Below are 57,671 nucleotides of genomic sequence, written 5' to 3' on the forward strand. Positions count from 1 at the left end.
TCTTGCTGAATTCGGTGAGCTGCATCCTGAAATTGAAGTTCGGATTAAAGCCTCTGATGTGGAAGTCGATTTTGTACGTGAAGATATCGATATTGCCATCTATTATGGCAAGGGCGAGTACGATGGCCTTTGCTGCGATGTGCTGTTTGAAGAACATTTGACGCCGGTTTGTTCGCCGGACTTCCCGCAGAAGAAGAATTTAAAGACCCCAGAAGATTTAAAAAACGTCACATTACTGCATGATGCGAGTACAGAAGAATGGCGCACCTGGCTGAAAAGTGCTGATGTTACTGGCGTCAATCTTGATCATGGCCCAGTATTCAGTCATTCAGGGATGGTGTTGCAGGCCGCCCGTCATGGTCAGGGTATAGCAATGGGACACAGCGTACTGTCACAGATGGATATTGAAACGGGTCGCCTGATTGCCCCATTTGATATCGTGGTCGACAGTGGCTACTCATACGACTTGGTTTGCCCAGAGAACTCATATGATCGCCCTAAAGTCGTCGCTTTCCGTGAGTGGTTACTTTCGAAGGTCAATGAAGATATGGATGACGATGTGATTTTCTAATTAATATTGTTAGTCAAAGGCCCCAGTTCATACTGGGGCTTTTTTTTAGTATTGAAGGAGTATCAATCCCTCATTGAAAAGTAGTCCTGTGTACCATGAGCCTCAATCGCTTCACCGATTTTGCGCATGGCATGGGTATAGGCAGCATTTCTCATGCTACGGCCTTCTGAGTGAGCCAGATCCCAGATTCGGTTAAAGCTTTCGGACATGATTTTTTCAAGTCGCTCATGCACGGTAGCCAGATCCCAGGCGTATCCAGAGCGGTTCTGCACCCATTCAAAATAGGACACCGTAACACCGCCTGCGTTGGCCAGTACATCCGGAATGACATGAATGCCTTTGTTATGCAATGTATCGTCAACATCACTTAAAACAGGACCATTGGCAACTTCAACGATGTATTTGGCTTTAATGTCATCAACATTGTGCCCACCAATAACCCCATCCAGTGCTGCCGGTATAAGGATATCAACATCAAGCTCCAACAGCTCTTCATTGCTGATGGCTGTATGTTCAACCTGTTCACAGACAGAGTGTGTGCAGTAAACCGCTTTAACCTGCTTAGTAGCCTGTTTCTCTTTGTAGATGCTAGGCACATCAAAGCCATTACTGGAGAATATGCCGCCACGCGAATCACTGATCGCAACAATCTTATAACCGCGATCATGCAACAGACGAGCGGCATGGTATCCACCATTACCAAAACCTTGCACCGCTACAGTAATCTCTTCCGGCTTCCAATTATGTTTTTTCTCAAGCTCAAGAATACACAGGTAGGCACCGCGACCAGTAGCATCATCACGACCAACGCTTCCACCAAGGCTCAAAGGCTTACCAGTAATCACGCCAGGTGCTTTTTTACGGGTAATGTATTCGTACTCATCCATCATCCAGCCCATGATTCGCTCATTAGTGTAAACGTCTGGTGCTGGGATATCGCGGTCAGGACTGATCACATCGGCCATTTGACGAACGTAAGAGCGTGATAGACGCTCAAGCTCCATTCGGGAAAGCTTTTTCGGATCAACAGTAATTCCGCCTTTGCCGCCGCCATAAGGCAGGCCGACGACAGCGCACTTAATGGTCATCCATAAAGCCAATGCCTGAACTTCTTGTAGATTTACATCGGGATGGTAGCGAATGCCGCCCTTAGTCGGGCCTAGCGCATTGTTATAACGGCAACGGTAGGCAGTAAAGTATTGGGTTGAGCCATCATCCATGCGCACTGGGAGTGAGGCAACCATGGTGCGCATCGGGTGCATGAGTGCTTCGATAACTTCATTATTGACACCGGCGCTTTCGCCGATTCGACGGACACGGGTAATCGCATCCTGATAGACCTGATCAGACATTGAAAATCCTATATTGGTTAATTTCTTGCGTTGAATTCCGTAAGTCTGGAGGTTATAGCACGTCAGAAAAGTGATGTGAAATCAGCTGCCCAAAAATCAGGAGTGGTCGGAGCTATAAATATTCGTTATAAATAGCGTTATGATTCACGCTGATTAATACAATAGGCAGAGAAATGAGTGGTAGCGAACATGCAGCATTTCAGCACAAAACCGTCTGGGTGACGGGAGCATCTTCTGGAATTGGTGAAGGATTGGCTTATGCACTGGCAAAAAAAGGTGCTCGTCTGATTTTGTCAGCGCGTCGCATGGATGAGTTGGAACGGGTCAAGGCTAATTGTGAGCATTCTGATCGCCATCACTGCGTTGAACTGGATTTGGCGCACAGCGAGCAGTTTGATTCGTTAGTAGCTCAGGTAATTAATGAGTATGGCCCCATCGACATATTGATTAATAATGCTGGTCTAAGCCAACGTTCGAAAGTGTTAGAAACCGACCTTGATGTGCATCGTCGCCTTATGGAAATTAACTATTTTGGAACCGTGAAGCTTACTCAAAGTTTACTGCCTCATTTACTGGAGCGTAAGCAGGGTGGTGTGATCACCGTCAGTTCACTGGTTGGTAAATTTACAACGCCATTGCGCTCAGCTTATGCTGCTTCCAAGCACGCGATAACTGCCTACATGGACAGTTTGCGAGCCGAGTTGCATGGCCAGGGCCTACAGTTTACAACTATCTATCCGGGTTTCATTAAAACCAACCTGACATATAAGGCACTTTTAGCTGATGGCTCTGAGCAGAACAAAATGGATGATGCGCAGGAACATGGAATGAGCCCAGAAGTGTGCGCCGAGAAGATATTAAAAGCCTGGCGCAAAGGAAAAGCAGAAGCCTTCATTGGTGGGCGTGAAACCAATGCCGTTTATCTTAAACGGTTTTTTCCAAGGCTTTTTGCGCGAATTGTTCGCACCGCAAAAGTCACTTAGTCAGGTAAGACAGCTTTAGAAAAAATAACCAGAAAGGCCAAAGTTAGATGTGGATATGGCCTTTCTGTTTCACTTTTCCACTGACCAGAATATCATCTGCCTGCTCAATCATTTGCAGCGCAGTAACCAGATCAGAGGCTTCAGCAACTACAGCTCCAATCGTAATGCTGACATCAATCGCTTTATCATTTTTGTCGATCACTGCATGAGAGGTGATGTTCTTATGGATTCTCTTGAGTAGCTGTGTTGCATCTTTTTTGTCGGATACTTCAGCGGCAACAATAAATTCATCTCCGCCATAACGCCCCAGCAAATCAAAGTCACGTAATGAGGCACGCGTCCGATTCACCACAGCCTGCAACACCTGATCACCCACCAGATGATTATGCGCATCATTTATCTGCTTAAAGTTATCAATATCTATCAATGCCACAACGATTGACTGGCCTGTTCGATGAATACGATGAATTTCTTCAGCTAACCGTTGCTCAAATGAAGAGCGACGCAGGCAGTTAGTCAGATAATCATAAGTTGCATGTCGGTAATATAGCCAGTGCTTATGAATCAGAATAAAGGTGATGGCAATAAAAACGGTAATCAGGAATATTGGTGACAGCAGTCCTGCTATACCTGTTACAAAAAGTGGCAACCATTGCTGGTCAATGGCAAAGTCGATCAGAACCGTGAAAATATACAAAGCCAGAACTTTGGTCATCAAGCTTGCGTAGGGCAGCTCCTGACGCTTTGCTCGATAAAAAATATAAAAATAATAGGGCACCAGAATAAACACACTGATCAATTGAATGATGTGTAAAACGTAGTAAATCCAATCAATCGGCAGGATCGTTACGCTGACAGTTCCCAGTAATAGAATAATGGTAAGAATACCTTTAATGATCCAGGGAATCCCTTGCTTGAAGAAACTGGAGACAAACAAAAAGAAATTTACCGTGAGAATAGCAAACAGCATCATATTAATGCGGAAGATGCTGGTTAGGTTAATTCCTGAGTCCAGAGCAGCCTGCGAATAGGTCAACAGATAAATCGATTCAAACACACAAAGAATCGCGAACAAGAGATTTTCACGATGCTCGGGTTGAGCAAGATAATAAAATATTTGGACCGCAGAAATCAGCAGTATCATGCCGATAAATATCATCAGCATTGATTCTTGTGTCGCTGTTTGCTGATAGATGTTTTTGACGCTATCAATTACCGGTGCGCCCATAACCAGCCCTCCGGGACGGGCATGATTATACACCTTGATGATGAGCTCATTGTTCTGGTCAAACTTAAGGATGCTGGATGGGACTGGATAACGGCGTTGATAAAGCGTCGCCTTTTCAAAGTTAGGAGCAAATTGCCCAGTCTCACCAATAAGGTGGCCATTAATGTAGAGCTTATCCGCATCACGGATCTGTGGTATGTAAATTGCTAATGCCTGGTGCTCAAGCTGGCGTGAAATTGAAAACTGAGTTCGATAAAACACGAAACCATCAAGTCCGGGAAAAGCTGTTTCAATCGAATCTGGAACGGAGATAGTGCGACAATCGTAATGACTGGTTTTAGGAGGTGAGTAAAGACAGATCTGCCATTCACCCTTTAATACATAAGGAATCTGCTCGATATCAAATCGAGTATTAGAGGTGTCTTTGATCGAACTCGATTCTACAACAGTAACTGCCTGCGATTGCAGGGCACCGAATAGCAAGAGAAAAAATACAAACAATAAACGAATCAACAGCCCCTCCTTCATGAGCCACTAAGATCAAAAGACCTAATATTCCTTCAAGCTAAATTCAGTAAAGTTGTTTTATTTTATACTTATGTAGTCACTATACCAGTTTATTGGAGTAGTGCTAGCGGTATGTCGGAACTCAAAGAAAAAGCCCAGAGCATATCTGGGCTTAATGTTATTACAACGAAATAGTATTACTTTTGCATGCTTTGGTCACGAATGGCCTTAAACTCGGTACCTTCGTTCCAGTTCGGATAATCTCCGCTGTTGCTTAACAGGTAGCCAGCTTCAAAGAAAACTTTTACGTCATCTAATGCTGCTTCCCAAGCCCAGTCTTCCTGATATTCATCACAGGCCTGGTGGTAACATTCGCCACGCTTGGCGTTGTGCTTTTCGATCAGAGCCATGTCCTGGTCTTCACGATATTCAGTACCGCCACCGGCATAAATAGCAGGTACACCAAGCTTGGCCAGACTGAAGTGATCGGAACGGTAGTAACCACCACGCTCAGGACTAGCTTCAGGAACCAGCTCACGGCCTTGGCGCTGGGCTGCTTTTTCAACATAGTTTTCCATTTGTGATTTGCCGAAGCCAACAACGGTTAAATCTGTAACACGGCCACTGACGTTCATGCTGTCGATATTGAAAGCGCCAACAATCTTGTTCATGGGCACGGTTGGATTGGCAGCGTAGTATTTAGAACCAAGCAGGCCTTGCTCTTCGGCAGTGACCGCAATGAAAGTTACACTACGCTCAGGTTTCTCAGGCAGCGCCATGAAAGCTTGCGCAATGCTGATGATGCCAGCGGTGCCTGTTGCATTATCAATCGCACCATTGAACACCTGATCACCTTCAAGGTGCGGGTTCATACCCAGATGATCCCAGTGAGCCATGTAGACAACATGCTCATCCGGCTTAGTTTTCCCTGGAATGGTTGCAATCACGTTTGGTGATTCAGATTTAGAAATGCTATTGCGCACGGTAACAGATGCTGTGGCGTCAATAGGCATCGGTTTGAAATCCGGCTTTAAGGCAGCTTCCTGAAGCTCACTCAAATTTAAACCAGCCTGACTGAACAGGTTCTGTGCCTGGTCAAAGGTAATCCACATTTCAACATCAAGTTTTGGGTCATCCCCAGGTTCGGCTAGATGATATTGTGGGCCAGACCAGCTATTAGAAACTACGTTCCAGCCATAGGATGCAGGAGCAGTGTCATGGATAATAATGGCGCCAGCGGCTCCCTGACGGGCCGCTTCTTCGTATTTATAGGTCCAGCGGCCATAGTAAGTCATGGCTTTGCCTTCAAATACCGCTGGGTCCTGGGTGTGGAAACCTGGGTCATTAACTAGAATAACCGCTGTTTTGCCTTCCATATCAAGACCTTCGTAGTCATTCCAGTTATATTCCGGAGCTACGATACCAAAGCCCACGAATACCAGCTCAGACTTATCAAGAGTCACAGTGTCTTCAAGTTTGCTACTGTTAGCGACGAAATCTTCTGGAAATTTAAGAGTGTTATCGCCCAGTTGCAGTTCCATATTGGCATCGGCTTCGATACTGGTTAGCGGAACCTGTTGCAGGTAGCTGTCACCATTACCCGGCTCTAAACCCAGTTTCTTAAATTCACTGGCAAGAAACTCAACGGTTTTGCGGCCACCTTCTGTTGCAGGGCTGCGACCCTGAAAGTCATCGGTGGACATGAATTTGACGCGCGCTTTATATTGCTCAAGGTCAATATTGTCATAGGCAGTTAAAAAACTGTTCTGCGGTTTACCGCTGTTCTGTGACTGAGCAGGTGTGGTTTTGGTAGAAGCTGCCTGAACCTGTGCTTGTTCAGTACTCTCAGGCTGTGCATTGTCCTGTTGCTTGTCATCGCAAGCAGACAGAAAGAGCGCTGTTATCGAAAGTGCTAATAAGGATTGTTTCATTATCTGATCCTGTTTTCGAACTGTTATAGGTTTAAAAGTGCGTTTCATATTACCCATGCATGCTGATTAACTCAACTTGAAGTCACAAAACGGCTATGGATAACTTTCGGTTACATAGCAAAACTTGACTGGGGGCCTGTGCTGGGTAAGCTAGTTGCACTTGTTTTGTAGAGTAGAGAGTCCCATCCATGAAAAAACAGCTAATCCCTCAGAGACTTGTACAGTCGTTACTGGGTTGTGCACTACTGGTATCGACAACGGTATCAACAGCGGCATCGGCAGCCATACAGGCTCAGCCGTTAACCCTGAACAAAGTTATGTCAGATCCGGACTGGATAGGCAATGCGCCACAGAATGCATATTGGCACTCAGATGGTCAGAGCATTTACTACCAGCAGAAACTGGTCGGCAATAAAGAGAAAGCCTGGTATCAACTCGATCTGGCAAGTAAACAGGCCAAGAAATTGAGTGATAAGGAATTGCTTGAGCGAGATGGTAGCAATGGCGTTTTAAGTCAGAACAAGCTTCTAAAGGCCTACAATCTAAACGGCGATCTTTATGTGCGCTATCTTGAAACAGGAGAAGTTCGCCAGCTGACCAAGACACTTGAAAATGAAGGGACTCCAATTTTTATTGGAAATCAAAGTGTTGCATATCGTCAGGGGAACAGTTTCTACAGTATCAATCTCAATGATGGGCTGATCAGCCATTTGGTGGATGTTCGTCTGGAGGAAAATCCTGATAAGGAACAGGACAAGAGTTTCCTTGACCAGCAGCAAACGCGATATTTTGACTACATTCGTCAGAAGCAGGAACAACGTGAACATGATAAAAAGCGTAAACAGCAAATTGCTGAAAGCTCTGATCGTGATGCGCCACAACCCTGGTATTTGGGCAAAGATAAGGAAATTCGCACGCTGAGTTTGTCGCCTAATGGGCGTTATGTGGTTGTTGGTACTTATGACAAGTCCGATAAAAGCGGTAAGTCTGACAACATGCCGCGCTTTGTCACAGAAGATGGCTATGTTGAAAATCAAGAGGTGCGAGCGTTAGTAGGTACTTATGAACCTCGTCATGAGACCCTTCATTTGCTGGATCTGAAAAACCGCGAGCAATACGAGTTGAGTTACGAGGATCTACCTTACATTGAAGATGATCCACTAGCGGATATTAAGCGTGATACTGCGCGTAGGCAGGACAAGAAATATCAGGCTCATGAAGGTATCCGTAATGTTTCCATCTTTAACTGGGGTTCAGACCGTGGAGTTCAGTGGTCCCCAGACGGCAATAATGCCCTATTCATGCTCTTCTCAGCTGATAACAAGGACCGCTGGATTGCGACTATCGACTTTGATGATAAAGAGTTGGAAAACCAGCACCATATGCGTGATAAGGCCTGGATTAACGACTGGAACTTCAATGATTTTGGCTGGATTAACAACAAATCGATTTATTACACCTCAGAAGAATCTGGCTTTAGTCACCTTTACACTAAAACTTTAAATCGTAGTGCTGATGCTTTGACCAAAGGTCGTTATGTCGTTGACTCGGTCAATCTATCGCCAGATAACAAGTTCTTTTACTATCGAGCTAATAAAAAGCATCCGGGTATTTTTGAAGTCTATCGTGTAGCTGTGGGTGGTGGTGAGTCGCAGGCCGTGACCAATCTGGGCGGCTTGAATGACTATACGGTATCACCTGACGGCTCTCAGCTCATCATTGAGCACTCCGAAGCCACAAAGCCGAAAGACCTTTACCTGGTTTCCTCAAAAGGTGGGGATGCCACTCAGTTAACCGACACGGTTAGCGATGAGTTCAAGTCTGTCAACTGGACACAGCCAGAGTATGTAGAAATCCCTTCGCGTGATGTTGATATGCCAATTCATGCACGTTTGTATAAACCTGCTGATTTTGATGCAGAGAGAGCGGAGCAATATCCTGCCGTGATTTTCATTCATGGCGCTGGTTATTTGCAGAATGCACATCAGGGCTGGTCACTATATTTCCGTGAGTTTATGTTCCACAGCTTCCTGACTCAACAGGGTTATGTGGTGCTGGATATTGATTATCGCGGATCGGCCAATTATGGTCGAGACTGGCGTACCGCCATTTATCGCCGAATGGGTACTCCTGAAGTAGTGGATCTGCAGGATGGCGCTAACTGGATGGCCAGTAATGTAAACGTTGATCGCAGCAAAGTAGGGATTTATGGTGGTTCCTACGGTGGTTTCCTAACCTTTATGGGATTATTCACAGCTCCTGACGAGTTTGCAGCAGGCGCATCATTGCGTCCTGTAACTGACTGGGCTCATTATAACCATGGTTACACCTCTAATATTTTGAATACCCCAGAGGTTGATCCGGTTGCTTATGAACGCAGCTCACCAATTGAGTTTGCTGAAGGCCTGAATAAGCCGTTGTTGATTGCCCACGGCATGGTTGATGATAATGTATTCTTCAAAGACACCGTTCGTCTGGTTCAGCGTTTAATCGAGTTGGAAAAGACCGAATATTTTGAAACTGCAATTTATCCAATTGAACCGCATGGTTTTACTGAACCATCAAGCTGGCTGGATGAATACAAGCGTATTTACTATCTGTTTGAGCGTCATCTGAAATAGAGCGAGCATAAAAAAAGGCTTCCAAATGGAAGCCTTTTTTATAGCTGTATTTGCTACAGGGTATTTTGGGATTTCTTCACATCACCCAGGTAAATTTCCCGGTATGACATATACCCAACGCCGACCATGACAGGCATAAGTACAGCTGTTAGCAATGTACTTAATAACAAGTCTGCAGCAAGGGGAGGCAAAATTGCTGATACCAGAGCGCCAACAATCATGGATATCAGGCCAACTGCAATCCCCAGTCCAATCAATACTAGAACTAGTACTATCATTGGTAGGATATTCTTAATGCCGCCAATAAAGCTGTTCAAGAGTGCTGATAGAGGATTCTGTTCGGCGAAAAGAATCAGGTTCGGTGCAAACCAGTTAGCCAGTGAAACAGCGACAAAAGCGAGAAAGATCCAAAGCATATAGGGGCCAAATATATCAGCTACAGCTTTCAACTCGGCTTCTACTGCTATAGTGTCAGTGCCTGTCTGTAATATTGTCCAGTTAATCGACTGAAGAGTTTCGGTGCCAATGGAATTGACGAACAAATACACTATGACTGCACCGATAAAGGCAAACAGGCCACAGTAAATTAACAAAGCAAACTTACGGGTATGGCTAAAGCCCTCAAAGAATTGCTGTGGCGTTACGTCACCAGCTTTTTGCTGTACTTTGTTTGCGCCCAGATATCCACCAGCAAGAAACATCGGATTCAAAATCAAAATCAGCATGGCGATTGCTGCTCCCAACATAGGTAACACAGTGGTTACGATGCTGTAGATAAGCCCAGCTAGAAACCATTTACCAAAATGGGGCACAAAAATTTCCGAAAGTGAGCGCTCAACCCAATGATAGCCGCGACCAGGTGAAACCACCTGCGCCTGACCATTGTTCGGTTGTGGAGCCTGCTCCTCATCTACATGAATAAATTCGTCATTCTTATCCATTGGTATTCCTTGTTATTTAAGATGATCGTTATAGGATTTTATTGGCTTCATCAAAGTCCAGGCGTGGGCTGCGTGGGAAGAGGTTTTCTTCCGTTCCATAGCCTAAGTTGCACAGGAAGTTGGCTTTGATATTGGTACCTTCAAAGAAGGTTTCATTAACCATCTTCTGATTGAAGCCAGACATTGGACCGCAATCCAGACCGAGCGCACGCGCTGCCAGAATGAAGTACCCACCTTGCAGTGAGCTATTTCGAAACGCTGTAGACTCAATGAATTTCTCTTTGCCAACAAACCAGCTTTTGGCATCAGTGTGTGGGAACAGTTTTGGTAGCTTTTCGTAAAACTCCATGTCCATACCAATAATTGCGCAGACAGGCGCTGACATGGTTTTTTCCAGGTTACCTTCACTTAAGCAGGGTTTTAGCTTTTCTTTTGCTTCATCACTTTTCACAAATATAACGCGCATCGGGCAGCAGTTTGCGGATGTTGGACCCATCTTTACCAGATCGTGAAGTTTATGCAGAAGTTCATCGGAAACCTCTTTGTCCTGCCAAGCATTGTAGGTACGGGCTTCGAAAAACAATGTATCTAAAGCTTCCTGAGAAAGTGGTTCGGTAATATTTCGTGACATAAAATCCTCTTGTTTTACTGTGTTTAGGGTGCATTTTACGCATAGTTTAACGATAATACAGTCCCTATTGCTTTATAGGTGCTGTTTTAGCCCTTATTAGCGTTATGCGTTTTGTTAATACTGCTCCATTGAGCAACTGCTGTGCATTGTAAATAACCTTAATGAAAAAACTGTCAAACCCTTATCAACTTGGCTTACTTGGACTGTTCGCTTTATTGCTGGCAGCATGCGGCGCATCGCCTGAAGATGTGAAGCGCTGTGAGCAGCACTATCATGCGAAAAGTTACAAGATTGCTGAAAAATATTGCCAGAAAGGTGCCAAGTCTGGTGACGAATCGGCCCAGTATCATTACGCCATGATGCTGTATCGTGGACTCGGGGTTGAGGTTGATAGCCAGGAAGCCTCCAAATGGATGAAACGTTCGGCGCGTCAGGGATATCAAAAAGCAGAGTTTCATAATGCCATTTATTTTCTGACCACCAAGGATGACTCAGTTAGCCTCCAGCAAAAGCAGGATGCGCTTAAAACTATGCAAAACTTTGCTGAGCAAGGTGACAAAGTCGCTCAGTACTGGATGGGCAATACGTTTTATTTTGGCTATATTGAAGGCCGTAAAAGTTACAATGAGGCGGTTTACTGGTATCAGCTTGCGGTAGAGCAGGGCAGTTATCAGGCAATGAACAACCTGGCCTGGCTTAAGGTAGTCAGTCAGGGAACTGAGCTATTTGATCCAGAGCGTGGACTTGAGCTTTCATTGCAGGTTGTTGAGCAGTATCCAGAAAGTCATGGTTATCTCGATACGTTAGCTGCGGCCTATGCTGCAAATGGACAGTTTGATAAAGCTACTGCCACGCAGTTAAAGGTCATTGAATTGGCATCTCATGACGACTGTGAAAAATGCGACAAGCTGGTTGATTATTATCAGGGACGTTTGCAGTTGTATTTGAACAAGAAACCTGTCATCAAGTCATTAGAAAACTAAGCATCTAGTCGTCGACTAGATGCTTCCTAATCTACTTAGCTCTAATATCCTAACCAAATCAGTAGCTAAATCTTTCTCTGGTTTTTCAACGATTCGTCCCAGCTCTTTATCGTTCTGATAAACCACAATGGTTGGTGTGTAGAGAATATCATTCGCTTTCGCTCTGCCCTTAGGTTCCTGCTTTTTCATATCTAAAGAAATCAATTGATAACTGATATTGGGGTTATTGACCTCGTTCAATATTTGCATCAAATCAGGAATCTCTCGAATGCTGTCATGACACCAGACCCCAAAGTAAACCGTCAGGTGGGTCGGCTGAGTAATGGACTTCAATTGCTCAATAGCAGCAGGAGATGCTTGATTATTAGAATGAGCAGCCAGGAAGTAGGGGTAAGTTTTTACAACATCCGGATAGCTGATATCGCCCACCAGAATAGTTGGCTTTTGATTAGATTCAGAGGAGCTGGTCTGGCAACCGCTGATTACCATTAACGGTAAGACAGCCAAGATGGATAGTTGAATAATTCGTTTCATGTTTTTCTCTTCAATGAAGTCTATTATTATTTGGCAGGCTCAAAGTCCAGACTGACCGAGTTTACGCAATAGCGCTGACCGGTTTCAGTTGGCCCGTCTTCAAAAACATGACCAAGATGTGAGCCGCACTGCGCGCAGAGTATTTCAATTCGTTGCATATTATGGCTGTTATCCGCTCGATAGGCGATGGCTTTGTTATTCTGAGCTCGATCGAAACTTGGCCAACCACAGCCTGACTCAAACTTACCCTTATCATCAAAAAGCACAGAGCCACAGCAGACGCATTTATAGCTCCCTTGCTCATGGTGCATATTGTACTGGCCAGTATAGGGGCGCTCAGTGCCATGCTCCTGAGTGACGTGGTAGGTAAGCTGATCAAAGCTTTTAGAATTTTCCTCTGCCAGGCGCTTTAAGGGTGGATACTGAACATGAAACTGACTCCACAAAGCCCAGTGATGAGGAGCGTGGAATTGCTTGCTTTCCATTTGGTCCAGTAAATAACCGTTGATAGCATCAATTTCAGTGGTTCTTTCTGCTACCACATCCTGATACATCGAAGAGTAATTGTCTGCGGTCTGCTTTATGACATCGAGTATGATGGCTTTTAAATCTTCAGCAAAGCCAAACTTCATTTCCTTTGCAAAACGGCGGGTCTCATCAATGAGCGCCAGTAACTGAGACTGATATTGTTCTTTTATGAGTTCACCGTTCTTACAGCGGTGTATCGCCGTTAACGGATTGATCACCGCATTGATAAGCAGTTTACGCCACAGTATGGGCTGGATATCACTGGCCCACTCAATCGCAAGTCCGGTGTTGGCTTGTGCCAGCTGATTGAACCACTGAGGCGACGACTGTTGAGTTAAGGCTCCAACCGTAATCTGTCCTTTCCCTGCATAGACCAGGCTTTGGCTGGATTTTCGATAAGCGCCATGCGTATTGCTGGCAAAGAATATATTCTGATCAGCAACAAAATGCTTTGCGATGACTTCATGGCCCATGCCATTTTGGAACAAAACCAGTTGGCTATTGTCACCTAAACGATGACTGATGGAGTCGAGTGCAGATTGCAGTTGAGGTGCTTTGACACAGACAAAAACCAACTCTAATGGCGAAGTGTCAGAATAAACCGAGCTTTGAAGTTGATTTGAACTGATATTTTTGTCGAGATCGCAGAACTGCCAATCCTCTGAGGAGTATTTATCAGTATCGCTGACAATAAGCTGGCATTCGAACGAGGCATCAGTTAGTTTATGGGCTAGCAGCTGGCCTATAGCGCCGGCACCGAGAATTGAAATCATGCTTGAGTCGTGAATTAACTAAATTAAAACCATCTTATAGTGAAAAATAGCACAATAAAACTTCAATCTTATGTGAAAGGCTTCGTTTACTTCCATCCGGAAGTTATACGCATGTTACTGCTCGGTTTCTCGGCTGGATTACCTTTCTTATTGGTTATGGGAACCTTCTCATTACTTTTAAAAGATGCCGGTATCACGCGTAGTGATATTGGCTATGCATCATGGATTGGACTGGCGTATTCCATCAAAGTGCTATGGGCTCCATTAGTTGATAATTTAAAAATTCCCTTTTTGGATAAATTGTTTGGCAAACGACGTAGCTGGCTGTTTGTGGCACAGGTCGGTATTACAGTCTGCTTGTCGGCAATAGCGATAACTGATGCAGCAGTCAATACCGCCATGATTCTGTGTTTTGCCATTGTAACTGCATTTCTGTCAGCGACTCAGGATATCGTGATTGATGCGTTCCGGGTTGAGAGTGTGGATGATAAGAAGCAGGGTGCAGCGTCAGCGATGTATATTATGGGTTACCGTTTGGCCATGATAGCTGCCGGGGCTGGCGCATTGATTCTTGCTGACGCAGAAATTGGTGGCAACTGGGAAGTAAGCTATAAAATTATGGCGCTGTGCATGAGTGTGGGGCTAATTGGCTGGTTATTGTCGCCGGAACCACCACATGTCGAAAAGGCCGTCGGCCACTCAGAGCTCGACCATCGAGTAACCAATCGTTTGTTGAATGCCGTTCCCGCAACCAGTACACGATTGAAAGACTTTATTCAGAATAGCAGCGTTTCTCAGCATATCATCCGAGCCATTATTTCCCCTTTTGTCGATTTTATTATCCGTTTCAGATGGTGGGGATTAGTGATAATTGCATTTATTATGGCATTCCGAGTAAGCGACCTAGTCATGGGTGTTATGACTAACGTGTTCTATGACGATATGGGCTTTAGTAAAACTGAAATCGCTGAGATTTCGAAAGTTTATGGTTTAATTATGACCATTGTAGGAGCTTTTATTGGCGGGATCGCCGTTAATCGGGTCAGTATATTGAGGTGTCTTTACGCCGGCGCATTACTGGTCATGATGACAAACTTGCTGTTTGCCCACATGGCTACTCTGCCAAAAAGTAACGAGTTGCTGATTGCTGTAATCAGTGCCGACAACTTGGCCGGAGGGTTCGCCCAAGGTGTTCTGATGGCCTATTTTGCAACATTAGTGAATAAAGAGTTTACCGCTACTCAATATGCTCTTTATACGTCACTAATGACTTTAGTTGGTAAGATTCTTGGTGGATTTAGTGGCGCTGATATCGATCGCTGGGGTTATGAGCTTTTCTTTATTTACACTGCTTTCTTAGGGATTCCAGCTGTAATTTTGGTGATGGCGTTGATGTATCGAGAGAAGTTAATGCGGGGGACCGTAGATATAAAAAATAAGGGCGATTCATGAATCGCCCCTACTATCTCAATTGTTAATGTATGAGATGACTGATACTAGAAATGGAAATTCAAGCTGGCGTAATAACCATCGAAAGTGAAATCTGTAGATAATTCATCAAAGTCATCAAACTCAACGGTAAAGTTTCGGTAACCTACTTCAAAACCAAAGCCTGTTTCACCTTCATATCCAAAATACAAAGTATAGTCATTGATTTTGTCATCTGTAGTTTGACCAATGTTCATGGTGCTGCCTACATTAAAGCCAGTTAAAGGTAAGTCAAACTGTGCTTTACCGTAAAGCATTGGAACAGTGCCTTTGAAGTCAACTCTTGAAACTATTGGACCGCCAGTGGTCACTTCTACGCCAACATCTACAAAACCATCAAATTGCTTGCCAGTAATACCTAAATCAAGGTTTACCCAGTTATCAAGGATTTCGTAATAAAGTGTGTAGTCAGTGTTGCTGAAGTCATAGTTAGAAACAGTTGGTGTGCCAGCTAAAAATGGAACGGAACCAAAAGTATAATTCTGACTGGCAGTACCTCGACCTTGCCCTTCAAGATTAGTTTGCTGGATTTTGATATTTGGTAGAACTGGAATCGGATGCTCTAAAGCCACAAAGTAGCTATTGTCGTCACTATCGTCGTAACCTAAGTCATCGTTAAAGTCGATATTTTCAGAACCAGTTCTGACGTAACCGTCAATATCATAGTTCCACTTTTGTGCACCAGCATAAACGCCCACAACATCAGCAGAAGCTATGCCTGTGGTCGTTAAAAGTGCGGTTGCCATTAATATTTTATTTAATTTCATAGTTTACCCTCAAACCTATGGTTGTTAGTTGCGACTATTCTAAGCATTTTATTGCAGAAAGCCCACTGTTAAGGCTTTCAGTGTGTTAACTAATCGACGTAACACTTGCTATAATCGTGACATCTTTCTTAAAGCAAACCTTCTTGTGAATATTCGATTTGGCGGAATTGCCCGACTCTACGGGCAGAAAGCATTGGACAATTTTCAGAAATCTCATGTCTGTGTCATTGGCGTTGGTGGGGTCGGCTCCTGGATTGTTGAGTCATTAGTGCGTTCCGGGATTGGCAAAATCACCATGATTGATCCTGACGAAGTTAGCGAGTCCAACATAAACCGCCAGTTGGTTGCGCTGGAAAACACCATTGGTCAAGGTAAGGCGGAGGTATTAAAGGAGCGAATCCAGCAGATTAATCCGGATTGTCAGGTTACTATCATTGAAGACTTACTGAAGCCCGAAAATGTCAGAGACTATATTTCCACAGATCATGATTATGTAGTCGATGCCATTGATAGCGCACGTAGCAAGGCCGCGTTGATTCGATTCTGTAAACGTAACAAAATCCGTATCGTTTGTGTCGGCGGTGCTGGCGGACAAATTGACCCGACTCAGATTACCATCGCCGATTTGACCAGAACCCACAATGACCCTTTGCTGGCTAAAACACGCTCCATTTTGCGCTATGACTATGGCTTTTCCAGCAATCCGAAACGCAAATATCAAGTCCCCTGTGTTTACTCGACTGAACAGCTTTCTTATCCATTACCAGATGGTGGCATTACTCAAGCCAAACCTGACTCAGAAAGAGCTTTGAGAATGGCCTGTGATGTCGGGATGGGATCTGCTACTCACATCACAGCGACCTTCGGTAATTTTGCAGTAGGCTTGGTATTAAAAAAACTGGCAGAGAAGAAAGAATAAAATCACTCCCCAAGGAAATATCTCAGATTGCTAGTGCGTGTGGTTTTCCGACTGCTATTACAACAATAAACGATAAAACCTGCTTAATTTGATACAAAAGCAAGCTATACAAATACATTGATTCACTTTATTGTAGACAGGTTTTTATAATTCGAACAATGACTAGAGGAACGTCATGAAACAGCTTTTTAATCTATTAATTACTTTGGCTATAGCGCTTTTTGTAACAGGCGCTGCCCAGTCTAAAATTATTCCAATCGAAGATTTCGCTAAAAAATCTCAGTTCAAAAGTGCAAAAGTATCACCGGATGGTGAGCATATTGCCTTTACCTATGAAGATGGCTCAGAAGTAAAGTTAGCGGTTATGAATATCGCTGATAATAAAATACTATCGTCTTTTGATGTTGGTGATGAGAGAGCTGTTGAGTGGTTTTCTTGGGCTAACAATGAGCGCGTTGTAATGCTTGCAGCAAATATTACCGGTTGGTTGGATGGTGCTTCAAAGGAGCCGCTGCTACTTGCTGGAAATATAGACGGCACCAAACGAAATCAATTGTGGGATTTCCAACGTTCAAATATTCGATTTATTACAAGACTTAAAGGCGATGAACGGCATGTTTTAGTCGGTAAAAGTCACTGGTCGGATGAGGGTGGTGTGAAATTACATCGTATGAATATCTACACCGGTGAGTTATTTTATATCACTGACTCGCCAAAACCGGTGGGTGGACCAGACTCAAGAATCGTTTCTGTGGATGTTGATTTAAAAGAAGAACCGCGAGTAGCTGTCGAATATGACCCCGTAGATGTAAATAATATTTCAGATGACGTCACTACGCTACATGTCAAAGATCTGAAAGGTAATTGGACAACGCTTAACTTATCTGTAAAACATGATGGTATTCCTAGTGTTGGTGGAATTGGTTTTAATCTTACAAATGATAAATTTTATTTTATTTCCAATCATGATCTTGAACATGAAGGTGTTACAGGGCTGTTTGAACTGGATTTAAAGACTCGAAAAATTAAATTCCTGCACCGTCATTCTGATGTTGACATCAAGGGGGGATTATACGGAGCTCAAGGAGAGGTAATCGGAGTCACTTACGAGCCAGGCTACCCTGAGTATTATTATCTAAACGATGATTCTGTAGCGAAGGAAGTTGCTTTCCATAAGTCCTTAAGAGCGAGCTTTAAAGGGCAAGATATTATTATGACTGCATACAGTGATGATAATAAGTTAGCCATGGTTAGAACTTACAGTGATAAAAACCCTGGAGATTTTTTCCTATTTAATCGTGAAAACAATAAGGCTAAATATATTGCCAGCTCAATGCCGCACATTAAGCCCGAGCTAATGGCATCCGTTGAGCCATTTATAATGACTGCTCGAGATGGCCTGAAAATGTATGGTCAACTAACCATCCCAAATGGTGTCTCTCCAAAAAAATTACCTTTGGTAGTATTCCCTCATGGTGGTCCTTATGGAGCTACAGATCAATGGGGTTTTGATTGGAGAGCACAACTCTTAGCCAATCGCGGCTATCTGGTTTTGCAATTGAATTATCGTGGTTCAGGTGGATACGGTAAAGACTTTGAAGAGGCTGGCTCAGGTGAGTGGGGCGCAAAAATGCAGGACGATCTTACCGATGCCACTTTATGGGCGATAGAAAAAGGTCTGGCAGATAAGGACCGTGTATGTATTCATGGTATCAGTTATGGCGGCTATGCTTCTATGCAGGCTGTGGTTAAAGAGCCTGATTTGTATAAATGTTCAATTCCTGAGGCTGGCCCTTACGAGATTGATTTGCAGTGGGCAAAAGCTGATAGTTTTAGAAATAATAAAGAGGCAGGTGAGAACTACAAGCGTTACTCATTTGGTTCTGAACAAGGTGTAATAAAGGAACGTTCGCCCGTTTATCATGTGGATAAATTAAAGGCTGCTTTATTGATTGTTCATGGAGAGAAAGATGTTCGAGTTCCAATAGATAATGCTTACCTGCTTGAAGAGAAACTGAAAGAAGCTGGTAAAGAGTATGATACTTTCTATCGCGAAGACGGTCATGGTTTCCAGAAAGTTGAATACCGAATTGAATCTTTCGAGAAGATTTTAGATTTCCTGGAAGAGCATATTGGTGAGTAACTTTAACCATCAACAAATTGATAGCCACCTTAGGGTGGCTATTTTTTTGTCTAATATTTTTAGCTGGAATCTTGAAATCATAAAAAGCTATCCCCAAATAGGATCGTGAGCGCTAAGTCTCTGAGAGATTAGAGCTCATAAACATTAACAATATATTGCTTCTATTGGAGGATATGATTATGAATAGAATTGACTTAAGTCCATTGTACCGTAGTAGTGTTGGTTTCGATCGTTTGGCGTCTTTATTGGACAGCTCATTACGAGGCGAACAATCTTCTAACGGTTACCCACCCTATGATATTGAAGTTCTAGAAGAGAACAAATATGCCGTGACCATTGCAGTTGCTGGTTTCGGTCGTCATGAACTGGACATCCAGGTTGAGAAAGGTGTTCTAACGGTTCGTGGCCGTAAAGAGAAAACTGAAGAAGAACGCAAATTCTTGCATCAAGGTATCGCCTACCGTGCCTTTGAACGTAAATTTAACTTAGCTGATCATATTGAAGTCGTATCAGCTGATTTGAATAATGGCTTACTAACCATAAGCCTGAAACAGGAAATTCCTGAAGCCATGAAGCCTCGAACTATCGAGATTGGTACTTCGGAAGCAGGTTTAGACAAACAGTCAGACACTGTCCTTGAGCATAAGAAGGAATCTGAACAGGCAGCTTAACAAATAGGTTCTCTTGCTGTATTGGTAAGCAGCAAACAGAATCAATAAACCGTTAGTCATTTAAAAAGCAGTAGTCGTTGGCTACTGCTTTTTTATTGAATTTAGATACGTTCTATGACCCAGTAGCCACCCATTATTGCAATGAGAACTGCAAGAGTGGGAACCAGTCTATACTGCAAGGTTTGAGTTTTTCTCAGACGAGACAACATAGGGAAAAGTAAAAAGATAATTGCAATCTGACCAATCTCTACCCCAAGATTAAAAGCTAGAATGCTTGAGATTTTATAGGTCTGACTAAGCCCTAGCTCAGAGAGCGCACCCGCAAAACCCATTCCGTGAAGTAATCCAAATAGGAAAGTGATAACCCCCAATTTTTTAATCCACTGAGTAAGGATATTAATAGCAGTAAAAGCTACCGAGATTGCGATACCTATTTCAGCCCACTGTGAAGGAATGGAAAGTAGATTCAGCGCGGTAAGGGTGAGCGTTATTGAGTGAGCGAGCGTGAAGCTGGTAATTAGAATAATCAGATCTTTTAGCACTAAGCTCTGTGTCGATGAGAATCGACCGCGTCTGAATCGCAACCAGGCAAATGGTAGAATCAGTGCAAGCACAAACAATACGTGGTCAAGCCCCAACCAGATGTGGATAACACCCTGGTAAAGATAAAATGAAATCGTATCTAGTACGCTACTACTTACAAATTTTAAATCTACTTTTTGTTGATTACTATCAATAATGAAAAACCTTTCATTATCATTATAGAGCCAGGTCAGTAGTAATTTGTGATCGTTAAGACTGTCAAAAAATGCACCATACTTTAATGATAAATAGGAAATGGTTTCTGTAGTTGTGGGGCAGCTTATTAAAAAGGAAATTTGTAATAGGCGTTCGCCATACAGTTCAGATAGTTTCGGCGAGTTTGACCATTCAACAAGACAGGCTATTGCAGGAGATTTGTCTACTAAGGATATATTTTTTTCAGTAACTGTGTTTTCAGGTTGTTGCCAAAATGTAATATGATTGGTTAGATAAGTGTCAATAACTGGCATGCTATCAATAACTTCCTGCCACTTAAGTCTTCCATCATTATCAGGATCAATAGATAGCGCCTGCTGAAGATCTAGTAGGGATACTGCAATGTAGCCCTGATATTGATTATCACCATTGGGCTCAAGCTTTGCGTGAGCGGTGCTAAATTGATGAGCATGACCCGTTGTTGAATGAAAAAGGGCGATAGATGTCAGCACTAAAATTAGCAATAAAGACAAAGGCTCAAGAAAAAACCTTTTTTTTGTTTTAACTTTATTCATTAGCACCTCCTGCGACTTCTATAGACTGGGCCTTAATCAACAACTCTTTGTCGGATGGTTCTTTTACTTTTTTCCAGTTCTGCTCTGCCCAGTAAAGTGCTTGCTCAGAATCTGGTGAAACGTATAAATAATAATAAGCAATGTCAGCTGCATGAAGTTTATCGCTTCGTTTGATTCTTAGTTCGATCTTTTCTTTTGCTAATTCCTGATAATGAGTATCTTGTCCAATCAGTTGTTCTGCTCGGGCGAGACGAACAAACAAACCATCCTCCAGTTTGCTGTTACCGTAATCAAATTGCTTTAAGCGGTTATAGGCTTGATTGAAGTTGCCATTTATCATTGCCATATCAGCCCATTGATACCATTGACTGACCGGTGCGATATCTAATTTAAATGCAAAGTGCTGTTCGGCTTTTTCGGTATCTTTCAAGATTCTGGCAATGTTTCCCGCTACCTGGTGATACCAAATTAGAACGCCACCAGAACTACGTTCATACTGATTTCTAAAGTTGATTAATAACTGATAGGACTTTTCTGGCTGACCGGCTAAAGCTTCGGTTTCAATTAGGCATAGTTGAGCAAAGAGTGGCAATCCTTGTGATAATAACTCACTGCATGATTGGCGTGCTGGATCAATATTTCCTTGTATATGATGTATGCGTGATTCAATTAATATTGCTTGGGCATAAAGCTGACTGCTATCTGGAATGGCTTGTAATTCTTGCAATGCTTCTTTGAAGCGATGCTTTTTTTGTAGCAATAGAGCATTTATCAGTTTTAGTTCAGCTTGATCATTTTCAGAAAATTTCTGACCATTTAATTTGAACTGTTTATTCCAGCTATCTGCTAACAACTGAGCCTTTTGCTCAAGATGACTTTGACCGGGAAGACTTGATTGTGAAAGTAGTTTTCTTAGCTGGGGATATGCAATGTCCCAGGTTTGATTTACACGCTCATTTGTCTTGATTGTGTTTTTTGAATTAGTGGTAGATGCCGCTTCATATTCCAGAACCACTTCATCTTTATTAATGGGAACCCAGGTTTCGTTCTGTGCATAAACTGAGTTCGAAGTTAAAAGTACTGGCAGGGCATAACACCCTGACAGTACTATATTTCTAAACAATTTTAGAACAGTGTGGTTCATTGTTTACTGTTCTCCTTCAATGACTAAGTCCTGATAGTAATCAGTAGTATCAACATCGAAAATGAACTCACGGCCATTAACTCCAGTTGGCTCATCCGTTGCAGCTTTGGAGTATGATGCGCGACTATAGGAACTGAACAGCTCCTGCTTAACGTTGATCGTAATATCAACCACAGCTGGGTCAGATGTTGCACTGCCATCGCTAACAACAAAGCTAAACTGATCTGAACCTGTATAGCCGTTATCTGGAGTGTAACTAAAACTACCATCAGAATTGACAGTTAAGACGCCGTACATAACATCCTCTGAAACACTAAATGTCAAAGTATCTCCATCGGCATCAGTACCTTCCAGTTGACCAGTTACCGTTGTATCAGTCTCTGTTATGACACTTTGGCTGACAGCTTCGGGTTTTGTATTCATTGGTGGCTCAAAGGCTGAATATGGCCCATCATCACCACAGGCGCTCAACAATAGAACACTAAGGATAAATATACCTATTAAGGGTATAGACGATGTATATTTTGCAGTATTCATGAGTTCCTCCTTAGTTTGGTGAGCCAGCTAATGGCGTACGCAAGTAAGGGAACTGCTCATCAATATCTGCCGCTGATAAAGGCGCGCCATCAGTGAATGGTGCTGTACCGACATTGGCATCTTCAGGTTGGCATAAGCCAAGATTAGTTGGAGCGCCACCTACAGGAATTTCATGACACAGGCGTCCCATAACAACGCGTAAAGCAATATCCACTACATCATCGCCAGGACGGCGACCATTTGGGAAGCCAGCCAAGTCATCGCCAATTACACCTAGAGGTGACTGGTTGGCAGCTGGTGTTGCTGGAATTGCTGTGTTCAAACGAAGCATCTCTGAAGGAGTAACAGTTGCCTGTTGATTAACGCCTGCAAATCCAGTCAGGAATGCAGCGACCAGATCATTTCGCGGGAAGTTAGTTGGCGCAATCGTTTCAAAGTTTGTGCCTAACGTCGCATTAACTGCATCACGGAAGAGTAAATCAAGTAGTGCAGGGAAGCTTGGGTGCGTCACATAATCTGCGAACTGAATGTCCGTAGTTGGCGCTGCTGTTGAAAAGGTATCTTTATCAGGCAGACCAATCACAACTTCATTCACCAGCGGTGCACTTAGACGTGACACTTGAACCATGGCGCCACCATTGACTTCAGGTTTTTCAAATGTTGCATTTGGGTTCTGGATACGTGCTTGCGGTAAACTTGCCGTAGTCCATGCCCCAATCACGCCATTCCCATCGCCTACCAGGCAGCTGGCTGGTAATTCTAAAGCCAATGTTGTGACATTCTTATCTCTTAAGTCATCGTTAGCAACATCCTGAGTGATACCACCGGGGAAACCACCGCCATCACCGGCACCAGGTGCACTATCGCCTTCGACTGGAACATAGTTCACTAAGTCAAAGCTTTCACCAAGGTTAACTGCGAAGGGGTCTTTGCGTTGTCCGACAAACACGCGGCCTGGTTGGGCGCAGTTTGGCAAAGAAACGCTGTATACGTACTGATCGGCATAGGCTTGATAATCAGCAGCAGAAGAGAAGGTTTTATTACCAATATAATCCCACGGTTTAGTGAACGTTGAGCTACCCATGTCATTGCTAAGTGCTGTGCGAGTTCCTGAGCGAACAGGGCCTTCAATCTGAGTCAGGCTATAACTTTCGATAAAGTTTAAAGCTGAGTTATCACCAGCAATAATACCACCTGCATTTTTTAGGGGGATGGCAACCTGTCTCTGATTACCGTCAGGCCCGATAGTGAGCTTTATGCCCTCACCATTGGCTGCAAGACTATTGGTGAATTTGAATTGATAGGTGAGATCTTCAACCGCATCACCGTCACTGTCGATATGGATGTTGTAAGCAGCTGCAGGGTCCATCGCAAAGTAGTTTGGCCCACCGTAGGCATCCTGCAACGGAATATAGTTGGCTAGAATGGTGACATATCCAGTTCGATCCGTTTCATAGCTGTTGAACAGATAAAAGTCTGTGGAATCAACAGTGGGATAACGGGTGATATTCGGGGCTTCACGGTGGCTGGATGCCTCCGTAGATTGATACATGAGTGTGCTGGCTAGAGTGAAGCAAACAGCACTGGTTATTAATTGTCTTTTCATAACGAGTTACCTACCTTTTTTGTGTATGTAACTCGTATACGAGTGAGAGATTCAATTGGATGCAAAAAAAATATAAATATTTACATCCAATTGATTATATTAACTTTTTAGATCTAACCGCTTGTTTCTATCCGGTAATCTGAATCCACTGTGCAGTCAGAATAATCGGACCGGTTGGTGCGCCGGTAGGTGAACCATTTTCAGGCTCGATACTGACCGCAAGCCCTGACTGGACTAAATCCTTAAGCTGAGCGGGAACGGATAAGGTCTTATTTCCTGATTCTGGTAATAAGCCGAGGGAAATAGGTGCCTGACCGTTAGCTGGAAGCATCCACAACTCAAAGTCCTGATCCGGTTGAATATCCGGAAGGGAGCTAACACTTACTGTTAAGGTATTGCCAGTCTTTTGGACAACCCATGCCGGTTGGTTCTGTTCGACTTGTAGAACAGCCAGAGCTTGAGGTTGTTGAGTAGGAGGGGTAACAGGTTGTGCCATCCAGATATAGGCAACTAACAACAAGCATGCAGTTGTTGCCAGCCAGCCTGATATTGTCCACCACGAGCCGGAAGAAACTTTACCTTTGCTGTTCCAGCCCAGTCTTGCAGTGATGCTTTGCCAAACCTGTGAATCTGGAGTGATTGGCTTCAGCTCTTCAGCCATGGGATTTAAAATCTGCTCCCAATGCCATACGGCCTGCTGAAGGTGGCTATGTTTAACCATCAGCTTCTTAAAGCGACGACGTGCCAGTGGACTCATAGTCCCTATAACATAATGTTTGGCTAATTCGTTTGAGAGCTCTTCGTTATGATATCTCATGACTTAAGGCACCTTTTCAGAGCCTCAAGACCGCGTCTAATCCAGCTTTTGATCGAACCCAGCGGGGCGCTAAGGTGACGAGTAATTTCCTGATGGGTATACCCATAAAGAAAAGCTAATTGGATAGTATGTCTTTGTTCGCCTTTTAACAGTCGCATGCATTCGTCAAGCTTTTGATTGGAAGCATTCATGTCCAAATCAATCTGAGGATTGATGTCGGTAGGCTCCGGCATTTTGTGTTGATGCTTTCTCTTGACCTGAGAATGACGTAGCTGATCAATGCATTGATTTCGCATGATACTTATGAGCCACGTCATCACACTGCCGCGATCTGAGTGATACACTTCTGGGTTGTGCCAAACTTTGATGTAAACTTCTTGCAAAACTTCTTCCGCCAAATCCTTACGCCCTAGCAACTTGGTTGCTATGGCCAGTAATTTTCCCGACGAATTCTCGTACAAACTTTGAAAGGCTTGTCGACTACCCATCGATATATCATTCAACCAGGCAAGTTGCAGCTGGTCATCGGAGTGTTGCTCAGACATGTCTACCCCACTTGTTTGAGTAACATTACTGTTACGTCTATGTCAGTATTTTGGATGCAGTTTTGCTTTTATTAGATCGAACCTACGCTTGGGGATGTGAATATTATGTGCAGATTTTGGACTGACCAGATAAGGGTGTCACATTTAGGGTTATAAAAAGGAAAGGAACTGTCTCAGGTAGCGATCAGTAGCAAACGCCAGTCGGCTACCTGAGAATCATGCAGGAAGTTTATTGATTAAGTGAAACCTTGTCTTGGGCAATATCTAATAAAGTTGCCAGCAACAGGTTGGAACCTTGTTCGACATCCTGCCAGTGCGACCACTCATCAGGTGCGTGACTGACGCCGCCGACACTGGGTATGAATATGAGTCCGGTCGGAGTGATATCAGTGAAGAACTGAATATCGTGACCTGCGCCGCTTGGCATTTTTATGTAACTATAATTGAGCTTCTTAGCTTGCTGCTCTATCAGGTCTACTAGCTTTGGACTGAAATATTTTGGCTCTAACCAGCTCATTTGCTCGTACTCAAAGCGTAACTTATGTTTGCGAGCAATTGAGGAGAGCACCTTGCCGCAGCTGTTAGCAACCTGCTGCATAACTTCTTCGCTCATATCACGACCGACCAGAGTAAAGTGTGCTTCACCGGGAATCGTGTGTGCGTAACCCGGTTTTAAATCGACGCGACCAATAGTTAGTCGAGTTTTATCAGTGCCTTCCTCATCAATGATTCTGTTGATCTCGTGAGCAAAGTCGGCAACACCCATAAAAGCATCACTGCGCATATCCATCGGTGCAGTACCGGCATGGTCGGCTTTCCCTTTTAGTTTAACCAACCATTTGAAAACACCAGAAATGCCATCGACCACGCCAATAGTTTTCTGCTGTTTTTCCAGAACTGGACCCTGTTCGATATGCAGTTCGAGAAAGGCCTTAATGCTGCCGGGATCCCGTCTGCAATGCAGGGCATCATGAATATCCAGTCCACATCGTTGCATCGCATCCTTGAGAAATTCACCTTTGGGATCGCGTGCAGATTCCAGCCATTGGAAATTGAGATTACCACTTAGAGCCTGGGCACCGAGCATGCCGCCAAAGCGTCCTTCCTCTTCACTGGTGCCGATAATTTCAATCGGATGCTTGGGCTCAATGTTATGTTCTCTGAGTACGCGAATACACTCCAAACCAGCCATAACACCCAAAGTCCCATCAAACATACCACCTGCTGGAACTGAGTCGAGGTGCGAGGCAATAATAATGGCAGGCTTATCAGGATCGCCTAACCGGCCACAGACATTACCGACGCCATCCATGTGAGTTTTCAGGCCATTGGCTTCGAACTGCTCCATGACCCAACGGCGAGCCTGCATATCCACATCGGTCAAACCCTGGCGATAGATGCCTTTGTCTTTTGGGTTAAAACCAAAGTTGGCTAGTTCGTATAAATCTTTTTCAATTCGTTCAATATTGACGGAATAGATAAGCTATCCTCCTTTTGAGTTATTGCTTATACCCTACCAAATCTTAGTAACCTATTGTAATTGTTTAAACTTCATACAGCCAATTTGATTTGAATACAAAGCTTTGCTAAAGTGGCTTGTCTTTGCAAAGACAGCATAACTTTTATGGCCTTACACCTGATTGCGGTCATTTTTTCCATCGTCACATTCAGTAATTCAGCAATTTCTTCGAGTTGCGAAGGAAGTGCTTGTGAGTTTGAGCTTACGCCACAAGAGCAAAGTTCGGACGCTGGTTACTTCAGTGTCGAATGGAATAGTTTGACTACAAATCAAAGTGAAGACGAGCAAGTCTTAACAGACTCTGCTTATAAAGCTCCCAAGTATCTTCAATTGGCAACCAATGAAGGCTTCACGCCTGAGTTGCAGCTGCTGGATATTACCTATCAGGATAAGATTCACCTGACGGGGTACGATGATGGGACCTACTTCCTCCGTCTGCTTGATGAACAGCAGAACGTCTTAAGCAATGTAGCCAAAGTGACCATTAAACATCATCCGTTCGAGCGAGTGTGGTTGGTATTTGGTATTGGCGCGCTAATGTTCGCTATTCTTATTGGTTACATGATTTCTAGAGCTTTTCGATCAAAAGAGACTTCAACAGAAGACTAACTCATGGACTTTAATCCTATTTCAATAACGATGGCGGCAAGCCTGTTGGTGGCTTTTGGTGTGATCTGGATCTTTTTCGGCTGGTGGTTAGGCCGAAAAAACAAAGACCTGGATGACTTCATGCTGGCCGGACGTAATGTGGGCTTTGCCTTTGCTTCGGCAACGGCGATGGCAACCTGGATCACCAGTAATACGACTCTGGTAGCACCGCAGATGACTTATCAGTTTGGTATCTGGGGCATGGTCGGTTACACAATGGCTTCACTTGGCTTAATTCTGTTCGCTCCGATGGCGAGACGCATTAAAGAGCTAATGCCCCAAGGCTACACCTGTGGTGACTTTATCCGAGTGCGTTACGGTAAAGCCGCCTGGATCATTTTCTTAATCGTATCCTTCTGTTATGCACTGGGCTGGCTGGTCAGTCTGGGTATGGCCGGTGGTGTTCTGCTATCCACTTTAAGCGGACTCAGCTATCACCTGGGCATGACAGCCATCTTAATTATTTGTGTGGGTTATACCCTGCTGGGGGGACTCAGGGCGGTTATTGCCACTGACTATGTGCAAACCTTGATCATCCTATTTGGTGTGCTAATCATTGGTTTTGTCTGCTACCAGAGTGTAGGAATCGATACGATTTATGAATCAGTTAAAAAAGAACACCCGAACCTTCTGAATTTATTATTCCCAGCATCGATAATGTTTCTATTCAACAATATCTTTTTTGGTATTGGTGAGATTTTCCACTCTAATGTCTGGTGGTCGCGTGCATTGGCTTTCCGTGAAGGTATTGGTAAACGAGCATATCTTTTAGCTGGGCTGTTATGGCTACCAATTCCGATCGTCACTGGATTCATTGCTTTAGCAGCTCCATCACTTGGCATTTATCCAGCTGAAGCAGATATGGTTGGTCCGATGGTTGCGGCAAAACTATTAGGCTCAGTTGGTGCTGTATTCGTATTTATCGTAGTTTTCGCAGCGTTGGCATCCAGTCTCGATTCTTTATTGGCAGCAACCAGTGATTTGCTCACTAAAGATATCTATAAAGGTTTAATCAACAAACAGGCCGACAATAAAAGGCTGGAGAAAGTCGGTCGTCACGTAATTTTGATACTGGGTTTTGCAACATGGCTCATCTGTTTAGATAGAACAGCTACTCTAGGCGAGGTATTGAATCTGGCTGCAGCTTTTGTTGCCAGTGCGATCTGGCCCATTGTATTAGGACTTTATCAGCAAAGGTTGTCAGGAATTTATGCTGGCGCAGCCATGGCATTAGGCACAATTTGTGGACTGATTGGGTATTTCGAAATCGGTTTCTATGTTGGTGCATTAATCAGTTGCTGTGTGTCATTTATTGTTTGTATGCTGGGACTGATGCTCAAAGACGATCAGTTTGACTGGAACCGTTTAGCAAATATGGAGAAGTAACATGCTAATGTCTTTTGATGCGCTCCAATTTTTAATTCTCGCGGCGATGGCAGTGACCTGTCTGTCGCCAATCATCCTCATAGTGTTACTCGTAAGAGACTGGTTAAAGGACCAATTATGGTAGACCAATTGAAAGATGAAGATCTGGTATTTTCCAGAGCAAAACCTGATGTCTTTGGTGATGCACACCCCAAAGCATTATTGAAAACGATTCAAGAAGATGGTGATGCGCTTGTTAAGTTAGCAAATCAGCACATCATCACCTGCGATCAATTTGATCGCCAAACTATTTTGCAGCTATTCCGCTTGGCCAGCAAATATGAAAGTAATCCCAAGCGTTACAACACACCGCTGCAAGGAAAGATTCTGATCAGTGCTTTTTATGAGCCCAGCACACGCACGCGCTTATCTTTTGAAAGTGCCTGGCATCGTCTCGGTGGTGACATCATGTCAATCACCGATCGTTCAACTACCGGTATCGCGAAAGGTGAATCATTAGCTGACATTGGCGAAATGTTTAATAACTATGGCGACTGTGTGGTACTGCGTGAATCAAATGAAGATTCAGTAAAAGAAATGACATCGACGCTACGTATTCCGATTATTAATGCGGGTAACGGAACCGATGAGCATCCGACTCAGGCCATGGCCGATCTCTACACCATTTTTAAATGGCGCCCAGAGTTGTTGAAAGATAACCCACAGAAAATTCGTGTCGGTATTGTTGGCTTGCCTAATTACATGAGAACAGTTCGAAGCCTGCTCAAAATCTTTGCACTGTTCCCTGAGATTTTTGAAGAGGTTGTCATCATTCATGACAAAACCGATGATGATATTTTCACAGAGGGGCAGAGAGAACAGCTTGAAAAAGCGGGTTTAAATCTACGTTTAACCAATCGTTTAAACAAAGAGTTGCCTGAACTGGATGTGGTTTATATTAACGCGATTGCATGGGTCGGTGATGACTTTGAATCGCACGGTGATAAGTTTGTACTCAATGCGCAATCACCATTAAAAGAAGACGCTATCATTTTGCATCCATTGGCGCGAGGTGATGAGCTGTCGACAGATTTAGATGAAACCCCTCACAACTGGTACTTTTCGCAGGCACGTGGTGCGGTATTTTTACGGATGGCACTGTTGACCTGTATGGTGGAAAGAACCGAAATGGTGATGGACGTAATATAGGTATTAATAGGTATTAAATAGTCTCTGGCCACAACCTCATTAATTTAAGAATGAGGTTGTCCCACCAGAGAAAGCGTTTAACCCTGATTTCAAAAAATATTTTATAGATAAGATTCCAAGGAGAATTTTTATATGTGCGGTATTGCCGGTGTAATTCATCGTGACAAAGATCGAACTATTGATGCACAAACGCTCGTCAACATGGCGGCCATTCAATATCACCGAGGGCCTGATAACTTCGGTTATTACAATCCTGAAGGTGTTGGCGTTGGCATGAGCCATGCACGGCTGACCATTATCGATCTCGATGAAGAACGCGGGCGTCAGCCTCTTGTCAGTGATGACCAGCGTTACATGATGGTGCATAACGGTGAGTTTTATGACTTCCAGCGCATTCGTGCCGATATGACGGCGCAGGGCGCTCGTTATCAAACCAAAAGTGACTCTGAAATCGTGCTGCAAATGTATCCGCACTACGGCATCGAAAAAACTGTCGAAAACTTGCGCGGTGAGTTCGCCTTTTCAATTTACGATCGCGAAGAAGAAACCATGTATCTAGTTCGTGACCGCTTCGGCATCAAGCCGTTATACTGGACTGAAACGGTACATGGCGTGGTATTTGGTTCTGAGCTAAAGGTGTTGTTCGCGCATCCTGAAGTTAAGCGTGAAATAGATTCAGAAGGTTTATACCACCAATTGATTCAGGTGATGATTCCGGGTTCAACTGCGTTTAAAGGTGTTAATCAGGTTCCTCCGGGTCACTGGATCAAAATCCAACGTCGTAATGGAAAGCTTGAAATATCTGAACATAAGTACTGGGATATTGACTTCCCGCAAGCCGAGGCGCATCTGAATGTTAAAGATGAACAGGAATACATTGATGGCGTTCGTGAAAATCTTTTAGAAGCGGTACAACATCGTCTTAATGCTGATGTTCCTGTTGGTGCTTATTTGTCAGGCGGTATCGATTCCTGTTCGATTCTTGGCTTGTCTGCCTCGGTGCGTCAGGATCCGGTGAAAGCTTTCACCATTGGCTTTGATGATGCTGATTATGATGAAACACCGATTGCCCGCGAAATGGCGGAGATGACAGGCGCAGAACAAATCATTCTGCCACTCTCTGCGGAACACTTGTATGACCATTTTGAACGAACCATCTGGCATACCGAAAGAACTATCTACAACACGCTAGGCGTTGCCAAATTGTTAATGAGTCAGAAGGTTCGTGAGCAGGGCTATAAAGTGGTCTTGACGGGCGAGGGTAGTGATGAATTATTTGCGGGTTACCCTGCCTTCCGTAATGACATGTTCCTGTATGGGCTGGATGATCTGCCAGAAAACCTGCGCAAAGAAATGCAATCAACACTGGCCGAATCCAACAAACTATTCAAGGGTGCCATGTTGCCACGCGAAGCTTTCCGCTCCGAAGCGATAGATGCCAAAGTCGGCTTTACGCCAACCTGTATTCAAAACTGGATGGGCTGTGATGGATTCGCGCGTCAGTTAATGAGCAAAGACCATCAGGCTAATATCAGCGATTATGATCCAGGTACTGCAATGGCTGAACAGTTTGATGAAAATCAGCTGGAAGGTCGTCATCCACTGGATAAGGCGCAATACGTCTGGATTAAAACCATGCTCGAAGGTCAGATCCTGACCTGGGGTGGTGATCGTGTTGATATGGCTAACTCGATGGAAGCGCGTCCACCGTTCCTCGACCATCATCTGGCAGCCTACGCGGTAAATATTCCGCCACAAATGCGAATCAAAGGCCCGGTAGAGAAATACGTCTTGAAAGAAGCGATGAAAGGCTTGCTACCAGAAACCCTATACAAACGTCAGAAGTTCGCCTTTATGGCACCGCCAGCGCATACCGACAAGAAAAAATGGAATGCCCTGATGGAACTGATGGAAGAGTTCGCCAGCGAAGAAAAAGTCGCTGCAGCAGGCTTGATTGATTACGGTGCACTACAGGATATGATCAAGAAGAATGATGATCCAACAGTGCCGCGTGAAGATAAAGTACAGATGGATGCCATCCTCAACCACGTACTTGGCGTTCAACTATTACATCACCACTTCATTGAAAACGACGTGCCGAAAATGGCCGCCGCCAAAGCCCATGAACTAGGGTGGGTTGCTTAAAAACGATAAGCAATTGATAAATCTGAAACGGCAGCTACTTAGGCTGTCGTTTTTATTTTCGAACGTAAAAATTAAAGTACAGAAGAAATTGTTTGTTCAGAATAAATAGCTATTGGTGATGACCATTGTCTGGTAATCTTTGCTAAAAGTTTGTAGGTGTTCAAAACTTGTTGATGATACAAAATTGAACCAAAGGAAGGAGCTATTGCTTTTGAATCATAAATTGCCCCTACAAGTGAGCTCAATAGATTATTTAAAACAAAGGGAGGGGCTTACCTAATGCTAATTCCAAACAGAGATATGTTCAGTAAACCTGAATATCTGCAAACTATTTATGATTATAGTAAGTGATAGGTGAACTATGGACATAATTTTGTTAAAAGAATGTGCTTTGAGTCTAAAAAGGTTGATAGAGAAGTATTCTTCAGACCCAGAGGTGAAGTTACTAGCTACAGCTCTAGAAGAACTTATTGAAGACATATTAAACGATAGAGTGGGGCTGCCACTGGATTCCTCCCAAATTCCAGGGCGGAAGTTAATGGAGGAAACTAATATACGGCAGTACAAAGATCTTTCTTCTACATATTCGACTTTTGTTCTAGAGGCTTCTGGAGGAGATGATACTTGGGGAGACTTACGAAAAATTGTTAATGACATAAAGAAGGAAATAAAAAATTGAAGAGCAACACTAAAAAGCTAGCAAGAGTAGGGTGCGTCGTGACGCACCTTAAGAATTTTAGCGATGAGAAAGTAATATGTATAAAAAATATTGTTTAATCTTATTAATAATTATATTAAGCGCATGTAAAGGCGAAGTTAACACTGTAGTTATTGAGCTAGCTGATCACTATGATAAGAAAAGTGTATTAGTTGAGCTTGAAAATAATGGTGCCAATTGCAACCTTGTAAAGCAAAAGCTTCACTGCGATTCAGGTGATATGGAGCTTGTGAATGAAACAATAAGGGGTATTGGTTTAAGAGAGTTCCCCGCTGGCTCGATCTATCTAGGAATGCCTGGTCTTCATGAGGCTGTCATTGAAGAATTGAATAAAAGACAAATAGCCTACCAAATCAAACTTAAAAAAAATAAAAAGTGGTTAATTGTTGGGCAAGAAAATCTTGAAATACTGCATAATATAATTGATGAAAAAACGCATGAGCTAAGGTTGGCGGAAAATCAAGAATAAGTTTGAAGACATCAGTAAATTACTTTTTCGCACCCTCTACTGCTCTATATTCGTCTGTTGATCGATGTCCTGTGCATTCATCATGCTGGCGACGCGTTGAAAGGCGGCCAGGAGTTGTGTCTGCTCCCAGTCTTCCAATCGATTAAATCGTTCGATGAAATAATCCTGCATCGGTGGTGGTGCTAATTCCAATAGAGCCTGGCCTTTCTCGGTTAATGATAGGTTAAAGCGACGCTTGTCGGTTTGGCTTCTGATGCGTGTGACCAGTTCGCGATCCTGCATTCGGTCAATAATGCTGGTGATAGTGCCCTGACTTAAATTCAGTGTTTCAGCCAGTTCTTTGGGCGAGATACCATTGGTGCGGCTGATTTGTTTCAGTATCAGAAGTTGTGGGCCAGTGACACCGGCTTTCTTGGCAAGCTCTTTGGAATAGAGATCATTGGAGCGAATGATTTTACGCAGGGAGACAAGAAGATCTTCGTATTTTTCCATAGAGCTTTTATTGAATTGTGCTGACTGATAATAGAACCAACTTTAACCAAATATGTATATAAAATCCATGCCAGTGCTAATCATGGCTATCCGCTTACATTAATTTCACGGCTCAATGCTAAATTATGCTTTTAATTAATAGTCACTATTTATGACCGAACAGACAGCTTCGATTGCAATTATTGAGTACTGTTGTAAGGTTTGGTAATCAAATTGATTCATTAAGGAAAGTCTTATGTCGAACGAAGTGATTAAGTGTAAAGCCGCTGTGGCCTGGGAGGCTGGTAAGCCTTTGTCAATTGAAGAAGTTGAGGTGCAGCCACCGCAGAAAGGCGAAGTCAGAGTTAAAATTGTGGCCACAGGAGTGTGCCATACTGATGCTTTCACCTTGTCAGGCGATGATCCTGAAGGCGTATTTCCAAGTATTCTTGGGCATGAAGGTGGCGGCATTATTGAGTCGGTCGGTGAAGGTGTGACCAGCGTTAAGCCGGGTGATCATGTGATTCCTTTGTACACCCCGGAATGCGGTGAGTGTAAGTTCTGTTTGTCTGGCAAAACTAATCTGTGCCAGAAAATTCGCGAAACTCAGGGTAAAGGTTTGATGCCGGATGGTACTACGCGTTTCTCAATAAATGGCCAACCGATTTATCATTATATGGGTACATCGACTTTCTCCGAATACACCGTTCTTCCTGAAATCTCTCTGGCTAAAGTTAATCCTAAAGCACCACTTGAAGAAGTTTGCTTGCTGGGTTGTGGTGTGACAACCGGCATGGGCGCGGTTATGAATACTGCAAAAGTTGAAGAGGGCGCGACGGTCGCTATTTTCGGATTGGGTGGTATTGGCCTGTCCGCAGTGATTGGCTCTGTGATGGCGAAGGCCAGTCGAATAATAGCGATTGATATTAACGAATCTAAATTTGAGCTGGCTAAAAAGCTGGGTGCCACCGATTGCGTCAATCCAAAAGATTATGACAAGCCGATTCAGGAAGTAATTGTCGAGATGACCGATGGTGGCGTGGATTATTCTTTCGAGTGTATCGGTAACGTTAATGTGATGCGTTCAGCGCTGGAGTGTTGTCATAAAGGTTGGGGTGAGTCGGTGATCATTGGTGTCGCTGGTGCAGGTCAGGAAATCTCAACCCGTCCATTCCAGTTGGTAACTGGTCGTGTGTGGAAAGGAACCGCTTTCGGTGGCGTGAAAGGTCGTTCTGAGCTACCCGATTATGTTGAGCGTTATCTTGCTGGTGAGTTCAAGCTGGATGACTTCATTACTCATACCATGCCGCTTGAAGATATTAACGAAGCTTTTGACCTGATGCATGAAGGCAAGAGTATTCGTAGCGTGATTCATTACTAGGAGCCAGTATGAGTATTAATGAAATTTCAGCGAATCGAAGTTTTGGCGGTTGGCATAAACAATTTACCCATACTTCTTCAGTGTTGAATTGTGAAATGCGTTTTGCCGTTTATTTGCCACCTCAGATGGAGCAGGGAAAAAATGTGCCCGTTTTATACTGGCTTTCCGGGCTGACCTGTACCGATGAAAACTTTATGCAGAAGGCTGGCGCGCATCGCATGGCGGCAGAACTAGGCATGATGATCGTTGCGCCAGACACCAGTCCGCGCGGTGACGATGTGGCTGATGATGAGGGATACGATCTCGGTAAGGGCGCGGGCTTTTATGTTAATGCCACACAGGAGCCGTGGGCAAAGCACTATCAGATGTATGACTATGTTACTCGCGAACTACCTCAGATTATCGAGGGCAACTTTTCAGTAAACAATAAGAAAGCCATTCTCGGACATTCGATGGGTGGACATGGCGCGCTGATGATTGCTTTGCGTAATCCGGATATGTTTGTTTCAGCTTCCGCATTTAGCCCCATCGTTAACCCCATGAATTGCCCCTGGGGAAAAAAAGCCTTTACCGCCTATTTGGGTTCTGATGAGCAGGAGTGGCAACAATATGATAGCTGTTTTCTGCTAGAACAGGCCGAAAAGCAAATCCCCATGCTGGTGTCACAGGGCGATGCCGATCAGTTTTTAACCGAGCAGCTTAAACCAGAAACATTGCAAGCTGTTGCCCGCAAAAAAAATTACCCTCTCATTCTCGAAATCCATCAAGGATATGATCACAGCTATTACTTTATTGCCAGCTTCATTGAACAGCACTTAAAGTTTCACGCTGAGCATTTGGCTTAAATAATCTTGTAAATTTCGATCAAAAAAAGAGGTGCCTTTCGGCACCTCAATTGTTTCGGGGCAATGTTATGGTTATTAAAGTGAATCTGTCAGTCGGTTACGCACCTTCTTTAACCGGTACACCGATTGGTTGAGTGCCATGGGCTGGTTCACGCAACCCTTTAATGACTTGCCAGGTTACTGCCAGAGCACCGACGATGAAGACCACGTCACCGATAGTTCTCACCCAACGCAAGGTATACAGGATGTCGCTTTGCATGAAAGCTTCGCTACGTGCATACCAGAAACCTTCGCTGGCACTTGCGTAGAACTGGAGTAGGCCAACTGGAAGCAAGCTGGTTAATAACATCATGACCAGACCAATGTTGAGCCACCAGAAACCGGTTCTCATTAGCTTTTCATCGAACACCATGTGTGGACGGATGTAGCGCAGAATCAAGAGGACGAAGCCGAGCGCCAGGAATCCGTAGACACCAAACAGTGCTGCGTGAGCGTGAGTTGGAGTCATGTTTAAACCTTGTACATAGTATAGAGATACTGGTGGGTTAATCATGAAGCCAAGCACACCGGCACCAAACATATTCCAGAAGGCGACCGCTACGAAGCACATTAATGGCCAGCGAATTCTATCCATCCAGGCAGCGCGGTTTTTCAGACGATAGTTTTCCCATGCCTCGTAACCGAGCACAATCAAAGGTACAACTTCAAGCGCAGAGAAGGTCGCGCCTACTGCCATTACCGGAGTTGTAGTACCTGCGAAGTACAAGTGGTGGAATGTACCCGGTACACCGCCAAGCAGGAACAATGACGCAGAAGCTAAACTGGCTGCGGTTGCAGTTGAACGACCGACCAGGCCCATGCTGTGGAAGATAAAGGCCAATGATACTGTAGCGAATACTTCGAAGAAGCCTTCAACCCACAAGTGCACGATCCACCAGCGCCAGAATTCCATCACAGAGATGTGAGTTCTCTCACCGTAGAAGAAGCCTGCACCGTAGAATAAGCCAATGGCAACCACTGATGCGGTTAACAGTACCAGTAGGTTTTTGTCACCGGCTTTTTTCAATGCTGGTGCAATACCACGCAACATTAAGAACAACCAGAAGACGATACCGAGGAATTTACCCCACTGCCATAAACGACCCAGATCAACATACTCATAACCTTGATGACCTAACCAGAAGCTGAGGTTCTCAGGTAAGATTTGTGCAATCGCAAGGTAGTTACCAATGAAGGTTCCGGCAACTACAGCAACCAATGCCCAGAACAGAATGTTGACGCCGATTTTCTGATATTTGGGATCCTTACCACCATTGATAATAGGTACCAGGAATAGACCTGCGGCCAGGAAGCCAGTCGCAATCCAGAACATAGCCGCCTGAATGTGCCAGGTACGAACTAATGAGTAAGGGAACCACTTAGAGGTTTCGATGCCGTAGAAGCCTTGTCCTTCTACAGTGTAGTGAGCTGTGAAGCCGCCCAACAGTACTTGTAGAGTAAAAAGCGCAACCACAACGAACAAGTATTTACCCAAAGCTTTTTGCGATGGAGTCAGTTTGAAAGTAGTAATCGGATCCTGTGCAGGAGCATCAGGTTCATGTTCTTCTTCTTTGCGCATGAATGCCCAGCCCCAAACCAAACCACCGATACCACCAATTAACAGAATCACACTGATGATAGACCAGACAATATTTTCAGATGTTGGTTTGTTATCAATCAATGGTTCATGTGGCCAGTTGTTAGTGTAAGTTGCTTCGCTGCCAGGACGATTGGTTGCAGCGGCCCACGCGGTCCAGAAGAAGAACTGGTTCATAACTTCTCGACGCTCTGCTTTTGGCAAAGTGTTTTCTTTCATCGCGTAGTTATTGCGACGTTCTCTGTACTCAGGATCGTCACTGAATAACTTGTGATAGTAAGCACCAACCTCGGCAATAGCTTTGGCACGACGCTCTGAAACAGTCACGTTGCCAGTTTCTGCATCATAGGTATTAGTCCGATAATCCTGCTTTAAGCGATACTGCAAAGTTTGTTGCTGTTCGCCGCTTAGCTCCGCATATGGCATACCGAAATCTTCCAGTGCAGCCATTTCCAACCAGGCTTCCAACTCGCGGTGTAGCCAGTCTGCTGTCCAGTCAGGAGCTTGGTAAGCACCATGACCCCAAATCGATCCTAATTGCATACCGCCAATTGATTGCCAGGCAGTCTGGCCATCAAGAATAGAATCATGAGTCATTAATACGCGCCCATCAGTTGTTACAAATTGCTCTGGGATAGGGGGCGCTTCGCGGTACACTTCACGTCCAAAATAGCCGAGGATAGTGAAGGTAACCGCTAAGATACCTATCAGGGTAAACCAGAGTTTGCGATATTTACCCATAGTTAGTGTCCTCCAAGGTAGTTATCAATACGTTCAAATAAAATGTTGTTTTCGAGGTGAATATGGTTCATCAGATCTTCCTTGAAGGCGGCAAGGCCGGTGTACAATGCTTGCCAGGTATTACAGGCATCTGCCGGTAACTGGAAATGGTGTGTAAGCTCTTCGAGTCGCGTCAAAGATTCGCCATGGTCATCATGCTCCATGCGCATGACAGCGACAGGGCTTTTTGCCAGACCACCCATGCCACGCTGAATCATTGGGAACAGAATCTGCTCTTCCTTCTGCATGTGTGCTTCCATTTCTTCTTCTACATGAATTAAAAAGCTGGCAAGGCCATGTGGGCAATCAGGGTTGTCGCCGTGAACCGATTCAACGCGCTGTGCCAACCGAATCAGCTCAGGTAGCTGCTCACGATGAACCTGGTGGTAACGTTCCAAAATGTGGTTGATTAGTTCATCGTTGGGTACAAATTTTTCACTAAATTCCGCCGCCTCGGCTGGAATCAGCTGATTGAGTTGAGAAAGAATTTCTTCAACATCAAGATTCTTCTCCTGGATACTGGTAGCCAGGGCTTGATGTCCCTTGCAGCAGAAGTTCATGCCGTGGCTGAAGAACACTCTGCTTGCGCCAGGGAGGTCACGAGCAATCTCACCGAGCGACTTGTCTAGTATGTTTATATCAAATGCTGTCATGGCATTGACCTCGTTTGCTTTGAGTAACCACTGAAGCAGCATTCTTAATTGCAGGAACTGATTCGCCTGCTGATGCTTTTTTCAGTGATGGCTGTTTTTTTAAAAAATGAGTCTGTGTAGTAAGCATGAAGATAGCCAGCGCAAGATATGCAGCGGACCAAGAAAGGGCCGAGAGCCATAACAAGTTAGGTCCTGTTAGACCAGGAGAGGAGTCAACTATGGCTCCGGCCAAAACTCTAAATAGGGTTGCCAGAAACAGTAGGCCCAAAATGTTAACAATCATGATCTTAGGCTGGGGTAAATGCTTAAACTGATGCAGGCGCGACTTCAGAATAACCGAGGCAGATAATGTGCCGAGGGCGCCGACTGTAATGAAGTGCAGTAATACATAGGTTGCCATCTCTAAGAATAGAGCAAAGCCCAATGCGAACGTACCAATCGCCAGCCAGCCATAACCGATAGCCAGCCCAATCAAGTCAGCACGATCGCCGCAACGCCACATTTGCCAGCGAATCAGACGAATGGCAATGACGACTGCAACAGTCATAGATAATACTCCTGCTACCTGCGAGGCACCTGGGATCAGGGCAGATATGGCGCCCGCAGGTAGAAGCAGAAGTATTAAAGCTTCAAGCTGTGGTTGAACACGAGCTTGCTGAGTAATGCCCTGTTTTTGCATTTCACCGGCAACTGCTGGAGCAATTATCCGCCCTCCGATGAATGCCATTAACATGACCAGTAACAGAATCATGGCAACTGAAAGCTGAGTTGGCGCGACTGGCCAGCCCATTTCACGTAAAAGCAGCCAGGCTAAAGGAACACTGCAGATAGCCATCAATAACGGACTAATCATGCGGTTGCGCCATTTCTTAGCGGCAAAGAACCTAGGTACGATTTTCCAGGCCAGCGCCAAAGCAAATAGTGGACTTGACCACTGACCAATCACGCCGGCCGGATCCAGCCAGTAACCAATGCGCGCAAATAGCCATAAACCGAACAGAGCCCACAACCAGCCAGCCTCAATTTGCCCAAGGGTGTAACCTGCGATTAATGCCAGTGCAAAGCCAAACAGCATTTCATGCGCATGACCGAATCCAACAAATGCCGTTAACCATTCGGAACTGAACTGGTAGGCGAGCACAGTCAAAACCGCGGTTATCGCTGCATGAATGCAGGCCGCGGGAAAGAAGAGATTTTGTGCGCTAACTTTGTTCACTGATTTGCCCTGATCGTGATAAACCCTAAAGATGTATTTAAAGTACATATTAAGGAGTAAAAAAATATACGTCAATCAAAAAGTATATCCAAAATGCATCTTATTGCTCATCAAATGCCTTTGTTGCTGGTTATAATACGTGACAAGCCTAATAAAACCATGATCTGGATCAATAGACATGATATTTGTCAAAAGGTGTATGACAAATATATATTAATTGATCTAGAATAAGATTATAGGATGTTAATAGGGAGCCTCGGATATGAAAGTCAATGTCACGGCCACTGCCACTGCCACCAAATCTGTTATGGCGCGTCTGCTCAATCGTCAGTTGTTTTACAGAACTTTAGCGGTTCTGGCGACCGGGTTAGGCATGGTTGGTGTGATATTACCGTTGTTACCGACAACGCCATTCCTTATTGTTGCGGTCTGGGCTGCGGGTAAAAGTTCGCCGCGCCTGGAGTTTTGGCTACTGGAGCATCCTCAGTTTGGCCCACTTTTAAAAGGTTGGCGCGATAGGGGAGCAATTCCGGTTTTTGCAAAGTACCTTGCAGGACTGATGTTAACGTCCAGCTGGGTAGTTTTATGGCTGCTTAACATGAAAATTGAAGTGTTAATCTTTTTAGCAGTGTTTTTCTCAGCGTTAATGGCCTATATAATCAGCCGACCTAATGCTTAGGACATGAGTCCAGGCAGAATACGGAGACAATAGATGCATATTACCCGTTATACCGACTACTCATTACGTGTTTTAATCTTTCTGGGGCTGGAAAAGGACAGGCTGTGTACCATTCAGGAAATTTCAGAAAGTTATAACATCTCCAGCAATCACTTGATGAAAGTAGTCCATGCTTTAAATAAAAAAGGCTATATCGAAACCGTGCGCGGTAAAAATGGTGGTATGCGACTGCGCATGGAGCCAAACGAAATTCGGATTGGAGTGCTGGTACGTGAAATGGAACCCGATATGAGTCTGGTAGAATGCTTTTCCCCTGATAACAAATGTGTCATCACGCCCGTTTGTGGACTGAAGGCAGTGCTTGGTGAAGCATTGAAAAATTTCCTCAATACACTGGACAAGTACACCTTGGGCGATATGTTACCGCAGGAATATAAACCCCAGCTAGCCCGATTGCTTAAAATCGCGGAAGTGTCCTAATCTAGTTTGTACTTACTCTAGCAAAGAATAGGGCAGCCTTTGTCCTATTTTAGGGCACTCCCAATTCTGGTAGAAAAGCACAAGTTCATCTTTGCTAAAAACTGCTATTTAACTGAATTGTTTCCGATTAGCCACTGAGCACCACCTTAATAATGCAAGTGTCTATTAATAATCAATGCCAATTATTCATTAAATTTCAATAACATAAACATTTATATTAGAAACTATTAAATTTAACTTGACGGAATCCAATAATTTAGAAAAGATAGTAATCAATTACTATCTTTTTGGTTTGGAGTTTAGGTATGAAAGCTTCTTCGAAAAATTTAAAGGCAGATCAACGTCGAGAAGTAACTGTAGAAACAGTGGTTGAATTAGCGGGAGAACAAAACCCCAGTGAGATAACTACTGCAGCAATAGCTAAGCGAATGGGGGTAACACAAGGGGCTTTATTTCGTCACTTCCCCAATAAAGAAGCCATTCTGCAATCAGTGATGGAGTGGGTTTCGAAGCGCTTATTGGCTCGCATTGACAAGGCAATTAGTAAACATTCATCGCCCGAGCTAGCTCTTGAGGCGATGTTTATGGCTCATGTTGATTTTGTCTGTAAACACCCGGGCGTACCACGAATGCTCTTCGGTGAACTTCAGGCTGCTAATGATAGTGCACCAAAGCGTATGGTGCAGTTAATGATCGAAGGATACAGCGTTAAGTTGATGAAGCTTTTGGATGAAGGTATCAAGAGTGGTCATTTTGATCGGGAGTTAAATACTGAATCAGCCGCATTGTTATTTATCGGAACAATACAAGGCCTAGTTATGCAATCATTGTTGGCGGGTGATGTAAAAAAAATGCGAAAGGATGCACCGGGAGTATTCGCTATTTATCGACGTGGAATTCGAGGTGATAAATGAAGCAGAAACTTATGAAAGGTTTAGCAATAAACAAACTATTGGATCATAAACGTACTGCTGCTTTGATTGCGATTATGCTGCCATTGGCACTGCTTTTTATTTATGTGGTTGTAAGGTCTGGGCCTCTGGCGCCAACCTTGGTTACCCAGATTCAGGTTAGTAAGGTGTCTATCTCGCCGGCATTATTTGGGATTGGTACTGTTGAAGCCCGCTATCAATATAAAGTTGGCCCGACAATCCCTGGTCGAGTACAAACTTTGAAAGTGGATATTGGCGATCAAGTTACTAAAGGGCAATTATTAGGTGTCATGGATTCAGTAGACCTTGAGCAACGTATGGAAGCACAGCAATCAGCATTAATGCAGGCAAAAGCTAAACTACAAGAAGCACAAACGCGATATCAGTTTTCTGATGAGCAATTTAAGCGGTATCAAAAATTACTGGAATCAAATTCCATAAGTGAAGAGCAATTCTTAGTAAAGCAACAGGATTATCATATCGCTGAAGCTGGTCTAGCTGCAGCTAGGCAGGAGCTATTACGACAGGAAGCTGAACAAAAAGCAATGCAGGCTCAACAACATAACCTTGATCTGATAAGTCCGATAGATGGAATAGTTGTAAAGCGCAATGCAGAGCAAGGAACAACAGTTGTTGCTGGTCAGTCAGTCATTGAAATAATAAACCCTGAAGATATATGGATTAACGTACGTTTTGATCAGATTCACTCGACAGGTCTTAATCCGGGGCTCACCGCGCTTGTCAATCTACGCTCTAAGTCTAAATTGGATTTAAGTGGAAAAATATACCGTGTCGAGCCAATTGCTGATGCTGTTACTGAGGAGTTCCTGGCTAAAGTTACCATCGATGAATTACCACAACCACTACCCTCAATCGGTGAGTTGGCAGAGGTGACTATTGAATTGGATAGCTTGCCATCAACTACTGTTATTCCGAATGCCGCACTGAAGCGAATTGATGGAGAGTTAGGTGTCTGGAAAATAATAGACGGAGATATTGAGTATGTTCCTGTTTCTATTGGAGCCACAGACTTGGATGGCCTGGTTGAGATCAAAAAAGGACTTTCATTAGGTGAATCAGTAGTACTGCATAGCGAGAAAGCACTAACTGCTAATAGCCGAATTAAGGTGGTTGAAAGCCTTGTAGGTAAGGACAAATGATCAGTCTGGCGGGCCGCGACATAATGCACTCCTGGGGCAAGTTCGTGTTCACTGGTTTTGGTTTGGGCTTGTTAATTGGTGTTACTTTAATCATGGCCGGTGTTTATCGTGGGATGGTTGATGATGCAAAAGTATTGCTCGATAACAGTAGTGCGGATCTCTGGGTAGTGCAAAAAAATACGCTTGGGCCCTATGCCGAATCATCAAGTATCTACGATGATGAATGGCGTGGTATTCAAAGCATGCCTGGAGTCGCTCAAACGGCAAATGTGACTTATCTTACTATGCAGGTGAGGCATGGAGACCGTGATGTTCGTAGCATGATATCTGGTATAGCTGCAGGTCAGCCTGGTCTGCCTGGCTGGCCTCCTTATCTGATAGAAGGGCGACAAATTACCCGAGGTCATTATGAAGCTGTAGCAGATCAGGCAACAGGTTTTAAAATCGGTGATTCACTGCAGATTCGACGTAACAAATATACAGTTGTCGGTTTGACTCGCAGGATGGTGTCATCAAATGGTGATCCAATGGTCTTTATTCCCCTTAAAGATGCACAGGAAGCCCAGTTCTTAAAGGACAATGATGCCATCCTCGAGCAACGTCGCCGTAATCAACAGAGTCCTGAATTTTCTCAACCGGGAAATCCGGGACTTTTAGAGGCCTTGAACCGGTCACAAAACAATAACCCTTATGTTAACTCTGTATTGGTACAGATTAAAAAAGGATATTCAGCGAAGGAAGTTGCTAAGTCAATTGAAAAGTGGAAACGGTTAACGGTCTATACACGTGAAGATATGGAAGAAATTCTGATTGGAAAATTGATTGCAACGTCTTCAAAACAGATTGGAATGTTTCTTGTGATTCTAGCAGTGGTAAGTGCAGCGATCGTGGCATTTATTATTTACACACTGACTTTAGGGAAGATTCGTGAAATCGCAGTGCTGAAGTTAATTGGAACACGAAACCGAACTATTGCTGGAATGATATTGCAGCAGGCAATTGCTCTTGGAGTAATTGGATTTGTAGTTGGCAAAATATCAGCAACCTTCGGTGCGCCGACTTTCCCCAAGTATGTCTTGCTAGAACCTATGGATTCAGTAGCTGGCTTTTTTGCAGTCGTTATTATTTGTGTTTTATCGAGTGTTATTGCAATTAGAGCAGCGTTGAAAGTCGATCCGGCTGAAGCAGTGGGAGGTTAAGATGAGCGGCAAAGGTATTCGCATTGAGGGATTAAGAAAGCGATATGGCACTGGTGATACAGCCGTCGATGCCTTAAAAGAAGTTAACATGGTGGTGGCACCTGGTGAAGTGGTTGGATTAATCGGTCCTTCAGGCTCAGGGAAAAGTACTTTATTGAAATGCTTAGGTGCAGTCATAGAACCATCGGCTGGAAAAATGATTCTGGGTGATGAAACGATCTACGATGAACAATGGAAAGTAAAAGATATTCGAGCATTACGCAGGGATAAAATTGGTTTTGTGTTTCAAGCTCCCTATTTGATTCCATTTCTGGATGTTACCGACAATGTCGCTTTACCGCCTATGCTGGCGGGAGTGGCAAACAAGCAAGCTCGAAGTAGTGCCTTGGCATTGCTAGAAGCTCTCGATGTTCAGCATAGAGCCAAAGCCATGCCCTCACAATTATCAGGTGGAGAGCAGCAGAGAGTCGCAATCGCAAGAGGTCTGGTTAATCGCCCGCCAGTGATTCTTGCTGACGAGCCCACTGCCCCCCTTGATAGTGAGCGTGCATTAGCAGTTATCAAAATTCTTAACGATATGGCAAAGAAGTTCGAAACAGCCATTATTGTTGTAACCCATGATGAAAAAATCATTCCAACATTTAAACGAATCTATCACATTCGTGATGGAGTGACTTACGAAGAAAAAGGTGAGGGCAGACCCTTTGACGCTTAAACAAAGAGGAAAACTTTATGAGTAATTTAGATTTGGTTAAAGGTTTAAAAACTTTATTGGTTACGTTGGTTGTATTTAGTATCAGTAGTATTTCTTGGCAAGTCCACGCAGCAGAAGCGCAGGTTGAAAATAAGAATAATTCAGAGCCAATGGCGTTACGTTTAATTATGCAGGATTTAGAGCTTAATATGCAGCGTATTGCCAGTGCGATTATTCGCGAAGACCTAGCGACAGTAGCTGAGATTGCTCCCTTGGTTGCTGATCACGAGCAGCCTCCTATGACTGAAAAAATGCAGATCTTATCTTTTATGGGCTCAGATGCTGGAGCATTTAAAAGTCTGGATGGTGTGACTCATGATACTGCAATAATGTTAAAGGAGGTTGCAGAAAAAAATGATGGTGATGCTGTCATAAAAACCTATGCTGATTTATTGCAGTCCTGTGTTGCCTGCCATCAAAAATTTAAACAGCCTTTTGTAGATCATTTTTATAGGTAGCCGCTGATGAAAAGACATCTTTCGGTAATTCTTGTTCTATTGTCAGGGATGACCTCATGCGCGGTAACCCCAGACTTTAATGAGCCAACACCTCCGCAGATTTCTCAGTACACACGGGGCGATCACGATGCAGTAATAATGGGTACTAATAAGGTTCTGGATTCAGAACAGACATTAGTATGGGTTGATACAATAGAGCGAGAATGGTGGCGGCAGTTTCATTCTGAAACTTTAAATCAATTGGTGGAAAAAGTTTTATCAGACAATCCAGGCTTATTAAGTTCAAGTGCAAAGTTACGTAGTGCTGAAGAGCTGTATCAGGCTAGAGTTGGCACTACTCGTTATCCAAAGATTGATGCCAATATCAGCGCACAAAGGCAAAGGTTTAATCCCGGAGTTTTTGGACAGCAGGCCGAGCCACAGGAATTTAGTATTTACAATGCGGGAGTAGACGTAAGTTATCAGATGGATTTATCAGGTGGTAATCAGCGTGCACTAGAAGCACTCGCTTCCAGAGTGGATTATCAGAGGTATGAGTTAGAGGCGACTCAGTTAGCTTTGGTTGCAACGGTGATAAATACCGCCATCAATCAGGCTAAGTTAAGAAGTCAGTTAGAGGAAACAGAGCAGCTGGTAGCTAAACAGGAGCAGCAACTCGGTATCGTTAAGCAGCAATTTGAGTTAGGCCAGGTTTCAAAACATGCGGTTTTAATGTTGCAATCTGAGTTTGAGCAGACGCGTGCCAATATCCCTGTTTTGCAGAATCAAATTCAAAAGACCATTCATCTGTTAGCCACTTTGGCAGGGGAAGCACCTGAATCGGCAACTATCCCTGAATTTAAATTGCATGATTTTCAATTGCCTGAGAGTTTACCACTTATTATTCCTTCGGAGCTGGTGCGGCAAAGACCTGATATTCAGGCTGCTGAATCGCTTATCGAGGCAGCTAATGCAGAATATGGTGTGACTATTGCTAACATGTACCCAAGCATCAATCTTAATGGGCGGATTGGCTCTCAAGCATTATCCTCAGTCTCTCTATTTAGCAGCCAATCTGCAGTATGGACATTGATAGGGCAATTGACGCAGCCACTTTTCAATCCTGGGTTGGCGGCTGAAAAGAGAGCCGCTCTGGCTGAGTTTGAGGCAGCAACCAGTAACTATAAATATGTGGTTTTGGAGGCACTTCGCGACGTCGCAGATACCTTGCGCCAGCTTGAGACTGATGCGCAAAAGTTAGAAATGATTAACCGCTCAAGTCTAAGTTCTGAAGAAGCTATGAGAATTACAGCAAAACGTTATGAGCTTGGAGCCGCAAGCTATATTGAGCTACTGATAGCGCAGCAGCAATACCTGACCACTAAGGTGCAGCTAATTGATGCCCAATCACAGCAGCTGGTTAATAGTGTTTCTCTCTATCTGGCAATGGGCGCCAAGCTAAAAGATCCGATATCTAATGTACCGTCAGATTAAATGAATACTGAGCGGATCAGGTAAACGGTATAGCCAATGTAGGCTGTCAGAAGAATCGCCCCTTCGACTCGATTGATTCGGCCTTCGCCTCTGAAGCCGTAACCAATTACAAATAGTGACAGGGTGAGTACACCCATGAACATAGCGTCGCGCCACAGAACCTCAGACTCAACTGCCAGCGGATGAATGGCACCGGCGATACCGACCACCGCCAGTGTGTTAAACAGGTTTGAGCCGATAACATTACCGAGCGCAAGATCATGCTCATTCTTACGAATGGCAATAATCGAGGAGGCCAGTTCGGGCAATGAAGTTCCCACAGCAATGATAGTCAGGCCGATAATGATATCGCTCACGCCAAAGGCCTGGGCAATTTCTACGGCTCCCCAGACCAGCAGTCGTGAGCTGGCAACCAATATGATCAAGCCAATCACTAGCCAGAATATCGCGGTTTTAAGCGGCATGGTGTGTTGACTGACTTCCAGCTCGACTTCCTTTGCCAAAGTATCATGCTTTTTCTGCATACCTTGCCATATAGACCAACCCATAAAGCCGGCAAAACCGAACAATAAAATAATGGCATCCCATCGTGAGATGTCGAGATCCCATAGCAGGCCAATAACCAATATGGTCATCAGCATGAGCAAAGGCATTTCTTTGCGCAGGATCTTCGAGTGGACAGCAATTGGGCTGATTACGGCGGTTAAACCAAGAATCAGTGCAATGTTAGTGATGTTAGAACCAAATGCATTACCTAGAGCGATGCCAGGATTGCCCTGACCGGCAGCTAAAGCTGAAACCACCATTTCTGGAGCCGAAGTACCGAAGCCAACAATTACCATACCAATAAGCAGGGAAGGCATTCCAAAGTGACGAGCTGTAGAGGCGGCTCCGTCAACAAAGCGATCAGCGCTCCAGACTAATAAAGCTAATCCAGCAATAACAGCAAGAATGGCAACAAGCATAACGGTCCTATAAATGAATAGTGTTAATTTAATTGGCTCGATTTGTTACGAGCATACAAATGGGGGCTATTGTAGCGATTTCATGAAAAAAATCACAAAAGTTATTGTAAGTGGTTGTTGTTTGGAGGATGCTAGACTTGCTATACACTAATAAAATCAGTACCTTGGCATAAAAGTAAATATCAATTTACAAAGGCGGGATAAAAGGAGTTGCTGTTGAATCAAGACCATATCAAACACAATGCTGTGAAGAGGCTTGCTTCAGGATATATTCGACTTTTATTAACCATTCTGGCACTCCTACCAATCCTGTTGATTCTTTATATCGACTCCGAAACTACTTCTGATGATGTTTTTATAGCCCATACCTTTCATGTGATTGCCATTACTATGGCTGTGGTAGTTAGTGCTTTCCTCAGTTACATTACCTGGCGCTGTTATGTCGCAACTGGTGAGGTGCTATTGAAGTGGTTGGTGTTTGGTTTTTGGGGATTCACCATCGTTTATGCTCCACACGGTTTTCTGACCCATCATGCGACTGAAAATGTTTGGCTATTTACACTCTTTGGCCCGGCCTCAAGGCTCGTTATGTCTTTTTGTTTTCTGATAGCGATGCTCAAATTTGGTGAAATGGTAAAACCGGAGCAGACGAATAGTAAAGGATTATGGTTTGCAACAGCTATTTTTATCGTCATTAATTTAGTCGTCTACTGGGTAGCTAAATCAGCATCATTAAATTTGAACTGGTGGCGGTTATTGGCTGAATATGTTGCGGTCAGTATGTTTATCGGCAGTGTGCTCTGGATGTTGGTGCAAAGAATTAAGGGTTACATTCCTTTGCTTTACTCTATAGCGATGGTTTGGTTTGCACTGTCCTGCTGGTCATTCACCATAGGTTCCGTTTGGGATCATCAATGGTGGTTAGCACATATTATCTTTGCGGGAGGATTTTTGCTGCTAAGTTTCGGTGTGGTGCAGGCATTTCTTACAACTGGATCATTTAAGACAATTTACAGCCAAAGCGACCTCTTCAAGCAAATCATTCAAGAAAAGAAAAAAACGGAGCAAGCGCTAATGGAACTTCAACAGGTTAATGAGAAGCTTGAAGAATTAGCGGCTACCGATCCACTTACCGGAGTAGCGAATCGACGTGAATTTATGAGCCGTGCCGAAGAAGAAATGTCACGAGCCCATAGAAATACAACCGACTTGTGCATGATGGTTATTGACTTTGACCATTTTAAAGACATCAATGATGAATATGGTCATCAGGCGGGAGACAAAGTGTTAAAAGAATTTGTCAGACTCTGCAAAGAAATTATGAGGCCATCGGATTTATTAGGACGCATTGGCGGTGAGGAATTTGCAATTTTACTTCCCGAAACAAACCTGTCGTCTGCTGCTAAAGTAGCAGAGCGACTACGTCAGTATATCGAAGAAAGTTCAGTTGTTGTGAGCAAGCAGAAAATAACAATGACAATCAGTATTGGGCTTGCTCTATATCAACCTAAGACAGACACCGTGAAGAAATGGTTGCACCGAGCTGATGAACTTCTTTACCAAGCTAAGGATAAAGGAAGAAATAGACTGGAAGTTGAACAACTAAGGGAGCCAAGTGATTAGTATGCTTTATAAAGTCGTCATCACTGCTGTTTTCGTTGTTTTATTGACGATTGCCATGATTTTTCAATTTCAGGACTCAGGTTCTGACGCTGCTCGTGAAGTTCGTGTTGGACTCTATCAAAATTCTCCGAAAATCTATCGTAACTCCGAAGGCCAGCCTGATGGCCTGTTTGTCATGCTGCTTGAAGCGATTGCCAAAGAGGAATCTTGGGATTTAACTTACGTTGACTGCGAGTGGAGTGATTGCCTTAATCTCCTTTCAAAAAATTCAATTGATCTAATGCCAGATGTCGCTTTTACCGAGGAGCGCGCCCAAAGGTTTGACTTTCACTCGGTAGCTGTGACTCACAGTTGGTCTGAAGTATGGTCTCGAAAAGACTTAGACATCCTTGGGCTTCCAGACTTACAAGGTGTTCGTATTGCAGTCTTGCGTGACTCCGTACAGGAAGTGGCTCTGCAACAGATGATGATGGGGTATGGTCTCGGGTTTAAGCCCGTGTATGTTGATACCTATAAGCAAGGTTTCCAAACGGTTAAGTCCGGTAAGGCTGATGCCGTGATTACTAATGTTCAGTTTGCTGACAGTCACGGTCCACAGTTTGATTTGAGAGAAACTCCAATCATGCTTAACCCTGCAAGTCTCTTTTATGTGACTGCTGTAGGACAAAATAATGATTTGCTAAAAGCGATTGATCAAAATATTACCGTTTGGAGAGCAGAACCCGACTCAGTCTATTATGAAGCGCTAAAAAGTACCATGGTGCCTATTCAGGAGGCGAAGATTCCAAAGGTAGTGCTGTGGGTATTAATTATAGGCGGAGCGTTTATCATTGTAATGATTGGTATTGCTTCATTACTTCGCTGGCAAATACAAAAGCGAACCAAAGCGCTCAGTCGAACCAACCTCCGATTTAACCATTTGCTAAAAGCCAGCCCAGTTGTTTTATATCAACTTGTCATGCAAGAAGATGGTTTTAGGCCAGTCTGGGTAAGCGCCAATGTAAAACGGCTTTTTGGCTACGAACCTGAAGAATTATATGATTTGAATTGGTGGCAAGATATCCTGCATGAAGATGATCGCTCTAAGACTATTGAACAGTTTGGAGGAATATTTGAAAAAGGCCATGCGGTCTATGAGTATCGAGTGCGAAATAAAGAAGGCAAAGTTCGATTTATTCGTGACGAATTACAGCTCTTTGCTGACAATCATAATGGGCAAGTTGAAATTGTTGGCTCATGGAGTGACTTAACCGAAATTTATGAAAAGGAAGATCGATTAATATTTTTATCACAGTATGACCCTTTTACCCATTTACCGAATCGTCAGAAGTTGCATGAACGTGTCGAAGAAGCTATTGAGCGTGGTCAGCAGTTTAATGAAAATTTTGCAATTCTAAGTATTGATATAGATAACTTCAAAAAGATTAATGAAACACTGAGTTACCAAGTGGGTGATGCAGTGATTCTTCGTATGGTAGAGCGACTTAAGCACATCCTTCAAGTAGAAGATAGTTTGGCCCGTATTGGGGGAGATGAGTTTGTATTCGTTATTAATCAAAAAACTGACGTGGAGAACGTTTCTAAAATTGCCCGTAAGGTTTTAAAACGATTTGCTGCTCCTTTAAGAGTAGATGAGCATGAGTTAATGATAACTGCAAGTATCGGAGTAGCGATTTATCCTGAGGATGGACGTGATCCTGATACCCTGCTCAAGAATGCAGAAATTGCCCGTTATTCAGCAAAAAAATCTGGCCGAAACCGTTTTGAGTTTTTTAACGACAGACTTGCTGAAGGAATGCATGAGAACCTGATGCTGGAAAGTGCTTTAAGGGTTGCGGTTGAGCGCAATGAACTGGTTCTTCATTATCAACCACTGGTTAGCTTTACAGACATAACAATGGTCGGCGTTGAAGCCCTGGTTCGTTGGCAACACCCAACTCTGGGGCTGATTCCACCCTATAAGTTCATTCCATTGGCAGAAGAAACTGGGTTAATTGGCGAGATTGGATTATGGGTGCTTCGGGAAGCTTGCCAGCAGATGGTTCAGTGGGATGAGGCTGGTAACGCAGTGGGATGTGTTTCGGTCAATATATCTGTGCAGCAAATTGAAACTGGACTATTACCCAAGCAGGTAAAAGAAGTGCTTCAAGATACTGGGCTTGCGGCAGAGCGCTTATTCCTTGAGCTTACTGAGTCCACCATTATGCAGGATCCTGAGAAAGCGGCTACTGCAATGACCGAATTTAAGCAGATGGGGGTTAAGTTGGCAGTGGACGATTTTGGAACCGGATATTCCAGTATGGCCTACCTCAAGCGCCTGCCACTGGATCGACTTAAGATTGATCGTTCCTTTATCAAGGATATTGGGCAGGATGCTAATGATGAAGTAATCTGTAAAGCTATTATTCAACTGGCAAAGTCTCTGGGGCTTGAGACTGTTGCGGAGGGCGTTGAGGAAGAGGCTCATGCAGAGTTTCTCAAAGCTCTTGGCTGCGATGTAGCCCAAGGATATCTCTACAGTAAGCCAGTTCCGGCACAGGAATTGGCGGTTAGATGGAAGAAAACATAAGGCGAGTCACTGATATAAGATATGCCTAATATATTGGTTTATACTTTGACCTCAAGGATAAGTTCAGGTTATGGATAGTTTCACCTCAATATTTCAGTCTTGTTTACTCAATATAACCTTACGATGAATAAGGTTTATCCTCATCTAGTGATCTTTCTCAAAGTTTGAATCGGAAATTTTCATCAGAATAATCAAACAGTTAGATTTTATAAAGGGACAAATGTCCAGTATGAAATTCTTACTTGGCAGCAATGAATATCCAAATTTTGATACATCACTGATTATACTGATCTAGATCAAATTGCTAATAAGCCATTGCTTCATACTAACCTCAAAATAAGTATCTTTCATATTGGTTAAAAAAGCAGTTTTAGGAGATCATTCCATGTTAAAGAATAAAATGTTTAAGAAAACCTTATTAGGTTTAGCAACTTTGGGCTTAATGGGTGGCGCAATTGCAAAAGACTTACCAACTGAACAGGCAATTCTCACATCGCCTCCAGAGGTTCCACCTGCAATTGAGCGTGATCATAATGCCAAGGTGGTCGTTGAACTGGAAACAGTAGAAAAGGTTGGCACCATGGCTGATGGTGTTGAATACGTATACTGGTCTTTCGGCGGCACTGTTCCAGGTAGCTTCATTCGTGTTAAAGAAGGGGATGAGATTGAATTCCACCTCTCTAACCATCCATCTTCTAAAATGCCACACAACATCGATTTACACGCTGTAACAGGCCCAGGTGGTGGCGCTACTTCTTCATTCACAGCTCCAGGTCATACTTCTACGTTTGCGTTTAAAGCACTAAACCCTGGTTTATATGTTTATCACTGTGCAACTGCGCCAGTTGGTATGCACATTGCTAACGGTATGTACGGTTTGATTTTGGTTGAACCTAAAGAAGGTTTGCCAAAAGTTGATCGCGAGTACTATGTGATGCAGGGCGATTTCTATACTAAAGGTAAGTACGGTGAGCCAGGCTTGCAGCCTTTCGATATGGAAAAAGCGATTAATGAACATGCTGATTACGTTGTATTTAATGGTGCGGTTGGCAGCTTAACCGGTGATAAATCGCTAAAAGCAGAAGTTGGTGAAACTGTTCGCCTGTATGTCGGTAATGGTGGCCCTAACTTAGTGTCTTCTTTCCACGTAATTGGTGAAATCTTTGATAAAGTTTATGTGGAAGGTGGCAATCTGGTTAACGAAAACATTCAAACCACTTTAGTTCCAGCTGGCGGCTCTGCAATTGTTGAGTTTAAAGTTGAAGTGCCTGGTAATTTAATCTTGGTTGATCACTCTATCTTCCGTGCCTTTAATAAAGGTGCCCTGGGAATGTTAAGCGTCAAAGGTAAAGAAGACAAAACCATTTACTCTGGCAAAATTGACGACCGCATTTATCTTCCAGAAGGTTCAGCGGTACAAAGCGTTGATAAAAAAGTTGAAGTTGTTAAAGCCAGCAATAAGAAAGAGAAAATTGATTTTGGTAAACGTATCTATGATGCGAACTGCATGGCCTGTCACCAGCCAAATGGTCAAGGCATTCCTGGTGCATTCCCTCCAGTGGCTAAGTCTGACTATCTGAATGCAGACCCTGTAAGAGGTATTGAGGCAATCGTTCATGGCTTGGAAGGCCCAATCAAAGTTAACGGCGAATCATTCAACAGTGTTATGCCTGCGATGGACTTAACTGATGAGCAGATTGCTAATGTTCTAACTTATGTTCTTAACAGCTGGGATAATAAAGGTGGTGAAATCACAGTTGAGCAGGTTAAAAAAGTTAGAGCCAATAAACCTCATTAATAACTGTCATCAATAGATAAGACTATGAACATCAGTCATCTTAAACTTGTAGCGCTATCACTGATTCTCATTGGAGTCAGTGGTAGCTCTTCGTTAATGGCAAAAGCAAATGAAGCCACTTCGCCTGAAGGTATGAAGCTAGTCAAAGGCGGTGAGTATCGTCCTTTATATATGAGCAAGGATAGCCCTATCCAAACGGTGAGTGACTTTTATCTAGATCAATTCCCTGTGACCAATAAGCAATTCCAAATGTTTGTTGAGGAAAATCCTGGTTGGAAAAAACAACAGGCACCAAAAGTGTTTGTGGAAAAACAGTATCTGCAGCATTGGGCAGAGGATGGATACTCTCAAGAATTAGCAAATAGCCCAGTGACCAATGTGTCCTGGTTTGCAGCAGATGCATATTGTCAGGCGCAGGGCAAACGTTTACCCCGAGTTAGCGAGTGGGAGCTGGCGGCATTGGCCAGTGAAACTCAGGCAGACGGAAGCGTTGAAAAAGATTACAAGCAAAAGATATTGATGTGGTACAGCCGCCCCAGTCAGAAACAATTATCAGCTGTAGGTCAGAATGAGCCAAACTATTGGGGCATTTATGATATGCACGGCCTAATCTGGGAGTGGACTGAGGATTTTAACTCAGCGCTGGTCACTGGTGAATCACGCGGCGACAGCACCATTGATACCAAGTTATTTTGCGCGGGCGGTGCCAGTGGCGCAGTTGACCCTGGTGACTATGCTGCATTTATGCGATATGGATTTAGAAGTAGCCTGGAAGCTAAATTTACATTACCCAATTTGGGCTTCCGTTGCGCCCAAGATACTGCAATGAGTCAGTAAGCGAGGCAATTATGAAAACATGGTTTCAATTAAGTTGTGTAGCTCTTTTAGCTGCGTTGATAAGTACCGCGAAAGCTGGTGATGAAATCCAGGATCTACCTGACGATTCAATCTATCACTTAAATAGCGAATGGATTACGCAGGATGATCAAACTATTAACATTAATTCATTGGCAGGCAAACGTCAGATCATTAGCTTGATCTACACACATTGCATGCATACCTGCCCAACCATAGTGGCAACAATGCAGAACATAGAAAAGCAATTACCCGAAGAAGTGTTAGCAAATACAGAGTTTGTATTAGTGTCACTAACACCTAACAGTGATACGCCAAAAGTCCTTAAAGAATTTGCTGAAAAAAGAAGGCTCGATCCAAAGAGATGGACATTGCTAACAGGCGATAAACAGGATGTTAGAAGTCTGGCAATGGCACTTAACGTCCGTTACAAAAAAAGTGAAGACAATGAAGTCGCCCACTCAAATGTATTTACATTACTTGATGAGAAAGGACGAATCGTATTTCAGGAAGTTGGTGATATTAATAAAGTTGATGAAACAGTAGCTAAAATTGTGAATCGATAATTGTAATAGTGTGAATTTGGAAAATTGAAGATAGAGGGCGGACGTTGTTCGCCTTTTTTATTTGTGCAGTTATCGGATGGGTTTACCCAGGGGGCAGCCCCAACGAAGTGTATTTCATAAAACGGATAGGAAATATATGGTGGGAATTGCTCAGACCAGCCAAAGCTGTCAAAAATTGCTCCAGACAATTTTTTGAACACGCTACGCGGCTTCTAAATCCGTAATCTATAGCCAATAAAAAACCCCAACTCTTGCGAGTTGAGGTTTTGTATTGGTGGAGACGGCGGGAATCTCCACCAATTTAAATCCTTAATATTTTAATCTCTAACTTATTGAAAAGTATAAATAAAATAATATCTTATTAAATTTAATTGTTTAATCTGTCACACCTATCTGTATAAGTCAAAAATTATCACTTTTTGTACAAACCTATATATATTATTGAGACACGAAAAAATGTCTCAGTGCTAGGTAGGTGACAGAGACCATCTGGTAACTAGATTCGTATGTTCATTGAAATGAGCAATGTATTAGTATTGTCTAAAGGAAATATAATAATAATGAGGTATTAATTTATGAAGGTGACTAACGACGACTATATAGTTGACCAATATTACAATTTAAAAAATGAAATTAGCAAAGAAGCAAATATGCTGAATAGGTCAAATAATAACAATAACCAATTAAATGAAAATGAATATATTACACCTGAATTCAAATATAAGTATTCTCTATATCATGATGGGTATATGAGAATGCTAAGTGATTATAATCTATCAACAGCTGTAACAATTCAATATTCGAGGCAGTTAAGCATGAATGAAAGTGATAAGTTGACCAGCGTTATTATCGATCTTATTTCAAAAAAAATGTTTGGTAATCACTATCATCGTGTTAATAGAAATAATTTTAGAGGGATTTGTGTTAGAGAAAAAAATGGAGAAGGTAGTAAGTTCCCTGGTAATTATCACTACCATATCGGGTTGAAAGAAAAGCAGGAACAATATACATGTGATCTAGAGGGAGCAATGACAAAAACAATTAATGAAGTGATTTATACGGATATCTACAAATTCGCACACATACCGATGAAAGGGTTGTGTACGAGCCAAAATCTTGTAAAGGTGCAACCTATGACAAATGAATCTGGGCTTCACCGATATTTTCTAAAAACAACAGAAACCAATATTGAAAATTTCGATAATGTTCATTTTATTAATAATGGCAAGTTGTTTTTCAAATAACCGTGTTGAGCAAAAAATCTGGTAACTCATTGTTTTCAAATAATAAATATTTAAACAAGATTATGATTAAAGAAATAAAAAGATATAATTGTTTGCTTTAAATATCTTTAATATCAATAGGTTACGTGTTTTTTTGTTCCTTTAGGGTTATGTTCAAGTTAAAATTTCTTTTCTATCTAAAAACTTACAAGATTTAAGACAGGTAATATACAGGTGCTTTACCTGTCTTAAAATATGTCTTATAATATCTTCTTGCAAATTCTAGGAGATATAAGATATATGAAGATTGGTTATTCAAGAGTTAGCACGCAGGGGCAGGATCTAAAAA

The 57,671-nt window shown here is 43.4% G+C and carries 51 protein-coding genes and 1 pseudogene (2 of these 52 cut by a window edge); 31 read left to right on the plus strand and 21 right to left on the minus strand.

Features of this window, described 5'->3' with window-relative positions; all coding sequences use genetic code 11:
• Positions 1-571 carry the 3' portion of a transcriptional regulator GcvA gene (locus B158_RS0104555; RefSeq protein WP_018624178.1) on the plus strand. It extends 335 nt beyond the left edge of the window, so only the last 571 of its 906 coding nucleotides appear in the window; its start codon lies beyond the left edge, outside the window; it ends in the stop codon at positions 569-571.
• Between the two features lie 62 nt (positions 572-633).
• On the opposite strand, the gene B158_RS0104560 is transcribed toward B158_RS0104555, so the two are convergent.
• Positions 634-1,923, minus strand: coding sequence for a Glu/Leu/Phe/Val family dehydrogenase (locus B158_RS0104560; protein ID WP_018624179.1), 1,290 nt, complete (start codon positions 1,921-1,923; stop codon positions 634-636).
• Positions 1,924-2,096: 173 nt separating this feature from the next.
• On the opposite strand from B158_RS0104560, the gene B158_RS0104565 reads away from it, so the two are divergent.
• The gene (locus B158_RS0104565; protein ID WP_018624180.1) at positions 2,097-2,906 is read left to right on the plus strand and encodes an SDR family oxidoreductase; all 810 of its coding nucleotides are present in this window, start codon (positions 2,097-2,099) and stop codon (positions 2,904-2,906) included.
• A gap of 43 nt (positions 2,907-2,949) precedes the next feature.
• Here B158_RS0104565 and B158_RS0104570 read toward each other — a convergent pair whose 3' ends face one another.
• Positions 2,950-4,647 (minus strand): GGDEF domain-containing protein, encoded by a 1,698-nt coding sequence (locus B158_RS0104570; protein WP_228127062.1) that lies wholly within the window; start codon positions 4,645-4,647, stop codon positions 2,950-2,952.
• Between the two features lie 191 nt (positions 4,648-4,838).
• Positions 4,839-6,572: a M28 family metallopeptidase gene (locus B158_RS0104575; RefSeq protein WP_026309238.1), complete on the minus strand. Its 1,734-nt coding sequence runs from the start codon at positions 6,570-6,572 to the stop codon at positions 4,839-4,841.
• Positions 6,573-6,760: 188 nt separating this feature from the next.
• On the opposite strand from B158_RS0104575, the gene B158_RS0104580 reads away from it, so the two are divergent.
• Positions 6,761-9,193 carry a S9 family peptidase gene (locus tag B158_RS0104580; RefSeq protein WP_018624183.1) on the plus strand — a complete coding sequence of 811 codons (2,433 nt, stop codon included), beginning with the start codon at positions 6,761-6,763 and terminating at the stop codon, positions 9,191-9,193.
• 53 nt (positions 9,194-9,246) lie between these two features.
• Here the strand turns inward: B158_RS0104580 and B158_RS0104585 are convergent, their stop codons facing one another.
• Together B158_RS0104585 and B158_RS0104590 are read right to left on the minus strand one after the other, a co-directional pair.
• Complete coding sequence (locus tag B158_RS0104585) at positions 9,247-10,134, minus strand: BPSS1780 family membrane protein (protein ID WP_018624184.1); 888 nt, start codon at positions 10,132-10,134, stop codon at positions 9,247-9,249.
• 28 nt (positions 10,135-10,162) lie between these two features.
• On the minus strand, positions 10,163-10,765 hold the full coding sequence (locus tag B158_RS0104590) for a malonic semialdehyde reductase (RefSeq protein ID WP_018624185.1): 603 nt from the start codon (positions 10,763-10,765) through the stop codon (positions 10,163-10,165).
• 161 nt (positions 10,766-10,926) lie between these two features.
• Between B158_RS0104590 and B158_RS0104595 the strand changes: the two genes are divergently transcribed.
• The gene (locus B158_RS0104595; RefSeq protein WP_018624186.1) at positions 10,927-11,748 is read left to right on the plus strand and encodes a tetratricopeptide repeat protein; all 822 of its coding nucleotides are present in this window, start codon (positions 10,927-10,929) and stop codon (positions 11,746-11,748) included.
• Between the two features lie 15 nt (positions 11,749-11,763).
• On the opposite strand, the gene B158_RS0104600 is transcribed toward B158_RS0104595, so the two are convergent.
• The 3 genes and pseudogenes from B158_RS0104600 to B158_RS13300 form a co-directional block, all read right to left on the minus strand.
• Positions 11,764-12,282, minus strand: coding sequence for a thioredoxin family protein (locus tag B158_RS0104600; protein ID WP_018624187.1), 519 nt, complete (start codon positions 12,280-12,282; stop codon positions 11,764-11,766).
• A gap of 26 nt (positions 12,283-12,308) precedes the next feature.
• The gene (gene msrB, locus B158_RS13670) at positions 12,309-12,728 is read right to left on the minus strand and encodes a peptide-methionine (R)-S-oxide reductase MsrB (RefSeq protein ID WP_407635758.1); all 420 of its coding nucleotides are present in this window, start codon (positions 12,726-12,728) and stop codon (positions 12,309-12,311) included.
• Positions 12,723-13,583 (minus strand): annotated as a pseudogene (locus B158_RS13300) (ketopantoate reductase family protein); the annotation flags it as partial. The gene msrB and the pseudogene B158_RS13300, both read right to left, overlap by 6 nt.
• A 72-nt stretch (positions 13,584-13,655) precedes the next feature.
• Between B158_RS13300 and B158_RS12875 the strand changes: the two are divergent.
• A complete protein-coding gene (locus B158_RS12875) occupies positions 13,656-15,035 on the plus strand; it encodes an AmpG family muropeptide MFS transporter (RefSeq protein WP_407635759.1) in 1,380 nt (459 codons plus the stop codon).
• Positions 15,036-15,079: 44 nt separating this feature from the next.
• On the opposite strand, the gene B158_RS0104615 is transcribed toward B158_RS12875, so the two are convergent.
• On the minus strand, positions 15,080-15,838 hold the full coding sequence (locus B158_RS0104615; RefSeq protein ID WP_018624190.1) for a TIGR04219 family outer membrane beta-barrel protein: 759 nt from the start codon (positions 15,836-15,838) through the stop codon (positions 15,080-15,082).
• 82 nt (positions 15,839-15,920) lie between these two features.
• Here B158_RS0104615 and tcdA point away from each other — a divergent pair, with 82 nt between their 5' ends.
• The 3 genes from tcdA (at position 15,921) to B158_RS0104630 (ending at position 19,571) form a co-directional block, all read left to right on the plus strand.
• The gene (gene tcdA / locus B158_RS0104620) at positions 15,921-16,757 is read left to right on the plus strand and encodes a tRNA cyclic N6-threonylcarbamoyladenosine(37) synthase TcdA (protein WP_018624191.1); all 837 of its coding nucleotides are present in this window, start codon (positions 15,921-15,923) and stop codon (positions 16,755-16,757) included.
• Positions 16,758-16,932: 175 nt separating this feature from the next.
• A complete protein-coding gene (locus B158_RS0104625; protein ID WP_018624192.1) occupies positions 16,933-18,900 on the plus strand; it encodes an alpha/beta hydrolase family protein in 1,968 nt (655 codons plus the stop codon).
• 179 nt (positions 18,901-19,079) lie between these two features.
• Positions 19,080-19,571 carry an Hsp20 family protein gene (locus tag B158_RS0104630; protein ID WP_018624193.1) on the plus strand — a complete coding sequence of 164 codons (492 nt, stop codon included), beginning with the start codon at positions 19,080-19,082 and terminating at the stop codon, positions 19,569-19,571.
• A 101-nt stretch (positions 19,572-19,672) separates the two neighbouring features.
• On the opposite strand, the gene B158_RS0104635 is transcribed toward B158_RS0104630, so the two are convergent.
• From B158_RS0104635 to B158_RS0104665, 7 genes are all read right to left on the minus strand, one after another.
• Entirely contained in the window at positions 19,673-20,884 is a 1,212-nt protein-coding gene (locus B158_RS0104635; protein ID WP_018624194.1) for a HupE/UreJ family protein, read from the minus strand.
• Positions 20,877-22,028: a tetratricopeptide repeat protein gene (locus B158_RS0104640; RefSeq protein WP_018624195.1), complete on the minus strand. Its 1,152-nt coding sequence runs from the start codon at positions 22,026-22,028 to the stop codon at positions 20,877-20,879. The genes B158_RS0104635 and B158_RS0104640 overlap by 8 nt, the downstream gene beginning before the upstream one ends.
• A gap of 3 nt (positions 22,029-22,031) precedes the next feature.
• Positions 22,032-22,565 carry an Ig-like domain-containing protein gene (locus B158_RS0104645; RefSeq protein ID WP_018624196.1) on the minus strand — a complete coding sequence of 178 codons (534 nt, stop codon included), beginning with the start codon at positions 22,563-22,565 and terminating at the stop codon, positions 22,032-22,034.
• Positions 22,566-22,575: 10 nt separating this feature from the next.
• Entirely contained in the window at positions 22,576-24,117 is a 1,542-nt protein-coding gene (locus B158_RS0104650) for a DUF4331 domain-containing protein (protein ID WP_018624197.1), read from the minus strand.
• 181 nt (positions 24,118-24,298) lie between these two features.
• The gene (locus B158_RS0104655; RefSeq protein ID WP_018624198.1) at positions 24,299-24,988 is read right to left on the minus strand and encodes an anti-sigma factor; all 690 of its coding nucleotides are present in this window, start codon (positions 24,986-24,988) and stop codon (positions 24,299-24,301) included.
• Positions 24,985-25,533: an RNA polymerase sigma factor gene (locus tag B158_RS0104660; RefSeq protein WP_018624199.1), complete on the minus strand. Its 549-nt coding sequence runs from the start codon at positions 25,531-25,533 to the stop codon at positions 24,985-24,987. Before B158_RS0104660 ends, B158_RS0104655 begins: the two co-directional genes overlap by 4 nt.
• A 229-nt stretch (positions 25,534-25,762) precedes the next feature.
• Positions 25,763-27,013 carry a Zn-dependent hydrolase gene (locus B158_RS0104665; protein WP_026309243.1) on the minus strand — a complete coding sequence of 417 codons (1,251 nt, stop codon included), beginning with the start codon at positions 27,011-27,013 and terminating at the stop codon, positions 25,763-25,765.
• Between the two features lie 144 nt (positions 27,014-27,157).
• Between B158_RS0104665 and B158_RS0104670 the strand changes: the two genes are divergently transcribed.
• The 6 genes from B158_RS0104670 (at position 27,158) to B158_RS0104700 (ending at position 33,606) form a co-directional block, all read left to right on the plus strand.
• A complete protein-coding gene (locus tag B158_RS0104670) occupies positions 27,158-27,661 on the plus strand; it encodes a hypothetical protein (protein ID WP_018624201.1) in 504 nt (167 codons plus the stop codon).
• Positions 27,662-27,664: 3 nt separating this feature from the next.
• Positions 27,665-29,086, plus strand: coding sequence for a sodium:solute symporter family protein (locus tag B158_RS0104675; RefSeq protein ID WP_018624202.1), 1,422 nt, complete (start codon positions 27,665-27,667; stop codon positions 29,084-29,086).
• A 117-nt stretch (positions 29,087-29,203) separates the two neighbouring features.
• The gene (locus B158_RS0104685) at positions 29,204-30,274 is read left to right on the plus strand and encodes an aspartate/ornithine carbamoyltransferase family protein (protein WP_018624203.1); all 1,071 of its coding nucleotides are present in this window, start codon (positions 29,204-29,206) and stop codon (positions 30,272-30,274) included.
• A 132-nt stretch (positions 30,275-30,406) separates the two neighbouring features.
• Positions 30,407-32,419 carry an asparagine synthase (glutamine-hydrolyzing) gene (gene asnB / locus B158_RS0104690; protein ID WP_018624204.1) on the plus strand — a complete coding sequence of 671 codons (2,013 nt, stop codon included), beginning with the start codon at positions 30,407-30,409 and terminating at the stop codon, positions 32,417-32,419.
• Between the two features lie 361 nt (positions 32,420-32,780).
• Positions 32,781-33,098 carry a hypothetical protein gene (locus tag B158_RS12880; protein ID WP_018624205.1) on the plus strand — a complete coding sequence of 106 codons (318 nt, stop codon included), beginning with the start codon at positions 32,781-32,783 and terminating at the stop codon, positions 33,096-33,098.
• Positions 33,099-33,174: 76 nt separating this feature from the next.
• A complete protein-coding gene (locus B158_RS0104700; RefSeq protein ID WP_018624206.1) occupies positions 33,175-33,606 on the plus strand; it encodes a hypothetical protein in 432 nt (143 codons plus the stop codon).
• A gap of 36 nt (positions 33,607-33,642) precedes the next feature.
• Here B158_RS0104700 and B158_RS0104705 read toward each other — a convergent pair whose 3' ends face one another.
• Positions 33,643-34,098 carry a MarR family winged helix-turn-helix transcriptional regulator gene (locus B158_RS0104705; RefSeq protein ID WP_018624207.1) on the minus strand — a complete coding sequence of 152 codons (456 nt, stop codon included), beginning with the start codon at positions 34,096-34,098 and terminating at the stop codon, positions 33,643-33,645.
• Between the two features lie 235 nt (positions 34,099-34,333).
• Between B158_RS0104705 and B158_RS0104710 the strand changes: the two genes are divergently transcribed.
• Together B158_RS0104710 and fghA are read left to right on the plus strand one after the other, a co-directional pair.
• The gene (locus tag B158_RS0104710; RefSeq protein WP_018624208.1) at positions 34,334-35,458 is read left to right on the plus strand and encodes an S-(hydroxymethyl)glutathione dehydrogenase/class III alcohol dehydrogenase; all 1,125 of its coding nucleotides are present in this window, start codon (positions 34,334-34,336) and stop codon (positions 35,456-35,458) included.
• Between the two features lie 8 nt (positions 35,459-35,466).
• Positions 35,467-36,303, plus strand: coding sequence for an S-formylglutathione hydrolase (gene fghA, locus B158_RS0104715; protein WP_018624209.1), 837 nt, complete (start codon positions 35,467-35,469; stop codon positions 36,301-36,303).
• A 97-nt stretch (positions 36,304-36,400) separates the two neighbouring features.
• Here the strand turns inward: fghA and B158_RS0104720 are convergent, their stop codons facing one another.
• Genes B158_RS0104720 through B158_RS0104730 form a run of 3 tightly spaced genes read right to left on the minus strand, consistent with a single transcriptional unit; the run spans position 36,401 to position 40,588 of the window.
• Positions 36,401-38,680 carry a nitric-oxide reductase large subunit gene (locus B158_RS0104720; RefSeq protein WP_018624210.1) on the minus strand — a complete coding sequence of 760 codons (2,280 nt, stop codon included), beginning with the start codon at positions 38,678-38,680 and terminating at the stop codon, positions 36,401-36,403.
• 2 nt (positions 38,681-38,682) lie between these two features.
• The gene (gene ytfE / locus B158_RS0104725) at positions 38,683-39,372 is read right to left on the minus strand and encodes an iron-sulfur cluster repair protein YtfE (protein WP_018624211.1); all 690 of its coding nucleotides are present in this window, start codon (positions 39,370-39,372) and stop codon (positions 38,683-38,685) included.
• Positions 39,359-40,588 (minus strand): NnrS family protein, encoded by a 1,230-nt coding sequence (locus tag B158_RS0104730; protein WP_018624212.1) that lies wholly within the window; start codon positions 40,586-40,588, stop codon positions 39,359-39,361. The genes ytfE and B158_RS0104730 overlap by 14 nt, the downstream gene beginning before the upstream one ends.
• 262 nt (positions 40,589-40,850) lie before the next feature.
• On the opposite strand from B158_RS0104730, the gene B158_RS0104735 reads away from it, so the two are divergent.
• The 8 genes from B158_RS0104735 to B158_RS12885 all read left to right on the plus strand — a co-directional run bounded on the left by B158_RS0104735 (position 40,851) and on the right by B158_RS12885 (position 47,723).
• The gene (locus B158_RS0104735) at positions 40,851-41,267 is read left to right on the plus strand and encodes a YbaN family protein (protein WP_018624213.1); all 417 of its coding nucleotides are present in this window, start codon (positions 40,851-40,853) and stop codon (positions 41,265-41,267) included.
• A 33-nt stretch (positions 41,268-41,300) separates the two neighbouring features.
• The gene (locus B158_RS0104740) at positions 41,301-41,747 is read left to right on the plus strand and encodes an Rrf2 family transcriptional regulator (RefSeq protein ID WP_018624214.1); all 447 of its coding nucleotides are present in this window, start codon (positions 41,301-41,303) and stop codon (positions 41,745-41,747) included.
• A 305-nt stretch (positions 41,748-42,052) separates the two neighbouring features.
• Positions 42,053-42,661 carry a TetR/AcrR family transcriptional regulator gene (locus tag B158_RS0104745; RefSeq protein WP_018624215.1) on the plus strand — a complete coding sequence of 203 codons (609 nt, stop codon included), beginning with the start codon at positions 42,053-42,055 and terminating at the stop codon, positions 42,659-42,661.
• Positions 42,658-43,839 (plus strand): efflux RND transporter periplasmic adaptor subunit, encoded by a 1,182-nt coding sequence (locus B158_RS0104750; protein ID WP_018624216.1) that lies wholly within the window; start codon positions 42,658-42,660, stop codon positions 43,837-43,839. Before B158_RS0104745 ends, B158_RS0104750 begins: the two co-directional genes overlap by 4 nt.
• Positions 43,836-45,038, plus strand: coding sequence for an ABC transporter permease (locus B158_RS0104755; protein WP_018624217.1), 1,203 nt, complete (start codon positions 43,836-43,838; stop codon positions 45,036-45,038). Before B158_RS0104750 ends, B158_RS0104755 begins: the two co-directional genes overlap by 4 nt.
• Position 45,039: 1 nt before the next feature.
• Complete coding sequence (locus B158_RS0104760) at positions 45,040-45,753, plus strand: ABC transporter ATP-binding protein (protein ID WP_018624218.1); 714 nt, start codon at positions 45,040-45,042, stop codon at positions 45,751-45,753.
• A 17-nt stretch (positions 45,754-45,770) separates the two neighbouring features.
• A complete protein-coding gene (locus tag B158_RS0104765) occupies positions 45,771-46,250 on the plus strand; it encodes a cytochrome c (RefSeq protein ID WP_018624219.1) in 480 nt (159 codons plus the stop codon).
• A gap of 6 nt (positions 46,251-46,256) precedes the next feature.
• On the plus strand, positions 46,257-47,723 hold the full coding sequence (locus B158_RS12885) for an efflux transporter outer membrane subunit (protein WP_033413840.1): 1,467 nt from the start codon (positions 46,257-46,259) through the stop codon (positions 47,721-47,723).
• Here the strand turns inward: B158_RS12885 and B158_RS0104775 are convergent.
• Positions 47,720-48,688: a calcium/sodium antiporter gene (locus B158_RS0104775; RefSeq protein WP_018624221.1), complete on the minus strand. Its 969-nt coding sequence runs from the start codon at positions 48,686-48,688 to the stop codon at positions 47,720-47,722. The genes B158_RS12885 and B158_RS0104775 overlap by 4 nt on opposite strands.
• A 216-nt stretch (positions 48,689-48,904) precedes the next feature.
• On the opposite strand from B158_RS0104775, the gene B158_RS0104780 reads away from it, so the two are divergent.
• The 7 genes from B158_RS0104780 to B158_RS0104810 form a co-directional block, all read left to right on the plus strand.
• Positions 48,905-50,311, plus strand: a complete 1,407-nt coding sequence (locus B158_RS0104780) for a sensor domain-containing diguanylate cyclase (protein ID WP_018624222.1) — start codon at positions 48,905-48,907, stop codon at positions 50,309-50,311.
• A gap of 1 nt (position 50,312) precedes the next feature.
• On the plus strand, positions 50,313-52,880 hold the full coding sequence (locus B158_RS0104785; protein WP_018624223.1) for an EAL domain-containing protein: 2,568 nt from the start codon (positions 50,313-50,315) through the stop codon (positions 52,878-52,880).
• A gap of 442 nt (positions 52,881-53,322) precedes the next feature.
• Positions 53,323-54,678 carry a copper-containing nitrite reductase gene (gene nirK / locus B158_RS0104790; protein ID WP_407635760.1) on the plus strand — a complete coding sequence of 452 codons (1,356 nt, stop codon included), beginning with the start codon at positions 53,323-53,325 and terminating at the stop codon, positions 54,676-54,678.
• A gap of 24 nt (positions 54,679-54,702) precedes the next feature.
• Complete coding sequence (locus tag B158_RS0104795; RefSeq protein ID WP_018624225.1) at positions 54,703-55,515, plus strand: formylglycine-generating enzyme family protein; 813 nt, start codon at positions 54,703-54,705, stop codon at positions 55,513-55,515.
• Positions 55,516-55,526: 11 nt separating this feature from the next.
• Positions 55,527-56,099 carry an SCO family protein gene (locus B158_RS0104800; protein WP_018624226.1) on the plus strand — a complete coding sequence of 191 codons (573 nt, stop codon included), beginning with the start codon at positions 55,527-55,529 and terminating at the stop codon, positions 56,097-56,099.
• A 575-nt stretch (positions 56,100-56,674) separates the two neighbouring features.
• Positions 56,675-57,343 carry a hypothetical protein gene (locus B158_RS0104805; protein ID WP_018624227.1) on the plus strand — a complete coding sequence of 223 codons (669 nt, stop codon included), beginning with the start codon at positions 56,675-56,677 and terminating at the stop codon, positions 57,341-57,343.
• Between the two features lie 279 nt (positions 57,344-57,622).
• Positions 57,623-57,671 carry the 5' portion of a recombinase family protein gene (locus B158_RS0104810; RefSeq protein WP_018624228.1) on the plus strand. Its footprint extends 506 nt past the window's final position, so 49 of the gene's 555 nt are visible here — the first part of the coding sequence; the start codon lies at positions 57,623-57,625; its stop codon lies off the right edge, out of view.

Origin of the sequence: Kangiella aquimarina DSM 16071 (assembly GCF_000374105.1) — a bacterium.
GTDB classification, from domain to species: domain Bacteria; phylum Pseudomonadota; class Gammaproteobacteria; order Enterobacterales; family Kangiellaceae; genus Kangiella; species Kangiella aquimarina.

Bases quoted from the DNA above. Each gene is read 5' to 3' on its own strand.
- B158_RS0104675 (WP_018624202.1), top strand. From the start codon at position 27,665: ATGGACTTTAATCCTATTTCAATAACGATGGCGGCAAGCCTGTTGGTG.
- B158_RS0104615 (WP_018624190.1), bottom strand. From the start codon at position 15,838: ATGAAATTAAATAAAATATTAATGGCAACCGCACTTTTAACGACCACA.
- B158_RS0104655 (WP_018624198.1), bottom strand. From the start codon at position 24,988: ATGAGATATCATAACGAAGAGCTCTCAAACGAATTAGCCAAACATTAT.
- B158_RS0104670 (WP_018624201.1), top strand. From the start codon at position 27,158: ATGGCCTTACACCTGATTGCGGTCATTTTTTCCATCGTCACATTCAGT.
- B158_RS0104745 (WP_018624215.1), top strand. From the start codon at position 42,053: ATGAAAGCTTCTTCGAAAAATTTAAAGGCAGATCAACGTCGAGAAGTA.
- B158_RS0104700 (WP_018624206.1), top strand. From the start codon at position 33,175: ATGTATAAAAAATATTGTTTAATCTTATTAATAATTATATTAAGCGCA.
- B158_RS0104580 (WP_018624183.1), top strand. From the start codon at position 6,761: ATGAAAAAACAGCTAATCCCTCAGAGACTTGTACAGTCGTTACTGGGT.
- B158_RS12885 (WP_033413840.1), top strand. From the start codon at position 46,257: ATGAAAAGACATCTTTCGGTAATTCTTGTTCTATTGTCAGGGATGACC.
- B158_RS0104650 (WP_018624197.1), bottom strand. From the start codon at position 24,117: ATGTATCAATCTACGGAGGCATCCAGCCACCGTGAAGCCCCGAATATC.
- B158_RS0104720 (WP_018624210.1), bottom strand. From the start codon at position 38,680: ATGGGTAAATATCGCAAACTCTGGTTTACCCTGATAGGTATCTTAGCG.
- B158_RS0104640 (WP_018624195.1), bottom strand. From the start codon at position 22,028: ATGAACCACACTGTTCTAAAATTGTTTAGAAATATAGTACTGTCAGGG.
- B158_RS0104635 (WP_018624194.1), bottom strand. From the start codon at position 20,884: ATGAATAAAGTTAAAACAAAAAAAAGGTTTTTTCTTGAGCCTTTGTCT.
- B158_RS0104595 (WP_018624186.1), top strand. From the start codon at position 10,927: ATGAAAAAACTGTCAAACCCTTATCAACTTGGCTTACTTGGACTGTTC.
- B158_RS0104560 (WP_018624179.1), bottom strand. From the start codon at position 1,923: ATGTCTGATCAGGTCTATCAGGATGCGATTACCCGTGTCCGTCGAATC.
- fghA (WP_018624209.1), top strand. From the start codon at position 35,467: ATGAGTATTAATGAAATTTCAGCGAATCGAAGTTTTGGCGGTTGGCAT.
- ytfE (WP_018624211.1), bottom strand. From the start codon at position 39,372: ATGACAGCATTTGATATAAACATACTAGACAAGTCGCTCGGTGAGATT.
- B158_RS0104565 (WP_018624180.1), top strand. From the start codon at position 2,097: ATGAGTGGTAGCGAACATGCAGCATTTCAGCACAAAACCGTCTGGGTG.
- B158_RS0104600 (WP_018624187.1), bottom strand. From the start codon at position 12,282: ATGAAACGAATTATTCAACTATCCATCTTGGCTGTCTTACCGTTAATG.
- B158_RS0104750 (WP_018624216.1), top strand. From the start codon at position 42,658: ATGAAGCAGAAACTTATGAAAGGTTTAGCAATAAACAAACTATTGGAT.
- B158_RS0104705 (WP_018624207.1), bottom strand. From the start codon at position 34,098: ATGGAAAAATACGAAGATCTTCTTGTCTCCCTGCGTAAAATCATTCGC.
- B158_RS0104795 (WP_018624225.1), top strand. From the start codon at position 54,703: ATGAACATCAGTCATCTTAAACTTGTAGCGCTATCACTGATTCTCATT.
- B158_RS0104645 (WP_018624196.1), bottom strand. From the start codon at position 22,565: ATGAATACTGCAAAATATACATCGTCTATACCCTTAATAGGTATATTT.
- B158_RS0104775 (WP_018624221.1), bottom strand. From the start codon at position 48,688: ATGCTTGTTGCCATTCTTGCTGTTATTGCTGGATTAGCTTTATTAGTC.
- nirK (WP_407635760.1), top strand. From the start codon at position 53,323: ATGGGTGGCGCAATTGCAAAAGACTTACCAACTGAACAGGCAATTCTC.
- B158_RS0104735 (WP_018624213.1), top strand. From the start codon at position 40,851: ATGAAAGTCAATGTCACGGCCACTGCCACTGCCACCAAATCTGTTATG.
- B158_RS12880 (WP_018624205.1), top strand. From the start codon at position 32,781: ATGGACATAATTTTGTTAAAAGAATGTGCTTTGAGTCTAAAAAGGTTG.
- B158_RS0104625 (WP_018624192.1), top strand. From the start codon at position 16,933: ATGAAACAGCTTTTTAATCTATTAATTACTTTGGCTATAGCGCTTTTT.
- B158_RS0104740 (WP_018624214.1), top strand. From the start codon at position 41,301: ATGCATATTACCCGTTATACCGACTACTCATTACGTGTTTTAATCTTT.
- B158_RS0104710 (WP_018624208.1), top strand. From the start codon at position 34,334: ATGTCGAACGAAGTGATTAAGTGTAAAGCCGCTGTGGCCTGGGAGGCT.
- B158_RS0104590 (WP_018624185.1), bottom strand. From the start codon at position 10,765: ATGTCACGAAATATTACCGAACCACTTTCTCAGGAAGCTTTAGATACA.
- B158_RS0104785 (WP_018624223.1), top strand. From the start codon at position 50,313: ATGCTTTATAAAGTCGTCATCACTGCTGTTTTCGTTGTTTTATTGACG.
- B158_RS0104575 (WP_026309238.1), bottom strand. From the start codon at position 6,572: ATGAAACAATCCTTATTAGCACTTTCGATAACAGCGCTCTTTCTGTCT.
- B158_RS0104760 (WP_018624218.1), top strand. From the start codon at position 45,040: ATGAGCGGCAAAGGTATTCGCATTGAGGGATTAAGAAAGCGATATGGC.
- asnB (WP_018624204.1), top strand. From the start codon at position 30,407: ATGTGCGGTATTGCCGGTGTAATTCATCGTGACAAAGATCGAACTATT.
- B158_RS0104630 (WP_018624193.1), top strand. From the start codon at position 19,080: ATGAATAGAATTGACTTAAGTCCATTGTACCGTAGTAGTGTTGGTTTC.
- B158_RS0104755 (WP_018624217.1), top strand. From the start codon at position 43,836: ATGATCAGTCTGGCGGGCCGCGACATAATGCACTCCTGGGGCAAGTTC.
- B158_RS0104585 (WP_018624184.1), bottom strand. From the start codon at position 10,134: ATGGATAAGAATGACGAATTTATTCATGTAGATGAGGAGCAGGCTCCA.
- B158_RS0104805 (WP_018624227.1), top strand. From the start codon at position 56,675: ATGAAGGTGACTAACGACGACTATATAGTTGACCAATATTACAATTTA.
- B158_RS0104765 (WP_018624219.1), top strand. From the start codon at position 45,771: ATGAGTAATTTAGATTTGGTTAAAGGTTTAAAAACTTTATTGGTTACG.
- B158_RS0104685 (WP_018624203.1), top strand. From the start codon at position 29,204: ATGGTAGACCAATTGAAAGATGAAGATCTGGTATTTTCCAGAGCAAAA.
- B158_RS0104800 (WP_018624226.1), top strand. From the start codon at position 55,527: ATGAAAACATGGTTTCAATTAAGTTGTGTAGCTCTTTTAGCTGCGTTG.
- B158_RS0104660 (WP_018624199.1), bottom strand. From the start codon at position 25,533: ATGTCTGAGCAACACTCCGATGACCAGCTGCAACTTGCCTGGTTGAAT.